General features: G+C 66.0%; 58 protein-coding genes and 1 tRNA gene (2 of these 59 only partly in view). 33 read left to right on the forward strand and 26 right to left on the reverse strand.

Going from position 1 to position 56461, the window contains the following annotated elements; translation table 11 throughout:
* The 3 genes from NU1_RS05140 to NU1_RS05150 all read left to right on the forward strand — a co-directional run.
* Positions 1-562, forward strand: partial view of a sensor histidine kinase gene (locus NU1_RS05140; RefSeq protein ID WP_067517908.1) — the 3' portion only. 638 nt of this gene lie to the left of the window's left edge; only the last 562 of its 1200 coding nucleotides appear in the window; the start codon falls outside the window, past its left edge; it ends in the stop codon at positions 560-562.
* A gap of 645 nt (positions 563-1207) precedes the next feature.
* Positions 1208-1840 (forward strand): DUF1579 family protein, encoded by a 633-nt coding sequence (locus tag NU1_RS05145; RefSeq protein WP_169815000.1) that lies wholly within the window; start codon positions 1208-1210, stop codon positions 1838-1840.
* Between the two features lie 29 nt (positions 1841-1869).
* Positions 1870-2187, forward strand: coding sequence for an alpha/beta hydrolase (locus NU1_RS05150; protein WP_067517911.1), 318 nt, complete (start codon positions 1870-1872; stop codon positions 2185-2187).
* Positions 2188-2198: 11 nt separating this feature from the next.
* Here NU1_RS05150 and NU1_RS05155 read toward each other — a convergent pair whose 3' ends face one another.
* Positions 2199-2879 carry an SRPBCC family protein gene (locus NU1_RS05155; protein ID WP_084521022.1) on the reverse strand — a complete coding sequence of 227 codons (681 nt, stop codon included), beginning with the start codon at positions 2877-2879 and terminating at the stop codon, positions 2199-2201.
* A gap of 160 nt (positions 2880-3039) precedes the next feature.
* On the opposite strand from NU1_RS05155, the gene NU1_RS05160 reads away from it, so the two are divergent.
* From NU1_RS05160 to NU1_RS05170, 3 genes are all read left to right on the forward strand, one after another.
* The gene (locus NU1_RS05160; protein ID WP_084520994.1) at positions 3040-3684 is read left to right on the forward strand and encodes a TetR/AcrR family transcriptional regulator; all 645 of its coding nucleotides are present in this window, start codon (positions 3040-3042) and stop codon (positions 3682-3684) included.
* A 343-nt stretch (positions 3685-4027) separates the two neighbouring features.
* Positions 4028-4095: transfer RNA gene (locus NU1_RS05165), tRNA-OTHER, on the forward strand.
* 370 nt (positions 4096-4465) lie between these two features.
* Positions 4466-6094: a TROVE domain-containing protein gene (locus NU1_RS05170; protein WP_067517917.1), complete on the forward strand. Its 1629-nt coding sequence runs from the start codon at positions 4466-4468 to the stop codon at positions 6092-6094.
* A 110-nt stretch (positions 6095-6204) separates the two neighbouring features.
* Here the strand turns inward: NU1_RS05170 and NU1_RS05175 are convergent, their stop codons facing one another.
* Positions 6205-6504, reverse strand: a complete 300-nt coding sequence (locus NU1_RS05175; RefSeq protein WP_067517918.1) for a hypothetical protein — start codon at positions 6502-6504, stop codon at positions 6205-6207.
* Entirely contained in the window at positions 6501-7385 is an 885-nt protein-coding gene (mca, locus tag NU1_RS05180; RefSeq protein WP_067517920.1) for a mycothiol conjugate amidase Mca, read from the reverse strand. Before mca ends, NU1_RS05175 begins: the two co-directional genes overlap by 4 nt.
* A 158-nt stretch (positions 7386-7543) precedes the next feature.
* On the opposite strand from mca, the gene NU1_RS05185 reads away from it, so the two are divergent.
* Together NU1_RS05185 and greA are read left to right on the forward strand one after the other, a co-directional pair.
* Entirely contained in the window at positions 7544-7960 is a 417-nt protein-coding gene (locus tag NU1_RS05185) for a DUF4307 domain-containing protein (protein ID WP_067518355.1), read from the forward strand.
* Positions 7961-8207: 247 nt separating this feature from the next.
* Positions 8208-8702, forward strand: a complete 495-nt coding sequence (gene greA / locus NU1_RS05190) for a transcription elongation factor GreA (protein WP_067517922.1) — start codon at positions 8208-8210, stop codon at positions 8700-8702.
* Between the two features lie 451 nt (positions 8703-9153).
* Here the strand turns inward: greA and NU1_RS05195 are convergent, their stop codons facing one another.
* Positions 9154-10299, reverse strand: a complete 1146-nt coding sequence (locus NU1_RS05195) for a cystathionine gamma-synthase (RefSeq protein WP_067517924.1) — start codon at positions 10297-10299, stop codon at positions 9154-9156.
* Positions 10300-10513: 214 nt separating this feature from the next.
* Here NU1_RS05195 and NU1_RS05205 point away from each other — a divergent pair, with 214 nt between their 5' ends.
* From NU1_RS05205 to NU1_RS05215, 3 genes are all read left to right on the forward strand, one after another.
* On the forward strand, positions 10514-10927 hold the full coding sequence (locus NU1_RS05205; RefSeq protein WP_067517928.1) for an ankyrin repeat domain-containing protein: 414 nt from the start codon (positions 10514-10516) through the stop codon (positions 10925-10927).
* A gap of 445 nt (positions 10928-11372) precedes the next feature.
* The gene (locus tag NU1_RS05210) at positions 11373-12548 is read left to right on the forward strand and encodes an acyl-CoA dehydrogenase family protein (RefSeq protein ID WP_067517930.1); all 1176 of its coding nucleotides are present in this window, start codon (positions 11373-11375) and stop codon (positions 12546-12548) included.
* 68 nt (positions 12549-12616) lie between these two features.
* Complete coding sequence (locus NU1_RS05215; protein WP_067517932.1) at positions 12617-12961, forward strand: DUF6401 family natural product biosynthesis protein; 345 nt, start codon at positions 12617-12619, stop codon at positions 12959-12961.
* A 271-nt stretch (positions 12962-13232) separates the two neighbouring features.
* Here NU1_RS05215 and NU1_RS05225 read toward each other — a convergent pair whose 3' ends face one another.
* The 4 genes from NU1_RS05225 to NU1_RS05240 all read right to left on the reverse strand — a co-directional run bounded on the left by NU1_RS05225 (position 13233) and on the right by NU1_RS05240 (position 18601).
* Positions 13233-14303: a mechanosensitive ion channel family protein gene (locus tag NU1_RS05225; RefSeq protein WP_084520996.1), complete on the reverse strand. Its 1071-nt coding sequence runs from the start codon at positions 14301-14303 to the stop codon at positions 13233-13235.
* Positions 14304-14446: 143 nt separating this feature from the next.
* The gene (locus NU1_RS05230; RefSeq protein WP_067517935.1) at positions 14447-15076 is read right to left on the reverse strand and encodes a transglycosylase SLT domain-containing protein; all 630 of its coding nucleotides are present in this window, start codon (positions 15074-15076) and stop codon (positions 14447-14449) included.
* Between the two features lie 594 nt (positions 15077-15670).
* Positions 15671-16816, reverse strand: coding sequence for an AbrB family transcriptional regulator (locus NU1_RS05235; protein ID WP_084520997.1), 1146 nt, complete (start codon positions 16814-16816; stop codon positions 15671-15673).
* 393 nt (positions 16817-17209) lie between these two features.
* Positions 17210-18601 (reverse strand): cystathionine beta-synthase, encoded by a 1392-nt coding sequence (locus tag NU1_RS05240; RefSeq protein WP_067517937.1) that lies wholly within the window; start codon positions 18599-18601, stop codon positions 17210-17212.
* An 81-nt stretch (positions 18602-18682) separates the two neighbouring features.
* On the opposite strand from NU1_RS05240, the gene NU1_RS05245 reads away from it, so the two are divergent.
* The 3 genes from NU1_RS05245 to NU1_RS05255 all read left to right on the forward strand — a co-directional run bounded on the left by NU1_RS05245 (position 18683) and on the right by NU1_RS05255 (position 21059).
* Positions 18683-19177, forward strand: a complete 495-nt coding sequence (locus tag NU1_RS05245) for a hypothetical protein (RefSeq protein WP_067517938.1) — start codon at positions 18683-18685, stop codon at positions 19175-19177.
* 133 nt (positions 19178-19310) lie between these two features.
* On the forward strand, positions 19311-20528 hold the full coding sequence (locus tag NU1_RS05250; protein WP_067517940.1) for an acetyl-CoA C-acetyltransferase: 1218 nt from the start codon (positions 19311-19313) through the stop codon (positions 20526-20528).
* Positions 20529-20720: 192 nt separating this feature from the next.
* Positions 20721-21059, forward strand: coding sequence for a DUF1330 domain-containing protein (locus NU1_RS05255; protein WP_067518358.1), 339 nt, complete (start codon positions 20721-20723; stop codon positions 21057-21059).
* Positions 21060-21504: 445 nt separating this feature from the next.
* Here the strand turns inward: NU1_RS05255 and NU1_RS05260 are convergent, their stop codons facing one another.
* From NU1_RS05260 to NU1_RS05285, 6 genes are all read right to left on the reverse strand, one after another.
* Entirely contained in the window at positions 21505-22383 is an 879-nt protein-coding gene (locus NU1_RS05260) for a Bax inhibitor-1/YccA family protein (protein WP_067517942.1), read from the reverse strand.
* Between the two features lie 125 nt (positions 22384-22508).
* Positions 22509-23432, reverse strand: a complete 924-nt coding sequence (locus NU1_RS05265; protein ID WP_067518360.1) for an LLM class F420-dependent oxidoreductase — start codon at positions 23430-23432, stop codon at positions 22509-22511.
* A gap of 43 nt (positions 23433-23475) precedes the next feature.
* Positions 23476-24651 (reverse strand): class I SAM-dependent methyltransferase, encoded by a 1176-nt coding sequence (locus tag NU1_RS05270; RefSeq protein ID WP_067517943.1) that lies wholly within the window; start codon positions 24649-24651, stop codon positions 23476-23478.
* Between the two features lie 131 nt (positions 24652-24782).
* A complete protein-coding gene (locus tag NU1_RS05275; RefSeq protein WP_067518362.1) occupies positions 24783-26207 on the reverse strand; it encodes an MDR family MFS transporter in 1425 nt (474 codons plus the stop codon).
* Between the two features lie 112 nt (positions 26208-26319).
* Positions 26320-27978, reverse strand: coding sequence for a DUF885 domain-containing protein (locus NU1_RS05280; protein ID WP_371859771.1), 1659 nt, complete (start codon positions 27976-27978; stop codon positions 26320-26322).
* Between the two features lie 287 nt (positions 27979-28265).
* Positions 28266-29183 carry a ribonuclease Z gene (locus NU1_RS05285; protein WP_067518364.1) on the reverse strand — a complete coding sequence of 306 codons (918 nt, stop codon included), beginning with the start codon at positions 29181-29183 and terminating at the stop codon, positions 28266-28268.
* A gap of 266 nt (positions 29184-29449) precedes the next feature.
* On the opposite strand from NU1_RS05285, the gene NU1_RS05290 reads away from it, so the two are divergent.
* Positions 29450-30028, forward strand: coding sequence for a hypothetical protein (locus NU1_RS05290; RefSeq protein ID WP_157551997.1), 579 nt, complete (start codon positions 29450-29452; stop codon positions 30026-30028).
* An 88-nt stretch (positions 30029-30116) separates the two neighbouring features.
* Positions 30117-30752 carry a DUF305 domain-containing protein gene (locus tag NU1_RS05295; protein WP_067517947.1) on the forward strand — a complete coding sequence of 212 codons (636 nt, stop codon included), beginning with the start codon at positions 30117-30119 and terminating at the stop codon, positions 30750-30752.
* Between the two features lie 76 nt (positions 30753-30828).
* On the opposite strand, the gene NU1_RS05300 is transcribed toward NU1_RS05295, so the two are convergent.
* The 3 genes from NU1_RS05300 to NU1_RS05310 form a co-directional block, all read right to left on the reverse strand.
* Positions 30829-31116: a hypothetical protein gene (locus NU1_RS05300; RefSeq protein ID WP_170264210.1), complete on the reverse strand. Its 288-nt coding sequence runs from the start codon at positions 31114-31116 to the stop codon at positions 30829-30831.
* Positions 31117-31266: 150 nt separating this feature from the next.
* A complete protein-coding gene (locus tag NU1_RS05305; protein ID WP_067517950.1) occupies positions 31267-32787 on the reverse strand; it encodes an APC family permease in 1521 nt (506 codons plus the stop codon).
* 355 nt (positions 32788-33142) lie between these two features.
* A complete protein-coding gene (locus NU1_RS05310) occupies positions 33143-34183 on the reverse strand; it encodes an NAD(P)-dependent alcohol dehydrogenase (protein ID WP_067518366.1) in 1041 nt (346 codons plus the stop codon).
* A gap of 167 nt (positions 34184-34350) precedes the next feature.
* Between NU1_RS05310 and NU1_RS05315 the strand changes: the two genes are divergently transcribed.
* Both NU1_RS05315 and NU1_RS05320 read left to right on the forward strand, forming a co-directional pair.
* Entirely contained in the window at positions 34351-35850 is a 1500-nt protein-coding gene (locus NU1_RS05315; RefSeq protein ID WP_067517952.1) for a flavin-containing monooxygenase, read from the forward strand.
* 7 nt (positions 35851-35857) lie between these two features.
* Complete coding sequence (locus NU1_RS05320) at positions 35858-36775, forward strand: alpha/beta hydrolase (RefSeq protein WP_067517954.1); 918 nt, start codon at positions 35858-35860, stop codon at positions 36773-36775.
* Here the strand turns inward: NU1_RS05320 and NU1_RS05325 are convergent.
* Positions 36764-37372, reverse strand: a complete 609-nt coding sequence (locus NU1_RS05325) for a TetR/AcrR family transcriptional regulator (RefSeq protein WP_067517956.1) — start codon at positions 37370-37372, stop codon at positions 36764-36766. The two genes, NU1_RS05320 and NU1_RS05325, sit on opposite strands and share 12 nt — an antisense overlap.
* A gap of 50 nt (positions 37373-37422) precedes the next feature.
* On the opposite strand from NU1_RS05325, the gene NU1_RS05330 reads away from it, so the two are divergent.
* Complete coding sequence (locus tag NU1_RS05330) at positions 37423-38193, forward strand: SDR family NAD(P)-dependent oxidoreductase (RefSeq protein ID WP_067517958.1); 771 nt, start codon at positions 37423-37425, stop codon at positions 38191-38193.
* A gap of 4 nt (positions 38194-38197) precedes the next feature.
* On the opposite strand, the gene NU1_RS05335 is transcribed toward NU1_RS05330, so the two are convergent.
* The 4 genes from NU1_RS05335 to NU1_RS05350 form a co-directional block, all read right to left on the reverse strand.
* Complete coding sequence (locus NU1_RS05335; RefSeq protein WP_067517960.1) at positions 38198-38491, reverse strand: chorismate mutase; 294 nt, start codon at positions 38489-38491, stop codon at positions 38198-38200.
* Between the two features lie 24 nt (positions 38492-38515).
* Positions 38516-39103 (reverse strand): TetR/AcrR family transcriptional regulator, encoded by a 588-nt coding sequence (locus tag NU1_RS05340; RefSeq protein WP_067518368.1) that lies wholly within the window; start codon positions 39101-39103, stop codon positions 38516-38518.
* Positions 39104-39113: 10 nt separating this feature from the next.
* Positions 39114-40340: a cytochrome P450 gene (locus NU1_RS05345; protein ID WP_067517962.1), complete on the reverse strand. Its 1227-nt coding sequence runs from the start codon at positions 40338-40340 to the stop codon at positions 39114-39116.
* 63 nt (positions 40341-40403) lie between these two features.
* Entirely contained in the window at positions 40404-41408 is a 1005-nt protein-coding gene (locus NU1_RS05350; protein ID WP_067517964.1) for a BTAD domain-containing putative transcriptional regulator, read from the reverse strand.
* Positions 41409-41585: 177 nt separating this feature from the next.
* Here NU1_RS05350 and NU1_RS05355 point away from each other — a divergent pair, with 177 nt between their 5' ends.
* The 3 genes from NU1_RS05355 to NU1_RS43010 are packed head-to-tail and all read left to right on the forward strand — an operon-like array spanning position 41586 to position 44260.
* The gene (locus NU1_RS05355) at positions 41586-42635 is read left to right on the forward strand and encodes a multicopper oxidase domain-containing protein (RefSeq protein ID WP_067517966.1); all 1050 of its coding nucleotides are present in this window, start codon (positions 41586-41588) and stop codon (positions 42633-42635) included.
* Positions 42632-43846: a ZIP family metal transporter gene (locus NU1_RS05360; RefSeq protein ID WP_067517968.1), complete on the forward strand. Its 1215-nt coding sequence runs from the start codon at positions 42632-42634 to the stop codon at positions 43844-43846. Before NU1_RS05355 ends, NU1_RS05360 begins: the two co-directional genes overlap by 4 nt.
* 9 nt (positions 43847-43855) lie before the next feature.
* Positions 43856-44260 (forward strand): Rieske (2Fe-2S) protein, encoded by a 405-nt coding sequence (locus NU1_RS43010; RefSeq protein ID WP_067517970.1) that lies wholly within the window; start codon positions 43856-43858, stop codon positions 44258-44260.
* 17 nt (positions 44261-44277) lie between these two features.
* Here NU1_RS43010 and NU1_RS05370 read toward each other — a convergent pair whose 3' ends face one another.
* Positions 44278-44931 (reverse strand): TetR/AcrR family transcriptional regulator, encoded by a 654-nt coding sequence (locus NU1_RS05370; protein WP_067517972.1) that lies wholly within the window; start codon positions 44929-44931, stop codon positions 44278-44280.
* Positions 44932-45037: 106 nt separating this feature from the next.
* Between NU1_RS05370 and NU1_RS05375 the strand changes: the two genes are divergently transcribed.
* The 4 genes from NU1_RS05375 (at position 45038) to NU1_RS05390 (ending at position 49655) form a co-directional block, all read left to right on the forward strand.
* Positions 45038-45388, forward strand: a complete 351-nt coding sequence (locus NU1_RS05375; RefSeq protein WP_067517974.1) for a DoxX family protein — start codon at positions 45038-45040, stop codon at positions 45386-45388.
* 33 nt (positions 45389-45421) lie between these two features.
* Positions 45422-46603 (forward strand): erythromycin esterase family protein, encoded by a 1182-nt coding sequence (locus NU1_RS05380; protein ID WP_067517976.1) that lies wholly within the window; start codon positions 45422-45424, stop codon positions 46601-46603.
* 111 nt (positions 46604-46714) lie between these two features.
* Positions 46715-49330: a winged helix-turn-helix domain-containing protein gene (locus NU1_RS05385; RefSeq protein WP_067517977.1), complete on the forward strand. Its 2616-nt coding sequence runs from the start codon at positions 46715-46717 to the stop codon at positions 49328-49330.
* Between the two features lie 109 nt (positions 49331-49439).
* Positions 49440-49655, forward strand: a complete 216-nt coding sequence (locus NU1_RS05390) for a DUF8691 family protein (protein WP_067518369.1) — start codon at positions 49440-49442, stop codon at positions 49653-49655.
* A gap of 39 nt (positions 49656-49694) precedes the next feature.
* Here the strand turns inward: NU1_RS05390 and NU1_RS05395 are convergent, their stop codons facing one another.
* Entirely contained in the window at positions 49695-50063 is a 369-nt protein-coding gene (locus NU1_RS05395; RefSeq protein WP_067517979.1) for a VOC family protein, read from the reverse strand.
* 63 nt (positions 50064-50126) lie between these two features.
* On the opposite strand from NU1_RS05395, the gene NU1_RS05400 reads away from it, so the two are divergent.
* Positions 50127-50585, forward strand: a complete 459-nt coding sequence (locus NU1_RS05400; RefSeq protein WP_067517981.1) for a MarR family winged helix-turn-helix transcriptional regulator — start codon at positions 50127-50129, stop codon at positions 50583-50585.
* A 29-nt stretch (positions 50586-50614) separates the two neighbouring features.
* Positions 50615-51064, forward strand: a complete 450-nt coding sequence (locus tag NU1_RS05405) for a hypothetical protein (RefSeq protein WP_067517983.1) — start codon at positions 50615-50617, stop codon at positions 51062-51064.
* 146 nt (positions 51065-51210) lie between these two features.
* Here the strand turns inward: NU1_RS05405 and NU1_RS41130 are convergent, their stop codons facing one another.
* Positions 51211-51387, reverse strand: coding sequence for a hypothetical protein (locus NU1_RS41130; RefSeq protein ID WP_157551998.1), 177 nt, complete (start codon positions 51385-51387; stop codon positions 51211-51213).
* Between the two features lie 323 nt (positions 51388-51710).
* Between NU1_RS41130 and NU1_RS05410 the strand changes: the two genes are divergently transcribed.
* The 4 genes from NU1_RS05410 to NU1_RS05425 all read left to right on the forward strand — a co-directional run bounded on the left by NU1_RS05410 (position 51711) and on the right by NU1_RS05425 (position 54066).
* Positions 51711-52076 (forward strand): hypothetical protein, encoded by a 366-nt coding sequence (locus tag NU1_RS05410; RefSeq protein ID WP_084520998.1) that lies wholly within the window; start codon positions 51711-51713, stop codon positions 52074-52076.
* Positions 52073-52507: a hypothetical protein gene (locus NU1_RS05415; RefSeq protein ID WP_067517987.1), complete on the forward strand. Its 435-nt coding sequence runs from the start codon at positions 52073-52075 to the stop codon at positions 52505-52507. Before NU1_RS05410 ends, NU1_RS05415 begins: the two co-directional genes overlap by 4 nt.
* Positions 52508-52618: 111 nt before the next feature.
* Positions 52619-53542, forward strand: coding sequence for an NAD-dependent epimerase/dehydratase family protein (locus tag NU1_RS05420; protein WP_067517989.1), 924 nt, complete (start codon positions 52619-52621; stop codon positions 53540-53542).
* 116 nt (positions 53543-53658) lie between these two features.
* The gene (locus tag NU1_RS05425) at positions 53659-54066 is read left to right on the forward strand and encodes a hypothetical protein (RefSeq protein ID WP_067517990.1); all 408 of its coding nucleotides are present in this window, start codon (positions 53659-53661) and stop codon (positions 54064-54066) included.
* 4 nt (positions 54067-54070) lie between these two features.
* Here the strand turns inward: NU1_RS05425 and NU1_RS05430 are convergent, their stop codons facing one another.
* Positions 54071-54868, reverse strand: coding sequence for a DUF1460 domain-containing protein (locus tag NU1_RS05430; protein WP_084521023.1), 798 nt, complete (start codon positions 54866-54868; stop codon positions 54071-54073).
* A gap of 280 nt (positions 54869-55148) precedes the next feature.
* Here NU1_RS05430 and NU1_RS05435 point away from each other — a divergent pair, with 280 nt between their 5' ends.
* A protein-coding gene (locus tag NU1_RS05435; protein ID WP_067517994.1) for an MDR family MFS transporter crosses the window boundary here: on the forward strand, positions 55149-56461 show its 5' portion. Its footprint extends 169 nt past the window's final position; only the first 1313 of its 1482 coding nucleotides appear in the window; its start codon is at positions 55149-55151; its stop codon lies off the right edge, out of view.

The raw sequence follows: 56461 nt of genomic DNA on the forward strand, positions 1-56461 counted from the left end.
CGTGCAGTCGAGCGTGGCGGCCGAGGCGCTGGCGGACGCGGACGCCGCTCCCCCGGTGCGGCAGGCCGATGCGGCGATCGGGACTATCCGGCAGAGCAGCCGGGAAGCGTTGCGCGAGCTGCGATCCACCCTCGGCACGCTCCGGTTGCCGGACGGGCAGCCGCGTACCCCACTGGCCGGCCTGCAGGGCCTGCGGCAACTGATCACCTCGACCGCCGAGAGCGGCTTGACCGTCGATCTCGACGTGGTGGGCGAGGCGCGGCCGGTCCCGGTGATCGTCGAGTCGGCGGTGCACCGGATCGTGCAGGAGGCCCTGACCAATGTGCTGCGCCACGCGCACGCGGATACCGCGACCGTCCGCATTCGCTACACCCCCGAAACGCTCGAGATCCTGGTCACCGATAACGGCCGGTCGACATCACCTGCGCAGGTAGGAGCCGGATTCGGCATCCGGGGCATGCGCGAGCGGGTGGCACTGCTCGGTGGCACCTTCTCCGCGGGCCCGACCCCCATCTCCGGCTTCGCGGTCTCCGCCGCCCTCCCCGCGGCGGCCTCCGCGTGATCGGCGAAATGACCGCGCTCGTGGCCCGCGATCGCACCCGCCCGGTCGCGTCTCGCTGCGGCTCGGCCGGATAACCGATGGCCGCCACGGTGCTGTACGGGCGGCTGCGAGAAGAACAGCGCGACACGCTGATGTCGGTATTCGGTTTGGCCGCAGACGGATTCATCGATCGCAAGCTGGTCGGCCTGGCTACGCTATCGCTGCTCGCGGACCTGTCGACGGCCGCGCCGGTACTGTGTCTGATCGACGATTGCCACTGCGGACGAGGCCGCCGCCGCCCGCAAGGGCGAAGCCAGCGACCCCAAGGCTCTGGCGGCACTAGCCCTCACGACCTGCCTGGTACGCGACCGCGGCGACGTCACCGACGCCGAACTGGCCGCCGCCCGCACCGGCGGCCTCTCCGACGGCGATATCGCCGAGGTAGTGGCCAATGTGGCCCTCAATGTCTTCACCAACTACCTCAACAAGACCGGACGGGTCGAGATCGACTGGCCGGTCGTGCGCCACACCGACTGAGGGCGTGCGCGCGCTGCCGAGGCGTACGCGCCGGGCAGCGCGCGATCGTCGTGCGGCTACGACGGATCTGCGTCCAGCCCCGGCCGGAATGACCGCATGCAACAAACCTATTCTGCTACAAGGACTTTCATGAATCGACAGCTCTCGAGAATGACCGTCGCGGCCGCTTTCACCGCCTTGACGGCATGGTCCGCGGGATGCGCCGAGGACGCAGCGCCGGACACCGCCGTACCGTCCACCGCAGCCGCCACCACGCAGCAGAGTCCCGGCCATCAGCGGCTCGATCAACTCGTGGGTGACTGGACCGGCCAGAAATTCACCTACGTCGCCGGTGGCACCCCCGACAATCCCACTACCGGCGAAATAACCTCCCGCTGGCAGTGGATCGCCGAGACCGGCAACAACTTTCTCCGCGAAGAAGCCGGAGGCACCCTCGGCGGCAACCCGTACTACCGACTCGGGCTGTTCGGCTACGCACCCACCGACGACCGCTACGAGTGGACCACCGTCGACAACATCACCCCGATGACCATGCACTACCAGGGCGCCAGAGGCAGCGGCACCGCGGACGGCGACATCAGCATGTCCGGGGAGTTCACCGACCCCGGCGCGCTCGGCCCGCAGTTCGTCGGCAGCACAATCGCCATGCGCACCGTCATCACCCTCGAATCCGCCGATCGCGCCACCATGGAGGTCCACTTCGCTCCGCCGGGCCAACCCGAGATCCTCGCCGACCGCGTAATCCTCACCCGCCGGAAGTAGCGCGCACCCTGCGAGCATCGACTGCGTTCATGGACCCCGGCCGAGGCCCGGACGGTGCCCGCGACGGCTGTGAGTTCTGGCCCGTCGAACCGAATCTCGGCTACCCGTATGCCGACGGCATCGAAGGTCTGCCCGACACATTGACGATCTCGATCACCGGCGACCCGGCCACCCCGTATCAGGGCGGACTCAGCCTGGCCGAAACCCTCGGCGGCACCGTACTTTCCGTCGACGGAGAGCAGCACACCATCGCCCTGTCCGGCACCAGCGACTGTGTCAACGGCATTGTCGCCGACTACTTGATCGAGCTGAGAACCCCACCGGCCGACGCCCGCTGCACCCTTTGACAGCCAGGTCACTACGAGTGCGCCTCGGCGGCGGCCCGGAGGTCCCGCAGCCAGGCTTCGAGACCCGCACCGAGGAATGCGGTGGAGGTGGGTACATCGGCTTCGACCTGCGCGCCGGTCCAGTTCTCCTCGGTGCGCACCAGCACACCACCCTCCACCTCGGTGAAGGTCCAGACATGGACGCCGTTGTCGATGCGCAGGCCGTCGCCGATTCCGGGACCGCTCCAGCGAATGCACTGCTCGGGCCGCACCTGGTGGACGGAAGAAGTAATGACCAGGGTGGTGGCGGGGGTCGTGGCGGTGGCGGGCGCGGGAGTTGTCCACTGGAACTGCGAGCCATCGCGCAGTGGCCCCTCATCCATGCGCTGCATGCTGGTGACGGGCTGCTGCCAGGCGGGCCAGCGTTCCACATCGGTCTGCAGGTCCCAGATGGTGCTCAGCGGCGCATTGATCAAAGCCTCTGTCCGGTAACGAATTTGGGCATTGTCATCGATCCCGGCCCCGCCGCAGGTCAGCGCGGCCGATTGCGCGGAGTCGATGGTCGTGGTGCCCGGACCGCTCCCGCGACCGGCATCGTCGCTCTCGCTGCCGCACGCGGCCACAGTGGTCAGCGCGACCGTGGCGGCCAGTGGGATCAGGAACCGGGCGGAGCGGGTACCGGGGCTGCGGCGGCTTCGGCGGGTGCTGGACATGATCATTCTCCTCGTCAGAGCTGGTTTCGGTCACCATCGAGTTAGAAGCACTCGATTTAGTTAGAGGTTATAACTCAGATCTGTGAGTGTCAATAAGAAAAGTGATAACCTCTAACGCGACGGTGCTGGTGTCGCGGAACCCGAGAGGAGGCGGTTGACGATGGAAGCCGGTGGGACAGGTTCGAGGGAGCGCTACCGGACCCAGGTGCGCGAGGAGATCAAGCAGCACGCCTGGGACCAAATCGCCACGGCGGGGGTATCCGCACTGTCGCTCAACGCGATCGCCAAGCAGGTGGGCATGAGCGGCCCCGCCCTCTACCGGTATTTCGCGAGCCGCGACGAGCTGATCACCGAACTCATTCGCGACGGTTACCGGAGCCTGGCCGACGCCGTCCGGACCGCGTTCGACTCCGGCGCGGACGTGGCCGAACTGGCCCGCACCGTGCGGGAGTGGGCCAAGCACGACCCGCAGCGGTACTTCCTCATCTACGGCACGCCGGTCCCCGGCTACGAAGCGCCCGACGACACCACCGCGATCTCATCGGAGATCATGACGGTGCTGATCGAGGCCTGCTCGGCGCTGCCGTCGAACCAGCCGGAAACACCATTCGACGCGCACCTCGAGGACCATCGCCAATGGGCCGAGGGCCACTCGGTACCGGCCACCACGCTGCACCGGGCCCTGTCCTTCTGGACCCGACTCCACGGCGTCCTATCCCTCGAACTCGCGGGCCATTTCACCGGAATGGGTTTCGACCCCGCCCTGCTGATCGCCGACGAACTGGATTCCCTTGTGGCGAAATGACTCCATCTATCCGCTAAATCCATTGCAGCGGAGTATCTCTCCGAAGTATTCTGTGGCCTGCGCCCGGTGCGCAGGCTACAGGTACTTCTGGTTCGATCCCTGTTCACTGCCCCGATCTATCGCGGTGAAGCTCAATTGGAGAGCAACCCTGTGACCGACTCGATCTCGGGCGCTCCACGAAAATGGAATGCGGAGTATCGGTCGGACCGATACAGTCTCTCCTCGCGCCCGGTGCACATCGGTACCAGGTACTTCGGGCGTCCAAACTTCCGGCCATCCGCGATTGTCGCGAAAAATAAGATGCGCCAACCTAATTCGCGGGGATACAGTGTTCACTGCGTCCGGTGCGCAGACAGCGGTTACTTCGACTCCTAATCGGCAGGTCGCGGGTTCGAATCCCGCCCGGGTCCATTCATGGGCCCGGTAGCTCAGTTGGCAGAGCGGCTTGTACCGTCGTCGACTTCGATCTCGGACGCCACAAACTTCCGCACCCTCGGGTGCGGAACACACAGCACCTCCCGGTGCGTAGCCCACGGTTACATCATGGATTCCCAATGTGAAATGAAAGTCCGTGGGCGAGAAGAAGAACTCGGGGGGCACGGTGCACCGGCCCGGTGCGCAGACAACGGTTACTTCACACCTGGGATAGATCCGGGGAGCGCCGGTTCGATTCCGGCACGCCTTGATACGGCGTTGGTGCAGTGGCAGAAACAGTACTGTCGTCGCTTCGTCCTCGGGCCACCCGCATTTTGCCTCCCCTGTGCAAATTGGGGGAATTCCTATGGCCAAGTTCAACATCGCCCGTCTGCGCGGAAAGGTAGCGTCCGCTACCGCCGCCGCGACCTCGCCTATCCGCTCCGAGCAGGTGCCTTCCGGCCGCACCCACGAGGGTGCGCCAGGCTACCAGCGCACGGTGCGGGGTGAGCTGTTCCTGTTGGCGGTGTCGAATATGGTCGGGGAGAACACCTTCTACGAATCCGGCGATGCTCGTGACAACCGTTACGCGGCGCTGGTCCGCGAGGCCACCGCTGCCGATCCGGAGTGGACCGCGCGTTTCCTGCGCTGGCTGCGGTCCGAGGCGAATATGCGTTCGGCCGCCCTCGTCGGCGCCGCGGAGTTCACCAAGGCCCGCCTGGATGCCGCGCAGCCCGGAATGTCGCGTCAGGTAGTCGATTCCGTACTTCAGCGCGCCGATGAGCCCGGTGAACTCATCGGCTACTGGCACGCCAATTACGGTCGCGCCCTGCCGAAGCCGCTGAAGCGGGGTCTTGCCGACGCGGTGCGCCGCCTCTACGACGAGCGCTCGCTCGCCAAGTGGGACAGCTCCGCCCGAGCCTTCCGCTTCGGTGACGTGATCGAAATCGCGCACCCCGCTCCGCTGGCCGAGAAGCCATGGCAGGGAGCGCTTTTCGCGCACGCCATCGACCGCCGCCATAATCGGGAGAACGCCATCCCGGACGAACTGCTCACGCTGCGAGCCCGGGCGGAGTTGCTCGCCCTCCCGGTCGAGCAGCGCCGCGCGCTCTTCCAGGACGCCGATCGGGCGCGAGACACATTGCGTGCGGCCGGAATGACCTGGGAATCCGTGGCGGGTTGGCTACAGGGTCCGATGGACGCTGCCGTCTGGGAGGCGCTCATCCCATCCATGGGTTACATGGCCCAACTCCGCAACCTGCGGAACTGGGATGAGGCCGGAGTCTCCGACGAGGTAGCCGCGAAGGTCGCTGCGCGCCTGGCAGATCCGGAGCAGGTCGCCCGTTCCCGGCAGCTGCCCATGCGGTTCCTGTCGGCGTATCGTGCGGCACCGTCGCTGCGTTGGGGTCACGCTCTGGAGAAGGCGCTCGAGGGATCGCTGGCGAACGTCCCGGTACTCCCGGGTCGCACGCTGGTGTTGGTCGACACCTCCGGTTCCATGGATTCGGGTTTCTCCTCCGACGGCACGTTGCTCCGCTGGGACGCCGCCGCTCTCTTCGGCATCGCCTTGGCGGGTCGTTGCGAGCGGGCCGATATCGTCTCGTTCTCGCAGGCCACGCATTGGCAGGGCCGGGACTACCCGGATTCGCTGGTCTTCCCGATGCGCGACCACGAGCCGGTGCTGCGCGCGGTGGAGCGGTGGAAGTCCGACGGCTACTTCATCGGTGCGGGCACCGACACCGCGGGCGCGGTCGAGCGGCACTTCGCCGCCCACGACCGCGTGGTCATCCTCACCGATGAGCAGGGCACCGGCGGTGATGTCGGTACGGCACTGCCCGCGTCGACGCCGCTGTACACGTGGAACCTGGCGGGCTACCGCTACGGCCACGCACCCAGCGGCTCGAACAACCGACACGCCTTCGGCGGACTCAGCGATTCTGCCTTCACGATGATTCCGCTCATCGAGGCCGGTGCGCGCGCCGAGTGGCCGTTCTGACAACGGGATTCACGAGTCGAGCCCGTTCCGGAGTTCCGGAACGGGCTCGATGGTGGCAATGCCACCCCGTCATTCCGGCGTGCTTTTGGCCGGAATCCACCACTATCAGCTCAGGACGCGCCCGAAGACTCATTCTTCTTCAACGACCGCTCGGACGGCTCGGCCGCCGCATCCTCGGCCTCCGGCTGCACCACGCCCGGATCGGTGCCCTCGTCCGCCGCCTGATCCGGCTCCGGATGTTCCGGCGAGAACGTCGCGGGGAGCTTCTTGATGTGCTTGTTCATATTCCAGACGAGCAACACGGTGCCCACCAGGAGCAACAGCACGATAACCAGGCCCAGCGGGGACGCCTTGCCGAACTCCGGACCGGTCGGGGCCGGGTTGGTCTGGGCGAGCAGGGTGATGATCATCGGTTGGTGTCCTCGTCGGCTTCCTGATCGTCGATGCCCGCGAACAGGTCGATCTCCGGTATAGCGGTGCTCACCCTAGTCTGCGCCAACTCGAATTCCTCGGTCGGCCACAACCGCTGCTGCAGTTCGGTGGGGATGGCGAAGAACGCGCCATTGGGGTCGATCTGGGTGGCGTGGGCGCGCAGGGCCTCATCGCGCTGCGGAAAGTACTTGGCGCATTCCACCTGGGTGGTGACCCGGGACATGATGTCGCCGCGTTCGGCCGCGTACTTGCGCATGCGGTCCATCCAGTCCTGCATGGGGAACGGCTCGCCGATGCGCTCGTACTCATCGGAGAAGATCTCGAGCCGGGCCAGGCTGAAACCGTGGTTGTAGTACAGCTTCAACGGCGTCCACGGCTCACCCGCGTCCGGGAAGCGCTCCGGATCACCGGCGGCTTCGTAGGCCTCCACCGACACCTTGTGGCACATGATGTGATCGGGGTGCGGGTAGCCACCCATCTCGTCATAGGTGGTGATGACGTGCGGCTTGAATTCGCGTACGACACGCACCAGCGCCTCGGTGGCCTCGTCCAGGGGCATCAACGCGAAACAGCCCTCGGGCAGCGGCGGCATCGGATCGCCCTCCGGCAGACCGGAATCGACGAACCCGAGCCAGGTCTGCTGGACGCCCAGCGCCTTGGCGGCCTCGGCCATCTCCTCGCGACGCACCTCGGAGATGCGGTCGAGGATGCCGGGAATGTTCATGGCGGGATTGAGAATGTCGCCGCGCTCACCGCCGGTCAGCGTGACGACGAGGACCTCGTGGCCCTCGGCGGCATAGCGCGCGGTGGTCGCCGCACCCTTGCTGGATTCGTCGTCGGGATGGGCGTGCACCGCCATGAGGCGAAGTCCACTCACTTCTCGTTCACCTCACCGATCACAGTCTTCACCTCAATGCTCTCCGCCAAGTCGTCCAGGCAGGGGGTGTCCGATCTCCATTCCCTATAGTTCCATCCGATTGTTATTTGTTCCGACCTACCCCCCGGGAGCGCGCAGTGGTGACCGAAAGACCGGCCGACCGGTACGGAACTGCCCCGCGCAAGACCAGCCGTCTCCTGCTCATTATCGTGGGCGCGATCGTGGCGGTTATCGGCCTCGGTGTCGCCTACCTGGGCTATCAGCAATACGGACCGCAGGAGATCGAGCCGGCGCGGATCGGCTACAACGTGGTCGACGATTCCACGGTGACCCTCGACTTCAAGCTCACTCGCCAGGATCCGAACCAACCGGTCGTCTGTTATGTCCGTGCGCTGGACCCCGACAATATCGAAGTGGGCCGCCGCGAGGTTTTGATTTCCGGCTCCGACAATGAGACCGTTCGGATCGAGACGATCATCCGCACCTCCGCTCGCGCGGGCGCGGCCAATATCTACGGATGTAGCGAGAACGTTCCCGGCTACCTCCGAGCTGGCTGAAAAGTCCGATACGCGACCCGCTTTGGTGCTTCTACCTGCGTATTTCCGAATCGTGCTAAAATGATTCGACACACGGTTCCGGACCTCGGAGCCGTGTTTGCTGCATTGGCGGCCAGCGGTACCGGGAACCTCCCCCAGGATCGCATCAGCCGCTCGACTGTCGCTGTGCCCGCTTCGTGGCGGTTTGCCGCGACGGGTATCAGGGAATCCCGGCTGCGCCGGGAACAACTACTAGGGAGTGATCGAGATGACTGAGACGAACGTGACCTGGCTGACCCCGGAGTCGCACGAGAGGCTCACGAGCGAACTCGGCGCGCTCATTGCCAACCGTCCGGTCATCGCGGCCGAAATCAATGAGCGCCGCGAGGAGGGTGACCTCAAGGAGAACGGTGGCTACCACGCGGCCCGCGAGGAGCAGGGCCAGCAGGAGGCGCGCATTCGCCAGCTGCAGGAGCTCCTGAACAACGCCAAGGTGGGCGTCGCGCCGACCAAGTCCGGCGTCGCGCTGCCGGGTTCCGTTGTCAAGGTCTACTACGACGGCGACGAGGACGACACCGAAACCTTCCTGATCGCCACCCGCGAAGAGGGTCTGAACGGGGGCGATCTGGAGACCTACTCCCCCGCGTCCCCCCTCGGCGGCGCGCTGATCGACGCGAAGGTCGGCGACACCCGCGAGTACACGCTGCCGAACGGGAAGACCATGAAGGTCACCCTCGTCAGCGCCGAGCCCTACCACAGCTGACCGGAGCACTTCGGGCTTCGCGGCCCCCGGTCCTACCGGACCGGGGGCCGCAGTGCTGATCGGGCAGGAATGCCACACCCGGCCGCTCCGCGCGAACCGGTCCGATACCGGACCGGGGATCGCGGTGAAAGGCCGCAATACCCCCTCGGATTCGTCCAGCGACACAGCGGATATCGCGTCGCGACCGTGGGAGCCAACCGTGCCGTAGGAGGTGCGGACCGGTTCGCCACCACGGCCACGAGCGGTATCTCGCCGGGAAGAGCGTCCTGCCGAGGCTGAAACACGAACGGCCGCTCCGGATCTCATCCGGAGCGGCCGTTTGCTGTCATAGGCTGACACTGCGACGACATTCTCGTCATTCCGGCGCGCTTTTGGCCGGAATCCACCGCGATCAGGGTGTGGATGCCTGCCGGGATGACGAGGACGAGTCGAGCGGCGATGCGGTACTACCTCAAGCGAGCGCCTGCTCGATATCAGTGAGGAGGTCGCTGACGTCCTCGATGCCGACCGACAGGCGGACCAGGTCGGCGGGGACCTCGAGGGCGGAGCCCGCGGTGGAGGCGTGGGTCATCGCGCCCGGGTGCTCGATCAGCGATTCCACACCGCCGAGGGATTCGGCGAGGGTGAAGAGTTTGGTGCGGGCGCAGAAGTCTAGTGCCGCCTCCTTGCCGCCGTGAACGCGGACCGAGATCATGCCGCCGAAGCGGTGCATCTGCTTCTGGGCGATGGTGTGGCCCGGGTGCTCGGGGAGGCCGGGGTAGATGACCTGGGCGATCTTCGGGTGGTTGGCGAGGAACTCGGCCAGGGTCTCGGCATTGTCGCAATGGCGATCCATGCGCAGGGCCAGGGTCTTGATGCCGCGCAGGGTGAGGAAGGCGTCGGTGGGGCCGGGGACCGCGCCCGCACCGTTCTGCAGGAAGGCGAACTTGGCGTCCAGCTCCTGGTCATTGGTTATGAGCGCGCCGCCGACCACATCGGAGTGACCGCCGATGTACTTGGTGGTCGAATGGATGACGATATCCGCGCCGAGCAGCAGCGGCTGCTGCAGGTACGGGGAGGCGAAGGTGTTGTCCACCACCAGTTTCGCGCCACCGGCATGCGCGACCTCCGCGATGGCGGCGATGTCACCGATATTGAGCAGCGGGTTGGTGGGGGTCTCGATCCACACCAGTTTGGTATTCGGGCGCATGGCCGCGGCCACCTGCTCCGGATCGGTCACCGCGGCCACCGAATACTCGATACCCCACTCGGTGAAGACCTTGTCGATCAGCCGGAAGGTGCCGCCGTACGCGTCGTTCGGGATCACCAGATGATCGCCGGGGCGCAGATTGGCGCGCAGCGCGCAGTCGGTGGCCGCCATACCCGAGGCGAACGCGCGACCGTAACTGCCCGATTCCAGCGCGGCCAGATTGGCCTCGAGCACCGTCCGGGTGGGATTACCGGTGCGGGCGTACTCGTAGCCGCCGCGCATACCGCCCACGCCGTCCTGGGCGAAGGTCGAACTCGCGTAGATGGGCACGTTCACCGCACCGGTCTGCGGGTCGGGGTCGAACCCGGCGTGTACGGCCCGTGTGGAGAAACCCAGCTGATCGCTCATGCCCGAGCCTCGCTGACGCTCGCTCCGGCATGCGCGAAGCGCGCTGTGTCGACGATTCGTTCGCTGCGCTCACTCATGCGGCCGAGTCTATTGGGCGGGCCGATCGCCACGAATTCGCGGTGGGCAACCTCACCGATGGGCAAAATCGCGGCGCTGGCGGGAATAGCACCGGCATCGATCACCGGGTCCGGAACAACGTGGTAGTACTGAGAAAATGAGCGCTGAGAACGCCGACAACTCCAAGCCGGACGACGACGTCATCGAGCTGGCCACCAAGATCTTCGACCTGGCGCGCCGAGGCGATGCCGAGACACTGGCCGCCTACCTGGACGCGGGCGTCCCCCTCGAACTCACCAATGCCCGCGGCGACGGGCTTCTCATGCTGGCCGCCTACCACGGCCACCGCGACGCCACCAAGATCCTCCTCGACCGCGGCGCGGATCCGAACCGGGCCAATGACGACGGCCAAACCCCACTCGCGGGCGCGGTCTTCAAGGCCGAACCCGATATCGTCCGCGACCTGCTGGCCGCCGGTGCGGACCCGGACGGCGGCAGCCCGTCGGCCCGCGACGCCGCCGAAATGTTCGGGCAGACCACGCTGCTGAAGCTCTTCGACGCACGCCCCTGAAGCTGTCCCGCCTCCACTCCCCCGCCTCCCCGAATCTTCAGCGCCCGGCCGAGAGCCGTTGACACTCGTGCACGCGTGCCGGCGGTGGGGAGCCGAGCCGATTTCGGGCGTACCCGACGAGTTACCCCGACCGTTGCGAGATCAGTCGTTGCGTTTCGTATCGAGAGCAGGACAACTGTTTGATTGACGGCGTGATGTTGGAACCTGCCCGGTCATCCCGGCGCGCCTGTGGCCGGGATCAACATTTGCCGTATCGCAACAGATCTCATGCGTGGTTTCGCGGCTGTCTGGATGGATTCGGCCACATGGGTGGCGGAATGATGTTTGGACACAGGCGGGCGCGAGCGCGCCGGATGCTGGTCGATCGGGGTTGACGAACCTATGACAGGTGGGTATCGCGGCGCGGCGTTGTGGGTTGACTACGCCCGGTTCTAGGGTGAAGCGCATGGTCACCGTAGATGAGCTGTTCGCTTTCGAATCCCTGCTCTCCGACGAGGAGCGGGAGATTCGGAATACCGTGCGTGCCTTCGCGGCGGAACGGCTGCGGCCGCATGTGGCGGATTGGTTCGAGGAGGGGACGTTCCCGGCTCGGGAGATCGCGCCGGAGCTGGGGAAGCTCGGGCTGCTCGGGATGCATCTCGAGGGATACGGGTGCGCGGGGACCTCCGGGACCGCCTACGGGCTCGCCTGTATGGAGCTGGAGGCGGTGGATTCCGGTGTGCGGAGCATGGTTTCGGTGCAGGGGTCACTCGCCATGACCGCCATTCACAAGTACGGGTCCGAGGAGCAGAAGCAACGGTGGCTGCCGGGGATGGCCGCGGGGCAGATCATCGGATGCTTCGGGCTGACCGAGCCCGACTTCGGATCGAATCCGGGCGGAATGCGCACGCGGGCGCGTCGCGATGGTGACGACTGGGTGCTCGACGGGTCGAAGATGTGGATCACCAACGGGTCGGTGGCCGATGTCGCGATCGTGTGGGCGCAGACCGTCGAGGGTGAGCGCCAAGTTATTCGCGGATTCGTAGTGCCCACGGACGCACCGGGTTTCAGCGCCAATGAAATGCATCGCAAGCTGTCGCTGCGCGCGTCCATTACCGCGGAACTGTCATTGGACGGTGTGCGGCTGCCCGCCGATGCCGTGCTGCCGGAGGCACGTGGCCTGGCCGGACCGCTGGGCTGCCTGAGCGAAGCCCGCTTCGGCATTATCTTCGGCGCGCTCGGTGCGGCACGCGACTGCCTCAGCGCCGCAATCGATTACGCGCGCACCCGTGAGGTATTCGATAAACCCCTGGCGGGCTACCAGCTCACCCAGGCCAAGCTCGCGGATATGGCCGTCGCACTCGGCACCGGACAGCTCCTCGCCGTGCACCTGGGTCGGCTCAAGGACCGCCATGAGATTCGTCCGGAGCAGATCAGCGCGGGCAAGCTCAACAGCACTCGCGTGGCCATCTCCATCGCGCGCGAATGTCGCACGATTCTCGGCGCGAACGGCATCACCCTCGAGTACCCGGTACTGCGGCACGCCAACAATCTGGAATCCGTACTCACCTACGAGGGCACCGCGGAAGTTCATCAGCTGGTACTCGGCGAGGCGCTCACCGGATCCAAAGCATTTCGCTGATTTACCCATTTGCGACAATGCGCGAAAACTCACAGTTGCGAATGCCCGACGATTGCTAGCATGAGCGGGTGTTTTTGCTCGGCTCCGCGTTGCTCGAAGTGTCGGCACGCAAGACTTTGAAACGCCTGCACCGCACACACGGAGTTCCGGCCCGCGTCGCCGCTACGGAATTTCCGGCGGTATCGGCACTGGTGGATCAGCATGCCGCCGCGGTTCGCGACATTCTCGAAATGGGAGTGGAGAATTCGCGCAGCGTGCCGGCGAGCGTGCTGCTGGCCGGATATGCGCGCGGGCTACTCGGGAACGACCTGGACGTGCCCGATGCCGCCCCCGCGGACCCACACGACTGGGTGGGGGCCGACTGGTTACACCTGCGACTGGCTGGCGTGTGTGAACTCGCCAGGGTCGCCTGAGGCGCTCGCCCGCGGGAGGGTGGATTCCGGCCACAAGCACACCGGAATGACGGGTCGCACGGCCCCGATCGGAATGACGGGGTGGCACGGACCGATCGAAACGACCTACCGAACCCGCGATGGCTCACGCTGCGACGGGTTGCGGTTGACCGCGCGACAGTTCGGAGCCGCGACGGGTCACCTCACCACCATGGAGGTCGCGGCGCCGCATGGAGACGTGGCAGCGGCCGCGTACCTCCTGGGTACGCGGCCGCTGTCGTAGTCGGATCGGTCAGTAATTGTCCGGGGGCAGATCCCAACCCGGCGTCATTCCGCCGGGGCCGGAGGATCCACCGCGTTCCGTCGGTCCACCGGGGCCGGATTGCCCCATCGACCCGCCGGAACCCGACTGCCCGCCACCGCGGCCGGGCTGTTCGGATCGCTGGGTGTATCCCGGCGCAGAACCGGAACCCGGTTGTACCCCACCGTATCCCGGTTGCGCCCCACCGTATCCCGGCTGTGCGCCACCGTATTGCCCGCCGTGCCCCGGGCCGGCCGCCACCGGCTGATCGGCCCACTTTCCGGGCGGTTGCTGCTGACCGCGCATAGCCTGCTGCTGTGCGGACTCACGCTGACGAGCGGCGTCCTCACGACCCCGCTGATATGCCTGCGCATGCCCCTTGATCTCGGGCATCTCACCCTCGAGGGCATTGAGCCAGCGGTCCCAGCGAGCCTGCATGGGCCGCACCAGACCACCGCCGAAGCCGATGACCAGCACGCCGCCGATGGTGGCGAGCACGGTAATGAGGATCGGCATGGTGACCGAGGTAGCGACGCCGATCTGATTGAGCGCCGCGATAATGCCTATGCCCCAAACGAATACGGAGGCGAACCGGCCGAGCATCCGGCCGTATTCGAGACCGCTGAGCATATTCGAGACCAGATCCATCACCGCGTGGGCGATCGCGCCCGCGATACACACGATGACAATCGCGACCGCCGCGCGCGGCAGCCAGGCCACGATCCCGTTGAGCATGGTGCTCACCGGATTCGGTCCGAAGACGCCGAAGCCCAGTTGCAGGGTGATCAGCAAGATCGCGTAGTAGGCCAGCTTCCCGAGAATCCCGGTGGCGTCGTAGTCGCTATTGGCGAGCATGGCCTTGATGCCACCGCGCTCCACCATGCGGTCGAAGCCGATGCGGTGCAGTATTCGCACCACCAGGCTCGCGACCACCTTCGCCACTATCCAACCGACGATGAGGATGACCAGGAAGCCGAGCAGTTTGGGCACGAACGTGGCAATAGAACTCCAGGCGTCCGAAAGCCCTGTCTGGATATCGATAGCCAAACTGGAGGTGTTCATGAACCCCGTCCCTTCGCTATCCGTTCCAGCCGGGTTGCCAGAACTAGCTCCACAGGCGGTTATACCCCCTAGAAGAACACCCCAATTGGCAGTTTGCGAAAAAGTTGCCAATTAGGGTGTCCGGGCGCCTGTGGGACGCGAGATCAGTACGCGCCGAAGACGTTGTCCATCGAGCCGTAGCGGTGCGCCGCGTAGTTGCAGGCCGCCACGATATTGGCGACCGGATCCCACACATCGAACGGCGTGCCCTCCACGTGGTAGGCAGCGAAGGTCGGGTCGATCACCTGGAGCAGGCCCTTGGACGGAATGCCCATGGCCGCATTGGAGTCGTACAGGTTGATGGCCGCCGGGTTGCCGCTCGACTCGCGGATGATGTTGCGGAAGATGCCGTCGTAGCTGCCGGGGATGCCCTTGGCATGCATGATGTCCAGCGCCTGGCGGATCCAACCGTCGAGGTTGTTCTCATACGCCGGGGCGGGAGCCGGCGCGGGCGCGGGGGCCGGGGCCGGAAGTTCGGGGGCGGGCATTGCCGCGGGAGCCGTATCGGGCAGCGCCTCGGCGGCCGGAGCAGCGGCCGCGGCAGGGGCGGCGGCGGCGAGGGTCTCGGCCAGGGCGACCTTCTGGACCTCACCGGGGGTGGCGTTACCGCCAGCGGTAGCGATGGCGCCGAAAACGCCGACCGCGAGCACAGCGGCGCTGGCGGTACGGGCGGCGGCAACCACCTTGCTACGTTTATGGGGACAGTTCAGTGCGTTCAGGGTTCTTGTGGGCATGGCGAAGTAGGATTCCTTGTCGGTCTCGGCCGTCGCTTGGCCTGGAGGACAGCGCTGAAGTACGCGAGCGCCGGGAGGCGCCCGCTGTGCGCTATCGGTTTGTGGATGCGGGGCTGCATTCAAACCCGTTACGGGCGAAGAGGATTCAATCCCTAGCAGCGCGCGAGGTGCACTTGCCTACGCGACGTGAACGGCCAATGTGGCCGCGATGCCTCCCGGCACCGGCGTCGTCATCGTTTTCCGCATCAGCGTTCAAACTCCTCGCGCCAATCAGACTTGCGGTCTGTTTCTTGCAAGGTCACAGCTTGATTGCGTTACATGAACGCCGCCTGAACTACAGTTGAACCACAGGTGAACCTCACCAATGTAAGTTTCGCTCACCTGGTCGAATTCCAGCCCTGACCTGGCCATTCTGTTCCAAACTGAAAGTGATGCAGCTCACTCAAAAAGTTACCGTATCTTGCTCGACAAGGTCGAATTTGACCATTTATCGGCGTGTCGCAATCGATTGGCTAACGGTTTGGGGCGTCCCACGCCCCCCGTCGTGACCACATTACCGGCGGTCAGCGGCATGGATTCGGACCGCCGCGGCGCTCAAGGGGTAACCGGCACCAGCTCGGCATCGACTCGCGGAACCGCGCGTGCGCGGCCGAATTGTCGGCGCAGAGCGCGCATGATCAGAGGAAGCAGCAGCACCATCAGCAGTAGGCGGATGCTCTGCACGCTCGTAATGAGGGGCATATTGGCATCCATACCCTCGGCGGTGGCCAGAACGGCATTGATTCCACCGGGGGTGGTGGCCAGATACAGGTCGGACAGTTCCAGGTCCACCAGCAGGGTCAACCCCAGGGCCAGTGCCGCGACCAGGCTGGAGAGCGCCACGATAGCGGCGGTCATGCCCGGGATCATGCGAGCCATCTCCACCACCACGCTGCGGGTGAACCGGGTACCGACCTCGAAACCGATGAGCACGAACAGCAATTCCTTCAACAGGTTGGTCGGCGCGTAGCCGTGGCTGACACCGAACGCCGTGAGCAGCGCGGTGAGCACCATCGGGCCGATGAGTGCGGGACTCGGCAGGCGCAGCCGTCGACCGACGCGAATACCGATGAGGCACAGCACAATCGCGATCGACAGCCCGGCAACCTGATCGCCGCGACCGACGAGCATCCAGTGCGGCAGATCGGGATTGGTGACCGAACCGCCCAATGTGGCTGCGCCGTAGTCTTTCCGGTCACCGTCATCGAGTATCGCCGCCAGGGCGGGCGCACTCAATGCCACCATGGCCACCCGCAGATACTGCATGAACGCCACCCGCCGCGGGTCGGCCTCGAGCTCATCGGCCACCGCCACCACCGCCGCCGATCCACCCGCCAACAGTCCGAGCGTGGCAGTCGGCAACTCCACCTTGGCAATTCGCGCGAATACCACCGCGATTCCGATACTCACCAGCACCGTCGCGGCGGTCACCACCAAAACCGGCAGCAGCTCCCACCCGATCGTGGACAGTAGCGACACCTCGAGATAGCTACCCATGAGCACACCGAGCATGGCCTGCACCCCGAGCGACACCTCACGCGGCAGCGGCGCGGGTAGCCACCTCATCATCGCCAACCCCGCCCCGGCCACGATCGCCACCACCATCTGCGGTGCGGGAAATCGGGTGCGCTCCAGCAGTTCCGCGATACCGAGCACCACGACGAGGAGCGCCGCCCACGAGACCACCTGCCACCGGTTCATGCCAGTTGATCGTTCTCGCCGAGTATGAACGGGCAGTTAAAAGCCAGTTATCGTGGCGGACACGCCGTAGTGATTCCCACCGCACTGTGGGTACGGCTGTCTGGCGGGTCATCGCGGCACGACTGCCGTCATAACCGCGGCCGGATCACCGTCGTCATTGCGTGCCGGGCGGCCGCTCAGCGGGCGACCGGATGAACCGCAAGTTTCGTGAAGAACCACCCGTCATCCCGGCGCGCTTGTTGGCCGGGATCCAGACTGCGCGGCACCCATTCGAGTGTGGATTCCGGCCAAAAGCACGCCGGAATGACGGGGAGACAATGCGGGCTAGCAACACAGTGCCGCGCCTGAAAGTAGGCGCGGCACTGACGTTTTCAGCTCACTTCGGATTCAGCCTCAGTGGCCGAGGGCTCCCGTGCTCAGGAAGCCCAGCAGGTCGTGGCGGGTGATGACGCCGACCGGCTTGCCGTCCTCGACGACCATGAGGGCGTCGGTGCTCTCCAGGGCCTTGGTGGCCGAGGAGACCGGTTCGCCGGAGCCGATAAGAGGGAAGGCGGGGCTCATATGCTGTTTCACCGAATCGGTGAGGTGGGCGCGGCCCTCGAAGACCGCGGAGAGCAGGTCGCGCTCGGTGACGCTGCCCGCGACCTCGCCCGCCATGACGGGGGGTTCCGCGCCGACGACCGGCATCTGGGAGACGCCGTACTCCCGCAGGATCTCGATGGCGTCGCGCAGGGTTTCCTGCGGATGGGTGTGCACCAGGTCCGGGAGTGCGCCGGACTTGCCGCGCAGCACATCGCCGACGAGGGGCTCTTCGGTGGAGCCGTCGAGGCGGCTCCGCAGGAAGCCGTAGGACTGCATCCACTGATCGTTGAAGATCTTGGACAGGTAGCCGCGGCCACCGTCGGGCAGCAGCACCACGACCACGGCGTCGGGATCGCGCTCGGCGACCTTCAGGGCCGCGACCGCGGCCATACCGCAGGAACCGCCGACGAGCAGGCCCTCTTCCCGGGCGAGGCGACGGGTCATCTCGAAGGAATCGGCATCGGAGACGGCGATGATCTCATCGGGGATGGCCGCGTCGTAGGCGCTGGGCCAGAAATCCTCGCCGACGCCCTCGACCAGGTACGGCCGTCCGGTGCCGCCGGAGTAGACCGAGCCCTCGGGATCCGCGCCGATGATCTTCACCTTGCCGCCGGAGACCTCCTTGAGGTACTTGCCGGTGCCGGAAATGGTGCCGCCGGTGCCGACGCCCGCCACGAAGTGGGTGACCTTGCCGTCGGTATCGGCCCAGATTTCCGGACCGGTGGTCTCATAGTGCGACTCGGGGCCGCCGGGGTTGGAGTACTGGTCCGGCTTCCACGCGCCCGGGATTTCCCGCACCAGGCGGTCGGAGACGTTGTAGTAGCTGGTCGGATCCTCCGGCGCGACGGCGGTCGGGCAGACCACGACCTCGGCGCCGTAGGCGCGCAAAACGTTGCGCTTGTCCTCGCTGACCTTGTCGGGGCAGACGAAGACGCATTTGTAACCGCGCTGCTGCGCGACCAGCGCCAGACCCACACCGGTATTACCGGAGGTCGGCTCGACAATGGTGCCGCCCGGCTTCAGCAATCCGGCTTCCTCGGCGGCGTCGATCATCTTGACGGCGATACGGTCCTTGGAACTTCCGCCGGGATTGAGGTATTCGACCTTCGCCGCCACCAGTCCCGAGTTCGGACCCACCACGGAGTTCAGCCGGACCAGTGGGGTGTTGCCGATCAGATCGACGACATGGTTAGCGATGCGCATACCCCCCATCGTTGCAGAAAGGAGATCCGGGCCTTCGCGCACGTCGGGCCCGCGGCGATTGCGGGCCACTACCCTCGAGGCATGAGGTCGCCGTCGAGCGTTCGCATCCCCGCCTTGCTCGTAAGTCTCGCCGCCGCCGCGGTGGTCGTCGCGGCCGCACCCGCCTCCGCGCAGACCGTTGAATTCCCGCAGGTACCAAGCCTTATGCGCAACGGTTACTGCGGGGGCAGCATTCGCACCTGGGCCGAGACCGGTAAGGAATTCCCGGGGCGGGCCATCTTCAATGTGCAAGCGCTGCCCATCGCCGGAGTGGGTCCGGGCCCCTATTCGTTCGCGCCGCTGTGCGAGACGGTCACCACGGTCGCCTGGCGAAATATGGATACCGGTGCGGTCGGCGAATATCGAGTGACCGTGGTGGCGGGTATCTACGGCAGCATCCAGTACGCGTTGTTCCAGGACACCGGGCCGGGCCGCATCGACGTCACGGTCTACACGGATATGCCGAATGTGCCGCAACGCGGGAGCTTCACGGTGGCCGATGCACCGGAACCGGCGCCCGCCGAAGCAGTCGACTGAACCGCCGAAACAGCTGCCCAGTGAGAAATCCCACCGTCACTGCCTGGGATACCGGCATACCGGATGTTTCCCCGCTCACACGGCCGTCGTAGATTCGAAGTGGTTCTTCACCCCCTGCAAATAAGGAGTCCTCATGGCAGAGGCCGTCATCGTTTCGTATGCCCGTTCGCCGATCGGCCGCGCCGGCAAGGGTTCGTTGGTGAGCATGCGACCCGACGACCTCGCGGCTCAGATGGTGCGTGCGGCGCTGGACAAGGTGCCTTCGCTCGCCCCGTCCGATATCGACGACCTGATGCTGGGCAATGGTCAGCCCGCCGGCGAGGCCGGCTTCAATATGGCTCGCGCGGTGGCCGTGCAGCTGGGCTACGACTTCATGCCCGGTGTCACCCTCAACCGCTACTGCTCCTCCTCGCTGCAGACCACCCGGATGGCCTTCCACGCCATCAAGGCGGGCGAGGGTGACGCGTTCATCTCCGCCGGTGTGGAGACGGTTTCGCGCTTCCCGAAGGGCACCGCCGACGGCTGGCCCGACACCCACAACCCGATGTTCGCCGAGGCCGAGGCCCGTACCGCGGCCACCGCGCAGTCGAACGCCACCTGGACCGACCCGCGCGAGAACGACATCCTGCCGGACGTCTACATCGCCATGGGCCAGACCGCGGAGAATGTCGCCACCTTCACCGGTATCTCCCGCGAGGACCAGGACCACTGGGCCGTGCGTTCGCAGAACCGGGCCGAAGAGGCCATCGAGTCGGGCTTCTTCGAGCGGGAGATCACCCCCGTCACGCTGCCCGACGGCACCGTTGTCAGCACCGACGACGGCCCGCGCGCCGGCACCACCTACGAGAAGATCTCGCAGCTGAAGCCGGTCTTCCGTCCCGACGGCACCATTACCGCCGGTAACGCCTGTCCGCTCAATGACGGCGCGGCCGCACTGGTCATCATGAGCGACACCAAGGCCAAGGCGCTGGGCCTGACCCCCCTTGCCCGCATTGTGTCCACCGGTGTCTCCGGCCTGTCCCCCGAGGTCATGGGCCTCGGCCCGATCGAGGCGGTTCGCAAGGCCCTCGGCAATGCGAGTATGGCCATCGGCGACCTCGACCTCTACGAGATCAATGAGGCCTTCGCGGTGCAGGTGCTCGGCTCGGCCCGCGAGCTGAAGATGGACGAGGACAAGCTGAACGTGTCCGGCGGCGCGATCGCGCTGGGCCACCCGTTCGGTATGACCGGTGCCCGCATCACCGCGACGCTGATCAACAACCTGCAGACCCAGGACAAGCAGTTCGGTCTGGAGACCATGTGTGTCGGTGGCGGCCAGGGCATGGCGATGGTCATCGAGCGCCTCAGCTGAGTCGCGGCATTTCCGCAGCCCGGCTGGGAAGCTGATTGGGCCGCCCGACCTTACGGTCGGGCGGCCCAAGTCGTTCGGCGGAAGAGCGGGGGCGTTGCCCCACACCCGCTATTACCTGCTGAGTAATCGACTTCGAACGCGGGAATGGGAAGCATCAAGAGCAGCAGAGCAATTCCCACCGAGGAGTCACAGATGCCCACCTACGCGGTCGCCTACATGTACGACGTCGACTTCAATGCCGAGCTCATCGAATACATCGAAAAGATCGACGAGACGCTCACGCCCTACGGCGGGAAGTTCCTCGCCCACGGTGGACGGCAGAAGGCTGCGGAAGGCCCCGCCAATGCCGCCGTCGTAATCCTGGAATTCCCCGAATACCAAACGGCCATGGACTGGTACCGCTCCCCCGCATACCAGGAGATCCTGCCGCTCCGAGTCGAGAACACCACCAGCGTCGCAATCCTCGCCGAGGGCTGCGGAGACGACCACAAGTCAGTCGACCTATTGACGCAGTTCGGGATTCAGCGCTGATTCCCGCTCCGCGGAGCGGACAGCGGACGGACACGACAGCGGACGGGCACCGAACCCGGTGCCCGCCCGCTCATTTCGTCCCGAGGGCGGTAGCCCTGATTTCCCCGACTCACCCCAGGGCTCCCAGCGAGTCCCACGTCCTACTGAGCTGGACGATATCGCCAGCCGACCCTGGCATCCCCGCGTGCTTTTGGCCGGAATCCACTACTCGTCGAAGGTGGATTCCGGCCAAAAGCACGCCGGAATGACGAGGGGACGCGACATTACACGTTCAAGCTCCGTAAGACGCTAGGTCGAGGCTCCCGCCCCGACACGAGAACCAGCGCGAGTGCCGCACCGGCGAGAACGGCTCGGGGAGCCCGCCTCGTGTGAGGCGGACTCCCCGAGAGTCGTTTCGCTTATCGGGGTTCGGGGGCGAAGCCCCTGAGAGTCCCGAGAGTTGGCCCTAGTCGTTGTTGAAGTACGACAGCAGTCGCAGGATCTCGATGTACAGCCACACCAGGGTGACCGTCAGACCCAGTGCCACGCCCCAGGCCGCCTTCGCGGGGGCATTGGCGCGGATCAGCTGATCGGCGGCGTCGAAGTCCAGCAGGAAGCTGAACGCCGCGATGGCGATGACCACGAGGCTGAAAATGATGGCGATGGGGCCGCCGTCGCGCAGACCGAAACCGCCCGGGGTGAAGAACGCGGCGACCATATTGCCGAGTGCCAGGACCAGGACGCCGATCATGGCGCCGACGATCATGCGGGTGAACCGCGGGGTGACGCGAATGGCGCCGGTCTTGTAGACGACCAGCATGCCGAAGAACACACCGAAGGTGCCGAGCACCGCCTGCGCGATCATGCCCGCGCCGCCGACACCGCCGAATTCGACGCCGGTGAACATGTACGACAGCGCGCCCAGGAACAGGCCCTCGAACCCCGCGTAGCTCAGCACGATGGCCGGGTTGTCCTGCTTACGACCGAAGGCCGCCACCAGCACGAGCACGAAGCCGACGATTCCGCCGACCAGGACGAGCGGCAGGGCCAGATTGTGGTTGGCGGAGGTAAGGCCGTAGGACAGAATCGCGCCGAGGGTGACCACACCGAGCGTGATGCCGGTCTTGGTGACCACATCGTCGATGGTCATGGGCCGCGTGGTGGGCACCGGCATCTGCTGGTTTCCATACGGCGGGTAACCCGCCGGCGGCTGCTGGCCATAGCCGTAAGGCTGCTGCGTGAATTGTCCGGCTCCAGCGGTCGCCGACCCGAAGCCGGCGTAGCCACCGCCCTGCGGCTGCTGCTTCGACAGGTTCTTGAAGACCGGGTTGCTTGTGGTGCGCAAGGCGCGTCCCTTTCTGGAGTCGTGGCGCACGGAGTTCGTGGCCTCGTTCTTAAAGTCTCCAACGTGTCACGGCGGGCAGCGGTTCCCGACACCCACCGTGCATCGGACAAAACGGACTTTACCGTTCAGAGTTGACTCATGACCTTATCGGCAATGAACTCCAGGTGGTCGAGGTCACTCAGATCCAGCATCTGCAGGTAGATCCGGCTGGTCCCGGCGGTCTCGGCATAGCGGCCGATCTTATCGACCACCTCCGCCGGACTACCGGCCAGACCATTGGCCTTCAGCTCGTCGACTTCGCGGCCGATCACGGCGGCGCGACGGGCGACCTCGGCATCGTCGGAACCCACGCAGGCGATCAAAGCGTTGGAGTAGACCAGTTCCTCCGGATCGCGTCCAGCCTCCTTGACAGCACCGCGCACCCGTGCGAACTGCGCGGCACTGTCCTCGATGGAGGCGAACGGAATATTGAACTCGTCCGCGTACCGCGCGGTCAGGCGCGGTGTCCGCTTGGCGCCGAGCCCGCCGATAATCACCGGGATCTTCGCCTGCGCGGGCTTGGGCAGCGCGGGCGAATCGGTGAGGCTGTAGTGCTTGCCGACGTAGTTGAAGGTCTCCCCCGCCGGGGTGCCCCACAGGCCGGTGAGTACGGCGAGCTGTTCCTCGAAGCGCGCGAACTTCTCGTCCGGGAACGGGATGCCGTACGCGGCGTGCTCGGCTTCGAACCAGCCCGCACCGAAACCGAATTCGACGCGACCGCCGGACATGGCGTCCACCTGGGCGACCTGGATGGCGAGGACGCCCGGGTAGCGGAAGGTGGCCGAGGTCATGAGCGTGCCGAGCCGAATGCGCCGGGTCTCCCGCGCGAGTCCGGCGAGGGTGGTCCAGGCGTCGGTGGGGCCAGGCAGCCCGTCGCCGTCACCCATCTTCAAGTAGTGGTCGGAGCGGAAGAAGGCGTCGTATCCCAAATCCTCGGTGGCCTTGGCCACGGCGAGGAGGGTGTCATAGGACGCGCCCTGCTGCGGTTCGGTGAAGATTCGAAGATCGATTCGGGGCATGCGTCCATTCTGCTCGCCGGACCGTGTGGTCGGCTTACCGGCCGTCGTCGAACCCACTGTCGAAGGTGCTGCTGTCGTGCAGGCCGCGTACCGACCGCGTCACGGTGAACTTGCGATTGCGGCCGATCACCTCGGTCCTCCCGACCATGCGCTCCATGACACCGCGGTAGTTGAGATGGGTGTTGTAGACGGTCCACAGTTCACCGCCCGGTCGCAGCACCCGGCCGGTCTGCTGGAACATCTTGATGGCCGAACCCGTGTGCACGGCCGCCCCGACATGGAACGGCGGATTGCACAGCACCAGATCGGCACTGTGGTCGGGCACAGTGGACATGGCGTCATCGCGCACCACCGTCACCCGCCCCGCGACCGCATTGGCCTCGGCGGTGGCCCGAGTGGAGGCCACCGCGGCCGCCGACTGGTCGGTCGCGGTGACCCGCAGGCCCGGACGGGCTTTGGCGAGCGCGACCGCGAGAATGCCGGTACCGCAACCGAGATCGATGGCCTCGCGGGCATCGGGCTTCATCCGCTGTAGATAGTCGAGCAGAAAGCGGGTGCCGATATCCAGGCGCGAGCCGGAGAAGGCCGCACCGTGTGCCACCACATCGAGCTCGCGGTCCTCGAGTCGATTGCGCACCGGGAAGGGCGGTGCCGCCGGGGTTTTGGGATCGGTGGCGAGTAGTACGCGCGACTTCTGCCGTCCACGACTGGCGCGCACCGAGTCGAAGGATTCAGCCAGTACCTCGTTCATGGCGGGGGTCAGGTACTTATCGCGACCGCCCGCGAAAACCTCGACCTGTGGATCGGCGTAGCGGGCAATGGCGTCGGCGATCTCCGCCAGCCCGGACAGGGCACGCGGCAGTCGCAACAGCACCACGCGCACATTCTCGAGCAGACCGCGGCCGAGTTCATGCGCGACGTAACGGTCGCTGAGTCCGACCAGGCGGGCATTATTGGCCAGCGCCTGCTCGCCGGTGAGCAGGTCCTGATGCACCCGCACCTCGCGCAGATCGTGGGCGGCGATCGCGCCGAGCGTGAGCGCGCCGTACCCGTCGTCGATCACCGCGACCCGTCCGCTGCCCGCTGCGGCAAGGGAATCGGCGGCAACATCGAGCAGCAACCGATCCGCGGCGTCGACCGCGTAGAGGTTCACCGCCTCCACATCGGGATACCGCCGCAACCGGCTCAATACGTCCTCGACCTCAACCACACCTACAGTGTGCTAGATCATTGCCGCGCCGTCCCATTCGGCCGGTTCATTGTGCTGAGCAACGGCGTCGTAGCCGCGCGTCCATTCAGCGACACGGAAAACCCCGCGCGATTCCCACGCGGATTTTGCGGCTAATCGGGTTGCTGATCTTTCGCCTGTCGAGGGCGCGGCATCATGGTCGAGGCCGCCACCATCACGGCCGCCATGACCGCGACGCCGATGAACACCATGTGGATGGCGGGGGCGAGGATCTCCGGGGCCGGGTGATCGGTGGCGCCGACCCGGGAGTTCACCAGCGCGCCGAAAACGGCCACGCCGAGGGCACTGCCGAGGGATCGGCAGAACATATTCGTCGCGGTGACCACCCCGCGTTCGGACCAGTCGGCGGTGGTCTGGGCGGCAATGAGGGTCGGCGTGGCGACCAGGCCCATACCGGCCCCGACAATGAAGCAGCCGACCGCGATCTGCAACAGGCCGGACTCGGCGGTGACCAGCAGCAGGGTGAGCGCACCCGCCGTGCCGAGCGAACTGCCGATGACGGCGGTACGACGGAAACCGATGCGCAGGTACACCTTTCCCGCCTGCGAGGCGGCCAGCGGCCAACCCATGGTGAGCGCGCCCACGGTGAGGCCCGCCATGAGCGCGCCGGTGCCGAGGACACCCTGGGCGAAAGTCGGCACGTACGAGGTCAATCCGAGAATGACCGCGCCGATGAGCAGGGAAATCGAACTGCTGACCACCACGACGCGGCGGGTGAACACCCACATCGGCAGAATGGGATTGGCGGCGCGGCGCTCGACGAATCCGAAACCGATCAGCACCAGGGTGCCGCCGATGAACAGGGCCAGACTCTGTGCCGAGTTCCACGCCCAGGCCTGGCCGCCCTCCAGCAGCGCGAGCATGAGCCCGCCCGCGCCCACGGTGAGTAGCCCGGCCCCCAGGTAGTCGATGCGATGCGATCGCCGGGGTGCGCTCTCGGTGAATTTGCGCATCAGCATCCACGCGGCCAGGGCCGCGAGCGGCAGATTGATCAGGAAGATCCAACGCCAGCTGACGTACTCGGCGAAAACACCGCCCAGCAGCGGCCCGAGAACCGAGGAGGCGGCCCATACGCTCGCCAGGTAGCCCTGCACCTTGGCGCGTTCGGCGACCGAGTAGACATCCCCGGCGATCGTCATGGACATGGGCGCGACCGCGCCCGCACCGATACCCTGTACCGCCCGGAAGATAATGAGCGCGATCATGCTGGTGGCCAGGCCGCACAGTAGCGATCCGAGCGCGAAGACCGCGATACCGAAGAGCATGATCGGTTTGCGCCCGACCATATCGGCGAGCTTCCCGTAGATCGGGACCGTCACCGCCTGTGCCAATAGGTAGATCGAGAACAGCCACGGGAATTGGGAGAACCCGCCGAGCTGGTCGGTGATGGTGAGGACCGCGGTGGCGATAATCGTGGAATCCAACGCCACCAGCGATGTCGCCATCATGAGCGAGATGAGCAGCGGTCCGCGTTCGGATCGGAAGCCGACACCGGCGCGGACGTCGGTGGCCGTCATCAGCACCCCTCTTTCGTTAGCCCGACTCATTAGCTGAGTCGAAGACTTTCATGGGCCGCTATCGGTGACCGCGCCACCCCCTAGACGGATTCCCCAGGGGCCGCCACCTACCTCACAGGGCGGCGACGAGCTCGCGCAGCACCGGCAGACTCACCGATCTGGAGCCGAGCACCACATCATGAAATGCCTTGATATCGAAGGCCGATCCGGGCCGTTCCCGCGCCTGCTGGCGCTGCCGCTGGATTTCCAGCTGGCCCACCTTGTAGGCGACGGCCTGACCCGGCATGGCGATATAGCGGTCCACCTCGATGCGGATTTCCTCGATACCGACCGGCGCATTGGCGACCATGAAGTCGATGGCCTGCTGGCGGGTCCAGCCCTTGGCGTGCAGGCCGGTGTCCACCACCAGGCGGCAGGAGCGCCAAGAGTCACCGGCGAGCATGCCGATCCGGCCGAGATCATCGGCGTACAAGCCCATTTCGTCGGCGAGGCGTTCGGTGTAGAGCGCCCATCCCTCCACGAAGGCGGTATTCGAGAAGGACTGCCGTTGGAAGCGCGGCAGATGGTCGAGTTCATTGGCGATGGTCAGCTGGAGATGGTGGCCGGGAATGGCCTCGTGGTAGGCCACCGACGCCGTCTCGTAGCGGTTGCGACCCTTGGCGTCGTACTGATTGACGAAGTAGGCGCCATTGCGGGAACTGTCGGCGGCGGGCGGAAAGTAATACGCGGCAGGCGAATCCGCGGCCAGGAAATCCGGGACGGGCACGATATCGCAGGACTGCCGGGGCAGCCTCCCGAACCAGTCGCCCATGACCGCGGTGGCACCGGCCAGGCAGCGGCGGGCATCGGCCATGATCTCCTCGCCGTTGTCGTAGCGCAGGCCGGGGTCGCGGCGCAGCCGGGTGAAGATATCGCCGAGATCGGTGGTGTCGAACAGGCGCGCGCCGACATCCCCGTATTCCTTTCGCAACCTGTCCAATTCGGTGCGGCCGAGGTCGTGGATCTCGTCCGCGCCGAGGTCGGGCAGGGTGGTGTGATGACGCAGCAGGCGACGGTAGATATCGGCACCGTCATCGCCGAGCCAGCACAGACCGGGCTGATCGTCGGAGCGGGCGGCGGGCAGGAGTTCGGTGGCCAGGGCGTCGCGGTAGGCGGCGAAGGCCGGGCGGATGATATCGCGTGCCACCTCGGCAAGCTCTGCGCGCCAAGCCGATTCGCCGGACCAGCCGTCCGGGCCGGGGAAGGTGACGAAGGGGTCGGCGGCGATATCGGAACCGAGGTAGCTGTCGAGCTGGTTGAGCGACCGTGTGATGGCGATGCGGGCGGGGGTGCGCCCAGCGGCCAGACCGTCGCGGAAGCGTTGCACCGCCTGGGACATGAGTTCGCCGAACTGCCGGTAGCGCCGGACCAACAGCTCGGCATTCTCAGGCTGGGGCGCGTTGATCTGCGGCGCCATGGTGAGCATATTGGCGTGGATGCCGGTCATCTGATCGGATGCCATTTCGGCGGGCCGCCACCGCGAATGTTCCACCGCCGAGGCCAATTCGGCACGCAGCAGACTCCGGGTGATCCGATCGGAATCACTGAGCCGCCCAGCATCGAGAGCGTCGACTTCACCCAGCAGACCCTGCCAGGCCGCCAGCAGCCGCTCATCGGCCGCCACCGACAGATCCTCGATACGGTCATCGAATCGCCTGTCCCCCAACAGGGTCGCATCACTGGGTGCCGACTCCAGCAGGGTGTCCCAGTATCGGTCCGCCAGTTCGATCAACTCGTCGTGTGCGTCCATGCACTTCATCATGCCGCAGTCGCTCCGACAATCCCCGCGAGTTTCACCCGCTCGGTCACCGCAGTTGGACACTGCAGTCGGCGACCTGCCCGGTCACCACCCGTCATCCCCGGCATGGTTTGGCCGGATCCATATCTCTCCACACGGGCGTGGATTCCGGCCAAACGCACGCCGGAATGACGAGGGAGCTCACGCACGCCCGGGTGACGAGGGGCCGAGCACGTCGAATGACGGCGGCTCGCACCTGCCGGAACTACGAGGGTTCGCCGCTACCGCCTGGGCGGCACGGGGATTCGCGCCAGATCCTCGGCGACGACGATTTCCCCGTCGAACTGGGCTCGCGCCTGTTCGAGGTGTTCTTCGAGGGTGCGATAGCGCTGGGAGAAATGGGTGAGGACCAGGGTGCGGACTCCGGCGGAGGCGGCGACCTTTCCGGCCTGACCGGCGGTGAGGTGGCCGTATTCCTCGGCCAGCAGCGAATCCGCGTCGGTAAAGGTGGCCTCGATGACCAGCATGTCGACGCCCTCGGCCAACTCGTAGACACCGTCGCAGAGGCGAGTATCCATGACGAAGGCGAAACTCTGGCCGAAGCGGGGTTCACTCACCTCGTCGAGGTCGACGGTGCGCCCGTCGAATTCGATGCGGCCGGTGCGTTGCAACTCGCCTACGACGGGGCCGGACAGTCCGAGTGCGCGCAGCCGTTCCGGGACGATGCGACGACCGTCCGGTTCGTCGAGCCGGTAGCCGAAGGCCTCCACCGGATGTGACAGGCGGGCCGCGCGGAGCGTGAAAGCCGCATCGGGGGCAGGCATTTCACCGCCCGCGTCAATGGGGCGCGGGCGCAGGTCAGCGGCATGGCGGTAGGCGGTGGAATTACACAGGCGCTGGTAGTACTGCTCACCGGAAGCCGGGTAGTACACATCGACCGCGTGCGGCACCCTGTCGAGACTGATCCGCTGCGCCACACCCGCTAATCCGAGGCTGTGATCGCCATGGAAGTGCGTAATGCCGATACGGGTGATATCGGTGGCCGACACCCCCGCGTAGATCATCTGCCGCTGCGTCCCCTCCCCTGGATCGAACAGCAGCCCCTCACCATCCCAACGCAGCAGATAACCATTGTGGTTGCGCTGTTTGGTCGGCACCTGACTCGCGGTTCCGAGTATGACCAGTTCGCGCTGTGACACGCGCGCCACGCTACCGCGTACCCCGGCGGATGCGCGGTCGGCGGCGCCCGCGCGTTCCGGACAGCGAGCGGCGCGACAATGCAGAAGCGGACACACCTGGGGTCTCGGCGGTTTGCGCGACAGTACCGACCAGGTGGAAGGACGGGCGGCGACACCGACGGTGTGACAATGCGGAACCGGCGGCCACCGGGGGGATGCGACGCTGTTGCGCGAATACCAGCAGGGGGTATGAGGGGCAGGCTGGACAGCGTCGCTAAACTGGCACCGTGGTCGACCGGCAGGCAGCGCGGATGACCGGGTACGCCCGGGCACTGGCCCTGTTCGCCCTGCTCGTCGGGATAGTGGTCATGCACTCCGCGGTCTTCACCGTGGGCCACGGCGGGTCGCACGGCAGTGCCGACGGGACGACGCACGCGATCGCTCCGGTAGCCCACGCGACGGCATTGGTTTCGCATGACGCGACGGCATCGGCCGCGTATGAGACGGCGGCCCCGCACGGGTCAGCGGCGATATCCCGCGAGATCGCCCATACCCCCGCGCCCGTCGACCACCACGACGTATCCACCGCTGCCGCGGCAATCGCGGGCGCAGCGCCCTCGGGCGCGGCACTGGACGCCCCGGCCTGCCCGGATGGCGATTGCGGACCGTCGCACGGCAGTCTGCACGGCTGCGTCTTCGTGCTGACCGCGATAGCGATCGCTCTCGCCCTGGCCGTGCTGCACTGGGTGAGCCCGACCCACCGCGACAACACCCCCGTGCGCTTTCAATGGCGGCGAATCCGCCGTGCACGTCCACCGCCATGGACGGTTCTCTCCTTGGCCGACTTGGCGATTCTGCGTATCTGATGGACCCGGTTTCCGCGTATTACGCACGCGGAAGCGAACTTTCGCGTGTCTCCATCACGATTCCAGCCATCCACAGAGGAGTACGACCATGTTCCCCGATATCCGCGCCACGTCCACCCGTATCAAACTCGCCGCCATCACCGGCATTTCGGCAATCGCGCTGATCGCCGCCGGTTGTAGCGGCGACGATTCCGGTTCGTCCACGCCGAGCACGAATCACGACACCACCAGCACCTCCGCGTCCGCCGCCACGCGCACCGACTTCAACAGTGCCGACGTGACCTTCCTGGAGATGATGTATCCGCATCACGCCCAGGCCGTCGAAATGGCGAAGCTGGTGCCGACCCGCAGCCAGAACCAGCAGGTGGTGGCGCTCGCACAGGCCATCGAGCAGGCACAGGCCCCGGAGATGCAGCAGATCACCACGCTGCTGGTGAGCTTCGGTGAGCCCGCGCCGTCCCAGGACGGTCACGGGGGCGGTCACGGCAGCATGCCGGGCATGATGATGCCCGAGCAGATGACGGCCCTGGAACTGGCGTCCGGCCCGGCCTTCGACAAGAAGTGGCTGGACATGATGATCGAGCACCATCAGGGCGCTGTGACCATGTCGAATACCGAACTGGCCGAGGGCGTCAACCCGGATGCCCGGACCTTGGCGCAGGCCATCGTGGCCGCGCAGCAGACCGAGATCGATCAGATGCGCACCATGCTCACGCAGCTGTAGAGCTCGGACCGACCCCGGGAAATGCGAAGTGGGTGGGTCGTATTCGACCCACCCGCCCGCAGGGGTTCAACGACAGCTAGGCGCCGATGACCGAGTTCATAATGGTGCCCGCGCTGGTGGCGGTCGCCCCGCCGATCATGGCTCCGGCCACCATCTTCGGTGAATCGAGACCGCCGCCGCTCCACTTCTCCCACGCGAATCGACCGCCGCCGTAGGTAATAGCGGTGACGCCCGACAGCAGTACGAACCAGTTGAAGTAGCGGACCAGTTTCATCAGTTTGTCGGCAACGGGCGGCGTTTCCGGCGTCGGATTGCCGATCTGTGCGACGACCGTCGTGACCGTGTCGTGCACTGCGAGGAGCATGCTCACAATCGGTTCCTCTCGAATGCTGAGGTGATGCTGGCGTGCCTGTGACGCTAATCTCGATTATCAGAGCAATTGAACATCACACACGGTGGTGGTGTCTTGACGACACACCACCACCGTGACCTCGGAGATAGAACCGAAAGTTTGCTACTCGGCCGTTTCGGCGGCTTTCCCGGCCTTGCCCAGCAATGAGTGGCGGCGGCCGTAGAGGAAGTAGATGGCGATACCGACGGCCATCCAGACCACGAATCGCAGCCAGGTCTCGACCGACAGGTTGAACATCAACCAGGCGCAGGCCAGCACCGACAGGATCGGCAGCAGCGGCACCAGCGGCACCCGGAAGCCGCGCGGCAGATCGGGGCGGGTGCGGCGCAGCACGATCACGCCCAGCGATACCAGCACGAAGGCGAACAGCGTACCGATATTGACCATTTCCTCGAGCGTGCCGAAGTCCACGAATCCGGCCAGCACGGCACAGACGACGCCGACGATGGCGGTCAGTCGCACCGGGGTGCCCTGAGCACCGGTGTGGGCGAGCTTGCGCGGCATCAGACCGTCACGGGCCATGGCGAACAGCACGCGGGTCTGCCCCAGGTACATGACCATGACGACGGTGGTGAGTCCGGCGAGCGCACCGATGGAGATGAGGTTCTTGGCCCAGTCGACGCCGTGCGCCGCGAATGCGGTGGCGAGGGTGCTGTTCCCCTGGAGTTCGGTGTAGGGCACCATGCCGGTCAGCACCAGCGATACCGCCACGTACAGCACGGTGACAATGGCCAGCGAGCCCAGGATTCCGCGCGGCACATTGCGCTGCGGGTCCTTGGTCTCCTCGGCGGCGGTGGCGACCACGTCGAAACCGATGAAGGCGAAGAACACAATGCTGGCCGCGGCGAGCAGGCCGTACCAGCCGAAGGTGCTGTGGCCCGCGCCGGTGACGAAGGAGAACAGCGACTGGTGCAGGCCCTCCCCGCCGGTTTCGCCCGGCTGCGACTCCGGGATGTAGGGGGCGAGGTTGTCCTTGTCGAAGTACATGAGGCCCACCACGATCACGAGCGCGATGATCGCGAGCTTGATGGCGACTGCCACCGCGGATACCCGCGAGGACAGCTTGGTGCCACGCGCCAGCAGCAGCCCGAGGACGGTGATGAGCAGGACCGCGCCCCAGTCGAAGGAGATCGAGCCGAAGTGCATGATCGGCTCACGCCCACCCATGACCACGCCCAGGTACTGCGACCAGCCCTTGGCAACCACGGCGGCGGCGAGCGCGAATTCGAGAATGAGGTCCCAGCCGATAATCCAGGCGGCGAGTTCACCGAAGGTGGCGTAGGAGAAGGTGTACGCGCTGCCCGCGACCGGGAGCGTCGAGGCGAATTCCGCGTAGCAGAGCGCGGCCAGACCGCAGGCGATGGCGGCGAGGACGAAGGCCAGCGAGACCGAGGGTCCGGCGAGATTGCCCGCGGTGCGCGCGGTGAGTGTGAAGATACCGGCGCCGACGACGACCGCGACACCGAAGATGGTGAGATCCGCGGCGGTCAGTTCTTTGCGGAGTTTGGCATCGGGTTCATCGGTGTCGCGAATGGATTGCTCGACCGTTTTGGTGCGGAACAGGCCGCTTCTGCGACCCGACTCCGGACCGGTCGCATGCCGGTCGGGGCCCGATATCGCCATGTTGTCTCCTATGTCTGGCTTCTCGGCAACAATGCAGTTCGGCGCCGGACGGGTGACCGCCCAGCGCCATAGTTGTTCGCCTACATTGCGACCAGCGGGCACAACCGCCGGTCATGCCCCGATGGCCAGATCCGGTCTCAGCGTGAGACAAGAGTTGTCGGCGTCACAGGAAACCGTATCACTGGTACGTACCAGCTGGTCCAGCAACCGCCGAGTCAACTCGCTCTCGTCATTCCGGCACGCGCTTGGCCGGAATCCACACCTGTCGTGGGTGGTGGATCCCGGCCAAAAGCACGCCGGGATGACGGACTCGGAGCACGCCGGGGTGACGAGTTCGGGAAATGACGAGGTTCGGTCAGGGCACCAACACCGCGCGGCCGCGGATCTGGCCCTTGTCCAACCGTTGAAGTGCTTCCGGTCCATCGCCGAGGTCGAAGCGCTCGACCTCCATATGCAGCTTGCCCGCCTGCGCCAGGGCGACGCAGTCGAAGAGGTCGCGACGGGTGCCGCCCAGGGACTTTCGCACCGAGGCACCCCATGGCCAACCCGGTCCACCGGCCGGTCCGGCGGTGATTTCCGGTGCGCCGCCGCCGATTCCGACCATTCGATACGCACCATTGGGAGCGACGGACTCGACAGCGAGCTTGGCGGTGGCGTCCAGGCCGACGAAATCGAAGACCGCGTCCGCGCCGCGACCGCCGGTCATATCCAGAATCTGTTGGGCGGCAGTGTTATCGGAGAGAATGCCGACATCCGCGCCGCAGTCGGCGGCTAGGTCCAGTTTCTCCTGGGCCACATCCACGGCTATTACCCGGACGCCGCTGATGGCATGCAGTATCTGCAACGCCACATGGCCGAGACCGCCGATACCTATGGCCACGGCAGTCCCGCCGGGACGCAATTGCTCCTTCGCGCCTCGAATGGCGTGGTAGGCGGTGAGAGCGGCATCGGCGACGGGTGCGGCCTGCAGGAAGTCCAGATCGCCGATCGGCACGAACGAAGTCGCCGGAATACGAACGTATTCCGCCATTCCACCCTCGATGGTCAAGCCCGGAGTGGTCGGCATCGCGGTGCGCCCGGCGGCGATGCACACATTCTCATTGCCGCTCACGCACTCTCGGCAGACACCGCAGGTCCAGAACAGGTACACCACACCCCGTTCCCCGATTTCGCGACCGGTGACATCCGCGCCGACGGCCTCGATGGTGCCCGCGACTTCATGGCCGAGGGTGAGCGGATCCTCGCGCAGCCGGACCGGGAAGTTCACCAGGGTCAGGTCGGAATGGCAGACGCCCGCCGCGCCGACGCGGATCAGTAGATCGCCGCGACCGATATCGGGAACGGGGATATCGCGGACCTCCACGGTTTCGGGGCCGGTCCACTGGAGTGCTCGCATGAGAAATTCCTTCGGGGTTCGCAGCGTGATCTGGCGCACACCGTAACACTCGCTATACACTGCGTCTAGCGAATGACTCAATGTCCAGCGAAGGATGTTTCCGTGCCGAAATCCAATGCCACACCGGCCATTGCTCAAAATGAGACTCGAGTCTAGGCTGCCGTCCCATGACTGTTGCGGGTGCGTGTCGCCGCCAACCGAGAATCGCCATCGTGGGTGCCGGGATATCCGGAATCGCCGCGGCCGTCGCGCTGCGGCGGGCCGGATTCGGCGACTTCACCATCTTCGAGAAGGGGCCCGACTTCGGCGGCACCTGGCGCGACAACACCTATCCCGGCCTGGTGTGCGATGTGCCGTCGCGCTACTACCAATTCACCTTCGCCATGAATCCCGAATGGTCGCAGCTATATTCGACCGGTTCGGAGATCAAGGAGTACCTCTGCCGGACGGCACGCACACATGGGCTCGATCGCCGCACCGAATTCCGGACCGAGGTGGTCGGCGCGGAATTCTCCGGTGCCGACTGGCGGGTCACCACCGCACGCGGGGAGGTCGAGCGCTTCGACTTCGTGCTCTGCGCAACGGGATTCCTGCACCATCCGAAGAAGCCGGATATCCCCGGACTCGAGGAGTTCGCGGGGCCGGTCATCCATTCGGCGCGCTGGGACCCCGCCATTGATCTGACCGACATGCGGGTCGGGGTCATCGGCACCGGGTCCACGGGGACGCAACTGGTGGGCGCACTGGCCGGGCAGGTGCCGAAGGTGAGCATGTTCCAGCGGACGCCACAGTGGATTCTGCCGACCATCAATCGCGCCTACTCACCGCTGGCCAAGGCGCTGTACCGGCGGCTACCGGTGCTGGGCAAGGTGGCATACGGCTGCAATCGGGCTACCTTCGCGGCCTTTTCGCAGGGCCTCGTCCATCCGGGGTTGATACGCAGGGTTATTCAGTGGGTGGTGGAGCGGAATCTGCGGTCGGTGCGCGATCCGGAATTGCGACGCAAGCTGACTCCCGACTATCAGGCCATGTGCAAACGCCTGGTGGTATCCGACCGCTTCTACCAGGTGGTGCAGCGGCCGGACGTGGAGTTGGTGACCAGTGGCATCGAGCAGGTCCAGCCGCGCGGTGTGATCACCGCCGACGGTCGCCGCCACGATCTCGATATTCTGGTGCTGGCAACGGGATTCGACTCCCATGCCTATATGCGTCCCATGGCGATTACCGGTACCGATGGCCGCACCCTCGATCAGGCCTGGGCGGAGGGCCCGCGCGCCTTCGAGGGCGTAATGATGCCGGACTTCCCGAATCTGTTCATGCTCGTCGGCCCGCACAGTCCCTTCGCCAACCATCCGCTCACGGCGGTCGCCGAGGCGCAGTCCCATCGCATCGTGCGCTGGTTGAAGCGCTGGCAGGCCGGTGAATTCGACTCCGTCGCACCGACCCGGGCGGCCACCGACCGCTACAACGCGCGCCTGCGGGCCGCCGCCCCGGGCACCATTTGGACCACCGGCTGCCAGAGCTGGTATCTGGGCAAGGACGGACTACCCGAATTGTGGCCGTGGAACCCGGGCGCGTACGAGAAACTCATACGGCGCGCACCGGATCCCGCCGACTACACCGTGTCCCCCGCACAATCGGCCTTCCGGGCCGCGAGCGGGAAGTGAGTTCGCCGTGCTGATTTCATTGATGCGCCTGGGATCTCGACTGGTGGGAGCGTGGTGGTTCGGCCCCGCCCCGGATTGGCCGCGAGTCCGGGCGCGGGTGGTGGCGGGCACCCGGTCCGCGCGTGCGCCACACGGGGTTTCGGCCACCACCGGTGAATTGGGCGGGGTGCCAACCGAAGTCCTCACCGCGGCCGACGCCCCGGCAGATACGGCGGTCCTGTATCTGCACGGCAGCGGTTTCGTCATCGGCGCACCGCGCATGGTGCGGCCACTCACCGGCGCTCTGGCCGCGGCCATGAATACCACCGTGTACGCACTCGACTACCGGCTCGCTCCGGAGCACCCGCATCCTGCCGCCATCGACGACACCCTGGCCGCCTACCTGGCGCTATTGGAGCGCGGCATCCGTCCCGATCACATTGCGGTGGTGGGCGATTCGGCCGGTGGCACGCTATCGCTGGATCTGGCCCTGCGGCTACGCGACGAACAGCTACCCCTGCCGGCGGTGCTGGGACTGATCTGCCCGGTGCTCGACCTGTCGACAGATTCGCTGGCCTTCACCTGCGACGGCCGTCGCGAACCCCTGCTCACCGCCGCCCGCATGCACCAGTTCTTCGACGCCTACCTCCCCGATGTCCCGCAATCGCGCCGTCGCGAACTGTCCCCGCTCCATCGCGATATCACCGGGCTGCCGCCGATCGTGCTGCATTCGGGTGCCGACGACATTCTGGCCGGAGACGCTCGCCGGTTCGCCGATCATGCGGCCGGACTCGGTGCGCCCCTGCGGCATCGGGAGTATCGCGGCCTGTGGCACGTCTTCCATGCCATGCCCATGAAACCGGCTCGCGCGGCCGTCGACGATCTGGCCGCCGCACTCGGATCAGCCCTGCGCGGCCCCCGCACCGATTACCGATCAGGGCAGTAGTCGATGTGCGGCACCGGTCAGCATATCCCGCACCTGTTCGAGGGACTGGTGCAGCAGACACTGGCCGGTCACCGCCCCGAGCACCAATTGCCCCAGCAGAGCGACGATTTCGGCGCGGTCCTCGGCGGTGACGGCCGTGCCGATGGTCTCTTCGAGCCGCCCCAGCACGAGCTCGTAGAGCACCCGGCGCTCCCGATCGGCGGTCGGGTCACCGGAGATGACGGCCGATACCACCGCCGAGGCGAGCGGCATCTCGTGGGCGGTGCGTTCGACGATTTCGGCCAGGAAGGCGGCCACCCGCTCGGCAGCACCGGCCGCGGATTCCGCCGCGACCGCCTCGGGTCGCCACACCGCGGCATTCGCCTGCCGCGTCCACTCCGCCCCGACCGCGGTGAGCAACTGATCCTTACTACCGAAGTACCGGTACAGGGTGGCCCGCGCCACCTGCGAGCGATCGGCGACCGCGTGCATGGTCACCGCCGCATACCCACCCTCGGCCGCGAGTTCCCACGCCGCCACCAACAGCCGTTCGCGCCGTTGCCGCTGACTGTTCTTCAGCGTGTGCACGGTGGTGAAGGTGGCGGGTAACGAGGACATGGGCACATTCTGTCGCACCCGCTCGATCCCATTGCTATCCAGGAGGACCCATGCCCGAACTCGAACCCGCCCCCGCGACCGGTGTCATCGTCACCGGCGCCGCCTCCGGTATCGGCCTGGCCGTCGCGCACGCCCTGGCCGAGGTGGGGCGGCCGGTGGCGCTCTGGGATCTGGCGGGTGCGTCCGCCCGTGCTGCCGCCGCCGCGATCACCGACAACTACGGTGTCGCCGCGATGGGACTCGGTCTGGATGTCACCGATACCGCTGCCGTCGAAGCCGCTGTCGACCCGACACGCTCGGCACTGGGGAGTATCGGCGGGCTGGTGCATGCCGCCGGAATCGTGCGCGCCGAACCGGTCGGCTATCTCGATGCCGAGAAATGGGATGCGGTACTCGATGTGAATCTCCGCGCGCACGCCCTGATCACGCAGGCCGTACTCACTGATCTACAGACCAATCCGGGGTCCGCGATCGTGGGCATCTCATCCATCGAGGCATTCATCGGGCAGGCGTTCATACCGGCCTACTGCTCCTCGAAGGCCGGGCTGCTCGGCCTGACCCGCGCCCTGGCCCACCAGCTGGGCGGCAGCGGCGTGCGGGTGAATGCCATCTGCCCCGGCTTCATCGACACCCCGATGATGCGTGGCAATGTGCCGGAGGAGGTGATCGCGCAGCAGGCCGCGCGTTCGGTCTTCGCGCGCCTCGGCGCGGCCGAAGAGGTGGCCCGCGCGGTGCGTTTCCTCATGAGCGATGAGGCGTCGTTCATTACCGGCACGCACCTGACCGTGGATGGCGGTGTCACCGCCACCGGTGGTCAGTAACCGGTCAGCCCTGGGCGAGTTCGGCGTGCTCATCGAGTTCGAGGTCGATGAACGCGCCGATCATGGCCCGCCACACGGCTTCCGCGACGTCGGGCGCGAGCCCGGCGACCGTCGCGCGTTCGCGCGCCAGCGTCACCACCTGCGCCACGCGGTCGGGAGCACGCACCGCCCGCTCGTCCTTCTTGAAGGTGGCCGCCGTATTGACGAGACCCTGGCGTTGCGCCAGCAGCCGAATCAATTCCCCGTCGAGAGCGTCGATACGGGCACGGACCTGGTCGAGCGATTGTGGAGCAGACACAACCGCCGACCCTAACCCACCGAATCAGGCGAAGGCGCGGGTGATGACCGGTGCCACGAAATCCTCCAGCATGGCGCGTTCGTCGGCCTCGTCACGTCCGGGCGCGGCCAGGAACGACACGATTATGCGAGTCAGCCAGCGCGCCAGGCGGCTGCGCTCCTCGAGATCGGGCACGGCCGGGGCGAAGAGATCGCCGGCGATCGCCTCGATGACATCGGAATCCTGGCTGATCCGGCCGGCCGGACCGGATTCACCCGGACCGAACCAGGCGATCAGGATCGGGTCGGAACGGACCTCCCGAATCGCGGTCAGCATGGCCGTGACAATGAGTTCGGCCGGCTCGGAGATCCCGCTGACCCGCTCGTGCACCCGGGCGGCGATGCGGCGGGTTTCGCGGTGTACGAAGGCGATGTGCACCGCCTGCCGATTATCGAAGTACCGGTAGAGGGTGGCGCGGGAACAGCCCGCCGCCTTGGCGATATCGCCCATACCCACTCCGGCCGGGCCGCGCTCGGCGAACAGTTGCGCGGCCGCGTCCAGAATGCGTTCGGCGGCCAGGTCGGCGCGCTGGTCGGACAACCAGTCGCGGCTCGTACCTTCTCCCTTTGCCATGAACCGCAGATTACGCAGCGGCCCGGAACGGGACACTTACCGGCCACCGCACGTAGTTTCCGGCGGACCATTCGACGCCATCGAGGTCGACGGTGAAGTCCGGATAGCGCGACAGCAGTTCCTCGAGCGCGACCCGGGCCTGCATCCGGGCCGCCGCCGCACCGAGGCAGTGGTGGTGACCGTGGCTGAAGGTCATGATGCGTTTGGGGTTGCGGCGGATATCGAGTTCACCTGCGGTGGGGCCGAATTCGCGCTCGTCGCGATTGGCGGAGCCGTAGAGGAGCAGCACCTTGCGTCCGGCGGGGATGGTGGTGTCGTGCAGTTCCACATCGCGAGTGGTGGTGCGCGCCAACCCCTGTACCGGCGAGGTCACCCGGAGGAATTCCTCCACCGCCTCGGGGATGAGTTCCGGCTGCTCCGCCAGCTGCCGGCGCTGGTCGGGGTACTGGTGCAGTAGCTGTACCGCGCCACCGAGATTGCCTGTGGTGGTGTCGTTTCCACCGGTGATCATGGTGAAGGCGAAGCCCAGGATGGCCAGCACACCCTCATTGTCGCCGTCCTCCCCCAGCCCCGAGGACAGCAGGTGCGAGATGGTGTCGTCGCCGGGTTCGGTGCGACGACGCGCGATGAGTTCGGCGAAGTAGCCGACCATTTCGCCTACCGCCGAGGGCAGTTCGCCACCGGCGGCAATCGTGGCCCCGTCCACCGCACCGCCCACGATGGCATGGGTCCACTCGTCGAATTTGCCCCGATCCGCTTCGGGCACACCGAGATAGTGCGCCACGACCATGGTCGGCAATGGCTTGAACAGCTCGGCGACAATATCCCCGCCCCCGGCCGCCCGCAGTTGTTCCAGGCGTTGCACCACGAAGGCCCGTACCGCCGGTTCCACCGCGTTGACTTGGCGCGGCGTGAATCCGCCTGCCACCCGGCGCCGGAAGTCGGTGTGTTCGGGCGGATCCATGAAGACGAACGGCCGGATCGGAATGGCCGTCCCGATATCCAGATAGTCCACGGTCAGGCCGGAGGCCGAGGAGTACGTCTCCGGATCCCGCGCAGCCGCATAGACATCCGCGTGCCGCGACAGCACGTAGAAGTCATCCGACTCCCGATCCACCGGGATGACCCGGTGCACCGGATCGTGGTCGCGCAGCGCCGCGTACAGCGGCCACGGGTTACGCCACATCTCCCCCGACATCAGCTCGAATCGAACTTCCTGAGACGCCTTTGAACTCATGAATCGACGGTAAGACAAATAATGCGATATGTCTAGAACGCGTTTCAGATCAGGTCGAGTGTTTCAGGCCCCGGTGCCGGATTCCGATCGAATCAGCACGAATGACAGCTCCACATCCCCGATCCGAATGAGCGCCCCGCCCGCCAACACGACACTGTCCACGACCCGCACGCCGTCCACGTACACCCCGTTGGACGACATCAGATCCTTCAGCACCCAGGCCAACCCGTTGTCCACGATCAGTGCGTGATGGCGACTCACCCGCCCGTCCGGCAGCGTGATGTCGTTATCCGACAGTCGCCCGATCCGGGTGACCGGTCCGGAGATCGGGTACACATTTCCGGCCCGATCCCGCAGTACCGCATTGGGTTCGTGCCAGCTGCGATCGATAATCGTGCTGGCGCGGGTGGACGACGCCTCCGCCGCAGCGCGTACCGACAGCGGCTCCTGCCGCAGAATCCGCGCCTCCAGATCGCGAATCCGCGGGCCGGGATCGATACCGAGTTCCGCGGCAAGGGTATTGCGCAGGCGCCGAGCGGCTTCCAGCGCATCCGACTGCCGCCCGGCGATATACAGCGCGGTGATCAGGTGCTCCCACAGCGATTCCCGCAGCGGATGTTCGGGGACCAGCAATGCCAGTTCGGCCACCACGCTGTCGGCGCGCCCCTGGGCGATATCGGCTTCGGAGCGGGCCTCGATGACGCCGATGCGCTCGTCGTCGAGTGCGGTCGCATAGGCGTCGGCGAATCCGAGCCCGTGCAGATCGGCCAAGGCTCGACCGCGCCACTGAGCCAGCGCGTCGGAGAGCACCTCACTGGCGGTCGCGAAGCGCCCGGCGGCCAGCGCGCGCAATCCCGATTCCCGGCGGGCGCGGAAACGCTGCACATCGCTGCCGCCGTCGGCAATGACGAGGCGGTAGCCGGTGCCCATGTGCGAGAGGATGTCGCGGGCGTCGATACCGGCGTCCCGGAAGGGTTTTCGCAGATTCGAGACAATGGCGTGCAGGCTCACCCGCACGTCGGGCGGGGGTAGGTCCTCCCAGACCGCCTGCGCCCGCACCTCGGCCATCGCTGAGCTCCTCGTGACCGGCCAGTGTGATTCTCGCTCGTCACTGTACGTCCCCGGCGGCTGCTGTTCGCGACGATTTCACTGCATATAGGTTTCCCTAGTTAATTAGTTAGGGCAATTGAATCCCCAGTTGAGGTCTGCCAAACTTTGTTCTTCAGCTGTTTACGGAGTTGCGAGATGAAGCAGTCGTCACGGCGGGGTTTCCTGGTCGGCGGTGCGGTGGCGGGGGCGGCCGGACTGGCACTGGGGAGTACAAGACTGTTCGACACGCAAGCTGCCGCTCAGCAGAGCGGGGATCCACCACACCGCGGCACCCATACCGGTCACGGGGGTGGGGTGGAGGGGCCGACCTTCCGGGTCGGCGAGATGGTCGACCACGAGGCCAATGGTTTCGATCCCACCGAGATCCTGCGCGACTTCGACTACGGCAAGGTGTCTCGGCTGCCCGGCGGGCGCACGCTGCGGGAGTGGGAGATCTATGCCAGTGACGAGGATGTGGAAGTCGCTCCGGGCGTGACCTTTCCGGCGTGGACATTCAACTCCCGCATACCGGGGCCGACGTTGCGTTGCGCCGAGGGCGATCGCTTGCGGGTGACGTTCGTCAATGGGTCCGACCACCCGCACACCATGCACTTCCACGGGATTCACCCGGCCGATATGGACGGGGTACCCGGAATCGGCAGGGGGGTCATCGATCCCGGGGACTCGTTCACCTATGAATTCGATGCCACGCCTTTCGGATTGCACCTCTACCACTGCCATGTGGGTCCACTGGCCGAGCACATCGCGCGCGGCATGTACGGCACCTTCATCGTGGATCCGCCGCAGCCGCGCCCGGCCGCCGACGAGATGGTGATGGTGATGCACGGGTTCAACACCACCTTCGACGGCGAGGGCAATCAGCTGTACGCGGTCAATGGGATTCCGTTCCACTACATGCATGAGCCGGTCGAGGTGAAACGCAATGCGCTGGTGCGGATCTATCTGGTGAATGTGCTCGAGTACGACCCGATCAACAGCTTCCACCTGCACGGCAACTTCTTCGAGTACTACCCGACCGGGACTCGGCTCACACCAACAGAATTCACCGACACCGTGGTGCAGGCACAGGGCCAGCGCGGGATCTGCGAGGTGCGGTTCCCGCATCCGGGCAAGTTCATGTTCCACGCCCACAAGACCGAGTTCGCGGACCTGGGCTGGATGGGATTCTTCGAGGTGACCGAATGAGCACCGAATCATCGCCTGTCGAATCCAACACTCCCGCAGCGGAATCCCGGGTTCCCGCCTGGTTCGGATGGGCCGGGCTCTTCCTACTGATCGGTGCGGTCCTGGCCGGGCTGGGTTTGGTGGGCGCCCGGGCACTGCCCGATCGGCTCGGGCCGCCGGTGGAGGAGGTGACCGTAGAACGCACGGTATTCACGCCGAACACCATCACTGTCACAGTGCGCAATACCGGGCCGGACCCGGTGACCATCGCCCAGGTCTTCGTCAATGACTCCTACGTCGATATCACCGGTGGCGAGGACGCGATCGGCCGAATGAATTCGGCCACCCTGGAATTGAACTATCCGTGGCAGGAGGGCCAGCCGTATCTGGTATCCATGCTCACCTCCACCGGATTGGTGATCGAGCACGAGATCCCGGCCGCGGTCCAGACCCCGAAACCCGACGGGGCCTTCTTCGGTTTGATGGCGCTACTGGGCGTGTATGTCGGCGTGATTCCCGTGCTGCTGGGAATGCTGGTGCTGCCCTTGGCCCGCCGTGCTGGCGGTGGCGTACTGCGGCTACTGCTGGCGGTGACCGTGGGCCTGCTGGTGTTCCTCGTAGTCGACGGCACCACCGAGGGCCTCGAGCTGGGCCGCGAGGGCGGTGGTGCGTTCGGCGGGGCCGAACTGGTGGTGCTGGGCGCACTGCTCGCCTTCCTGACCTTGACGGCCGTGGACCGCTGGCTGCGTGCCCGCCGCGCCCGGGCCGAGGATGCCGGTGCCTCCGGACTACGGCTGGCGACCATGATCGCCGGCGGTATCGGCCTGCACAATCTCGGCGAGGGCCTGGCCATCGGCTCCGCCTATGCCATCGGCGAATTGGCGCTCGGAGCCTTCCTCATTCTCGGCTTCGCCATCCACAACACCACCGAGGGCGTGGCCATTGTCGCGCCGCTGGTGCGCGAACGCGTCCGCCTGCTCACCCTGCTCGGCCTCGGCATGCTCGCCGGAACCCCCGCCATACTGGGTGCGGTCGTCGGCGCATCGGTCAACAATGCCGAACTCGCCGCCATGCTACTCGGCGTGGGCGTGGGTGCGATCGCCCAGGTCATCCTGCAAATCCTCCCCGCACTCCGGGCCGATGGTCACGACCGGGCCGATGCCACCGCCATACTGGGCATCATCGCCGGAATTGTCGTCATGTACCTGACCGGGCTACTGGTCACCGCCTGAGGAGTTTTCGTGTCCGACCTACCCGCCCCCACCCGGCGCACGGTCCTCGCGGGCGGCTGCGCACTCACCCTCGCCGGAGTCGCCCTCGGATCCACCGCCTGCACCAGTAGCAGCGCCGCGGGCCACACCTCCTTCACCGTCCCCACCACCGATATCCCAGTCGGCGGCGGCACCGTCTTCCGCGACCACACCACCGTCATCACCCAACCCACCCCCGGTGAATACCACGCGTTCTCGGCGGTCTGCCCGCATCAACGGTGCACCGTCAACGCCGTCCGCGACGACCTGATCCACTGCCCCTGCCACGGCAGCCGCTTCCGGATAGCGGATGGTTCCGTTCAGGAGGGCCCCGCCCGAACAGGTCTGACCACCCGCACCGTGACGGTCACCGGCGACACCCTCCGCATCGACTGACCCGGCTCCACACCGGGTCAGCCACGCGGCAGATGGCCGTAAAGGAAAGTGCGAACACCGGTTTCGGCATTGTCATCAGTCTGGGCATCCGACTGTTCGCCGGTGGAATCCGCGCTCAAGTCATTGGTAATGAGCGCGATGTAGTGCTGTGCGGCGATGACGGGGTTCTCGAGGCGTAGCAGGCCGCGTTCACCGAGCCGAGCCATGTGACCGACCAGTGCGCGTTGGACCCGCCGGGGACCGGATTCCCGCCAGGAGTCCACGAGTTCGGGTGGGAAGTCCTCCCCCTCGGCGTGAATCCGGCGCACGATCGCGAAGTGTTCGGCGAACCGCGCATCCGGCCGCCGCCACTCCCTGGCCAGCTCCACCAGCGCTGTTTCGAGGGTCGCGGCGGTCACGCCGTCATGGAGATAGCGCTCGATGAGCGCCTCGTGCGCGGCGGCGACCTGCCCGGAGCTCTCGGTCAGCGCCAGGGCGAAGAGCTGTTCCTTATTGGTGAAGTGGTTGTAGATCGTGCGAGTCGATACTTGGGCTTCGGCGGCGATCATGTCGATACTCGCGCCCAGGTATCCCACCCTGCCGAAGACCTTGCGGGCGGCGACCAGGGTGGCCTCCCGCTTATCGACCGAACCCCTGCGCGGCCGCCCGGTTCGCTGATCAGCGCTGTTCATCAGTACCTTCCTCGAAAATTACAACGACCACTTTACATGATGCTATGCACGTTGTACTTTACTTCTACGCAAGCGTTCCACAGCGCGTATTTCCTGAAGGAGACCCATGTTCATCGCGTACATCGTTCTGGCGATCCTGCTCTCGGTCATCCTGGTGATCTCCGGCCGCGCCAAACTCATCAAGGACGAGGAGATCACCTCGACCATGGTGCGGCTGGGAGTGCCGCTGAACTGGTTCCCGATCCTCGCGGGGCTGGAGTTCGCCGGTGCCGTGGGCCTGCTGGCCGGGATTGCCTATCGGCCGCTCGGTATCGCGGCCGGAATCGGCGTGGTGCTGTATTTCCTCGGCGCGGTGATCTCGCATCTGCGTGCCGCTGACATCCAGGGAAGTCCCGTCCCGACGGTGTTGGCCCTGGCCTCGGCGGCCCCGGTAGCCCTGGGCGCCATTACTTTGTGAGACTGCGGAATCAAAGTTCGAAGGAGTAGAGCAATGACGACCGAAACCGATATTCCGCAGTGGATCCGAGACCACGCCCGGCCGGTGGCGGAGGGCGCGGCGATTGCCGACGCGGTCGGCGGCGCGGTCGTGGTCGGGCTCGGCGAATCGACACGGTTCTCCCGGGAGACATTCCGGATTCGGCGGCAAGTATTCCAGGAGCTGGTGCTCCGCCATGGATTCCGCGTACTGGCCGTGCAGGACACCGCCACGGCGGGAGAGCGTCTCGATAATTACGTCCGCACCGGCGCGGGTGATGCGCGCGGTGCGCTGTCCGAGGCCTGGCGGCCGTGGCGAACCGAGGAGATGGCCGAAACCCTCGACTGGATCGCCGAATTCAACCGCGCCCATCCCGACGAGCCGGTGCGGGTGATCGGCGTCGAGCCCACACTGGCCGAGCCGTCGGACTACGAGGTGGTACTCGCGCACCTGCGCCGGACGTCGCCCGCTGCGGTGGCGGAGCTGAATTCGCATTACGCGCCGATACGCACGGCACACACCATCGACGAGCACGTGCAACGCGCGCAGGGGACCCATCCGGGCCGCCCCTTCGCCGACCACGCTCGGGATGGACTCGCCCTGGTGACAACCCTGCGAGCGCCCGAGGAGGTACTCGCGCACGCCCGGCGGATCGTCGACTTCCACGAGAACAGCGTGGCGGGCCGCAGCGGTTTCGGCTTCGACGAAGGACCCTCCGCTCAACGGATTCTCGACTGGCATCACCACACTCGCGCAAAGATCGCCTACTGGGATGGGATCGCGCATGTCTCGGCACTCTCGCCGCGGGTGGGCCGCTCCGCCGACAGCGACTTCATCAGTGCGGGAGGCTATCTCGCGGCGGCGCTGGGTGCGGGATACGTATCGGTGGCGATCGGCTTCCATCACGGCGACCTGGGCATTGCCGTGGTACCGGAACCAGCGGACGGATGGCTCGACGCGATGCTCGGCGCGGCCGACCTGACGAACCACTGGCTCGACCTGCGCGACGAGGCCCCGGAGGCGGTGGACCGGTGGCGGCGCGCTCCGGCGACAGCTCGAACGATCAGTGGCATCTACTCCCCCGATCACGACGCGGACGAGCACATCGCCGTCGAGTCGCTGTCGGAGGCGTTCCACGTCCTCGTTCATATTCGCGAGGTCTCACCGCTGCACTGGCTGCGGTTCGAGGCGCCCTGACCGGCCTGACCGGAGTTCGCACCACGACCAGCGAAATCGGGGCGAAGATCGCGGATAAATTACGCCGTGGCGTCCGAACCACTCGGTATAGATAGCTAGTAAGTTGCTAGCATGACCACCCTTCCGGGGCCAGACTTCCAGCCGGTTCCGAATCGTCATATCTCGATGCGGCTCGGCCTGCCCGAGCTGGCCTTCCCGACGGTGGTCCGACCGGAGCTGCGCTACCGCTTCGATACCGCCGCGGTGTCATTGGACGGGCGGGTGCTGCTGGTCTGCGCGCCGGCGGGTAGCGGGAAGACCGTCGCCCTCTCCGACTGGGCCGAGTACCTGCTGGATACCCGGCCGGGCATGCAGGTGGCGTGGCTCGCCATGACCGAGCCGACCGCGCGGGCCGAGGAATTGCGGATCGCACTGCGCACCAGTCTCGAGCTCTCCCCCGGCACCGATCACATTCCCACCGGTCTGCTCGACCCGGCGGAGCTGCCGGTCGCACCCACGGTATTGATCATCGACGATGCCCATTTGATTACCGATCCGCTGGCCCTCGCCGGTCTCGAACAGCTGCTGCACGATCTGCCCGCCTCCATGACGGTGGTTTTTTCGGGCCGTTTCGAACCGCCGCTGCGCTGGCACGGGCTGGATCTACTGGGACGGCTGATCCGGGTCGGCACCCATGAGCTGGCACTGAGCGGGGAACAGATTCGCGCGCTGTGTGCCCAGCACGACTGCGCACTCGACGACAGCGAGCTCGATACCGTTATGGGGCTCACCCGCGGCTGGGCGGCGCTGGTCCGAATCGCCGCGATATACCTTGCGGCGCAACCGGATCGCGCCACGGGGCTGGCGGTGCTGGCGCGGCCCGCGCACGCGGTCTCCGACTTCCTGGTCGGCGAGCTCATGACCGTGCTGGACCCCGGAATTCGCGAATTCCTCTGCCGCACCAGCATTCCCGACTCGTTCACCGAGGAACTCGCCGAGCAACTGACGGCACGGGAGTTGCCGGACCGGGGTAGCGCTCGCGATGCGCTCGGCGAGTTGGAGCGGATGAACTTCCCCGTCGCCTACGAATCCGAGGGCGACGAGCTGTGGTTCCGCTACCACCCGATGCTGCGGGCCTATCTGCGTGCGGAGGCGCGCGGACTGGGTCCGGAGACCATGGCGGACCTGCATGCGCGGACCGCCCACTGGTACATCTGCCACGGCAGACCCGGGGCGGCGCTGCCGCATCTGCTGGAACAGTCCGATCACCTGCAGCTGAGCGCGTTTCTCCGCGATCAGGCGCTCGGACTCATTCTCGACGGCGGGGGAAGTCACCTCTTCGGCGCGCTGGAACGGGTGGAGCCGGCGCTGGCCGCCGACGCCTACGTTCGCCTGCTGCGGATTGTGGACGCACTGGTGCACGACGATATCGCCGCCGCCACCACCTATTTGGAACTCATGCCGAATGATGTCGCCGAGGCGGATTCGTTCGTACCCAGAACGTGGCTGCGGGTGCTGTCGGCGGCGGTCGCGGTCGACGCGGCCATGGCCGGGGGCGACTCGCTCGGCGCTATTACCGCACCGCACAGTTTGAACTCGACCGGAAACTCCGATATCGACTGCTACGCGGCGGTGCAGTTGGCGCTGCTCATGGTGGTTCGTGGCGATGTGGCCGGGGGTGAGCGGCACCTGCGGCGGGGACTGGCGCTGGCCGCGCACACGCGGCATTCCCGGCTGGCGGTGCGCTCCATGATCCGTCTCGCCGCGGCTGCGGGTGTGGCGGGCGGTATCGCATCCATGCGCGAAAGAGCTTCGCGCGCATTGGATATCGCGAATGATTATGAGCTACAGGAATCACCTGATCTCGCGCAGATCATCTCCATGACCGGCCTGGCGGCCTATTTGCAGGGTGACGAGCCCGCCCGCCGACATTTCGCCGGTGATCTCACCGCGCGCGTGCGGTCGGGCGAGCTCGCACCGGGCGGGCACGCCCATGTGGTGGCGCTGCTGATCAGCTTCGATGACGCCGATAACCGGCATGTGGCCGCACAGGCACTGCGACACAGCATGGCTCTGCACCTGGAGCGCTCCGAGCCCCTACTGACCCGGGGCCTGCTGTCGCCGGTGGTGTGGGCGCTGCTGCGCGTACCGGATCCGCGTCCCACCGAACAGCTGGTCGAGTACGCGCAGCGGGTGCTGGGTGATGACCCTTCGGTGGTGGTGTGCCAGGCGGCGCTGGCGGCGGTGGCCCATAAACCGCGATCGGTGCGCGCACTACTGGAACCGCTGCTCGAAATCGACACCTATCCGGTGGCCGTCACCACCATCTGGCTGCTGTACGCCGAAGCCCAAGCGGCCCTATGCAATTCACTGAAGGCCTACGAATCCTTGGAGAACGCGCTGCACGTCGCGACTCCCGATCATCTGGTCCGTCCATTCCTCGACGTCCCCGCCGCCCTGGATCTACTGGATACCTACGCGGGCCGGTTCGCACACCGCAATGGTTTCGCCGACCGGGTCCGGCATCACCCGGTGGCGCACCGCGGTATCGCTCCCCCCGCACTCACCGAGACCGAACTGACGGTGCTCAAACAATTGCCCTCCGGCCGCACCGCCCAGCAGATCGCCGACGACCTGGGCGTCTCCATCAATACCGTCAAAACCCATCTGCGCGGCATCTACACCAAACTCGATACCAATTCCCGCATGGCGGCACTGGAACAGGCCCGCCGTCACGGTCTTCTCTGACCGTGGATTCACCCGCCACGTGTGAGGCGCGGCGCGATACTCGCGGCGCATGCTGAATACCGACAGCCCACCCGGTCTGCCGACCAGCCCCCCGGAAGGGATCCGGCCGATGATCGTATCCAGTCCGAGCCGCTACGAGTTCATCCTCGACGGTGAACTGTCCGAACGCGCCCTGGCCGCCTTCCCGGAATTGTCCGGTCGCCACCGCGCCCTGACCACGAGCCTGTTCGGCCCGGTACCGGACGGCACCATCATGCGCGGAATCCTCGCCCGCATAGACGATCTCGGGTTGACGCTCTTGGAGATGCGCAGGTTGCCCGACTAGCTCCGGTGCGGGACCGCGGCATCCGGTGGCGTCGGCCTATCAGGCGCGGTCGTGGAGAGTGATCCGATAGCCGTCGGGGTCGGCGAAGGTGAATGTCCGACCGAAGGGGCCGTCGATCGGCGCGGAGACAATGGTGTGACCGTCGGCGACGAGAGCATCGTGAATGGCCTGGACGTCGGTGGCGTGCAGCCAGATCGCGGCACCGATGCCGGGCTGAGCAACGGATGCGAAATCGGTGCCGGGAACGACGTCGCGGAGTGCGAACGCGATCGGCTTCGTCTCGAAGACGACGGCGTGCGGGGGCCCGGCCTGCGAGCGGACGAGGCCGAGGTACCGCTCATAAAACGCCTGCGAAGCGTCGAGGTCGCGCGCTTGGAGCGAGATGAAATCGGGGCCGGTAACGGGCATGACGATACTCCTTCTCTACGTGTCAGTCTCCTGACACAGGTCAGTGTATGTCAGAATACTGACATGAGTCGAGACGGTGTCGGCGTCGACCTGGAGACGTCCCTGGGCTACCTGCTGAAAGAGGCGTCGAGCGCGCTCCGCGTGGCCATGGAGGAGGTGCTGCGCCCGCTCGGAATGAGCGTGACGCACTACTCCTGCCTCGAACTGCTGACGCAACGGCCGGGCCTGTCGAACTCCGAACTCGCACGGGGCGCGTTCGTGACCCGACAGACGATGAACGTGCTACTCCAGGCCCTGGAACGCGACGGCTACGTGATCAGGCCCGCGGAGGCACCCGTCGGGAAGGTTCTTCCCACGCGGCTCACACCTCGCGGGCGACGGAGCCTCGACAAGGCAAGCGCAGCGGTACGGTCCGTCGAGGTCAGAATGCTGTCCGGCCTGACCGAGGCCGAACAGTCGGCCGCGCTTGGAATCCTGCGGACCATGATCGGTTCGCTGCGCGATGGCAACGACGGCGCATAGCTCGTTCCCCGATGTGTGAGGCTCGGCGTATGGATAGAGCCAAGCGGTGCACACTGTGGGTGGCGGCGGCGCCGATCGCGTTCGCCATCGGCCTCGTACTGTTCGCCTTCTTCGAATCCGTCGCGCTCAACTGGATGCCGTCCTTCGCGGCGTACTGGCTGTTCCAAGTGGTGTTCCTCGGCGTCCTCTTCGTCCCGGGAATCGCGCTGTTGACAATCGGCGCGTACCTGTTCGAGTCACGTCCGCGCGCGGGCCGCGTGATCGCCGCACTCGGTCTGATCTGGACGTCCATGCTGGCCGCACTGAACGTGTACTTCACCTTCGAGCAGACCTTCACCGACCCGAATCCCCATGAGCCCTCATTCCTCCCACGGCTCTCGATCCTCGAGGCGACCATTACCAGCGCACCATTCGTCCTGCTGATCCTGGGAACCATCCACGCCGCCCGCGTCATCCGGTCGGCGCCATCGGCTAGCTGACACTTCACCATCCCACGTGAGATTGGACGACGGTACCGGCTATGGCCATACGTCGACTCCTGGACGGGACGCATGTCGTGACGGCGCTCCGCCCGCTCCACCTCGCGAGCGGTACACGAATCCGGACTCGACTCGATTGACGACCGCTACTGACCAACCGCCATGTACAACGGTGGCCGAAAGTTGTTCGGGCGGTGGCGAGTAAGTAATTCGCGCAGCGCCTCCGTAGTGGATGGGTTGATAGCGGAGACGATTTCGGCGACCCTGCGCACGGTGAGCGCATTGACACCGCCACCAGCGGCAATCGCTATCGCACTCGGCATGTCAGCACCGACTTTCGTTTTGTTCGCGCACCGACGGATGCAGGAGTCTGTTGCGGTGCCGCCGCCGCTCGAGTCTTGTTCAGCGCTGCGAGGGCTGGATCTGGCTTCTCCCTCATCCAATGGTGACCGCAACCATGCGGCCACCGAGGATCATGCCGTGTGGCGCGTCGCAACTAGCGTGGCGACAGCAATATGTACATGATGTACATCATGTACATGGGCCTGCGACAGAGGGGACCGAAGAACCGATGACGACCGTAGAGCGAATCACGTCTGTCGAGCGATACAACTCCATGAACAGCGCTAGAGAACACTTCGCCCAGATGCTGACCACCGCCGAACAAGGCAACGTGGCCGTTGTGTCCCGAAAGGGGAAGGATTCCGCGCTGGTGGAGGTTGGGCGACTCCGGTGGCTGCTATCCCACATCATCAGCGCCCATGAACCGCAGATAGTGCGGGAAAACAATAACTGGGTGGCATATCTGCCGGGTCTTCCACTGGCGGTGGAGGAGCCCGATTTCGACACGGCAGTCAATGCTTTGATCGAAGCGATGCGCGAGTACGCCGCCGACTGGCAGGACCACCTCCATGCGGCGCTCAACCACCGAAAGAACGTCGACTTCGTACAGTTCGTGGAGCTATCCACCGACGACCAACTGAGAGAGTGGTTGACGGCGGCCGAACAGTGACCCAATTTCCCCCAGGCAACAAGAAGGCCCACGAAACGTTCTGCCACAACGACGAATGGATACGGGTCCGCAACGCTACGGGCGGTATGGTCAGGCACCACAGCACCTGGGAACTGCCGCTTCCGGACGGCCGCGTCCTGCGCACCCGCATCTCACGGCCCGTGGACAACACCGACTACGGACCCAAGATGTGGTGCCAGATCCTGAAGGACCAACTCGAGGTCAGCGAGGCTCAATTCTGGAGATGCGTCAATGATCGCGTTCGTCCGGCACGCACGCCAGGAACAGTCACGATCCCCGACAAAGAGCCCATACCGCTCGGCGTCGTCGAGAAACTGATCCGGCTGGTGCACCTGACACCGGAGGAGATCGAGACAATGACCAAGGATCAGGCTGCAGCCCGTCTCAACCAATTCAGGGCCGAACAGTAACTGCCTGATACCGAGATCCCGAACCGATAGCGGGCACCAGGTCCTTCCTGCATGAAATACGCAGTGGGAGTTAGGGTCTTGTCGGGGGCACGAACTGGATGAGGGTGAATCATGGGAAGACACGTCATCGCCGGTGCCGGGCAGGTCGGCGCACATCTCGCGCGGCATCTGCTCGCGCAGGGACACGAGGTGGTGGTTGTTACGCGGTCGGGGTCCGGTCCTGCCGAGGCTGAGCGCGTCACGGCCGATGTCACTGATAGTGAGCGGCTCACGCAGATCACCAAAGGTGCTGATGCCCTGCACAATTGCGCAGGTCCGGCCTATACGCGCTGGGCGCGGGATTGGCCTCCGCTGGCGGCCTCGCTGCTGACCGCGGCCGAGGCAACGGATGCGGTACTCGTCACCGCGGGCAACCTTTACGGGTACGGCCCCGTGAACGGGCCTATGACGGAAGACCTTCCACTCACCGCACCGGGCACCAAGGGGCAGGTCCGGGCTCGCATGTGGACCGATGCGCTCGCCGCGCACGAGGCGGGCCGCGCCCGGATCACCGAGGTCCGCGGCTCGGACTACTTCGGTCCGGGGGCGAGCGATCAGACCCCGGTCGGCACCCGATTCGTACCGTCCCTGCTGGCCGGAAAGCGGACCGTCTACCTCGGCGACCCGGACCAGCCGCATTCGTGGACGTATCTGCCCGATGTCGCCACGGCGATGGCGACGGTGGCGACCGATGAGCGAGCCTGGGGTAAGCCGTGGCATGTCCCCAATAACCCGCCGCTGTCCGCCCGCGCCCTGGCCGAGCGACTGTGCGCCCACGCCGAGGCTCCCGCCCCGCGCGTAACCCCGATACCGGGACCGATCCGCTTCGCGCTCGAACTGGCGTCTCCCCTGGTACGCGAGCTGAAGGAGACCCGCTACCAATTCGACCGCCCCTTCATCGTCGATTCCTCCGCCTTCGAGACCACCTTCGGCGTCACCGCCACCCCGCTCGACGAGGCGGTTGCCGCCACGGTCGCGGCGGCCCGCAACGATTGAGCGAAGGTCTGTCGTGGCGGGCGAACACCGCCGGTGACCTGCGATAAGGTCAGGTCCGCGTGCTGTTTTGATCGTGCTCAGTGATCGGCTCCCCAACGTAGGAGGATCGACGATCCATGGTCACCTTTCGGAATTGTCAACGCTCCGCCCGCCGCTCGACCGTTTTCGCGGCGATGGGAGCGGCCGTGGTGTTCGCCGCCGCTCCCTCCGTCGCCGCCAGCATTATCGACGTCACCACCGCCACCCCGAGCAGCGTCGAGGTCGAGTACACCTGCGCTCCCAGCGCCGGAGTGAAATGGCTTATGGTCAAGGTCGGTGCACCCCATGCGACACAGCCCGCCGCATCGGGCGAACACGACGACCCCACCTGCGACGGCACCCCGCACAGCGACACCGTCTCGCTGACGGGAGCGGCGGGCCAAGAGCCGTTGCATTCGGGTGCGGTCGTTCAGGTCCAGGTCGCAATGGTCGACGGGCGCAACGACCTCGTCTACACGAACGTGAAGCTGCTCAATCTGGAATGACGCCCTACTGCGCGCGCAGCACGAGAATGCCCGGAACCGAGCTCACGTAATCGGCGAAGGGCGAGTCGACCACCTTGTTGTGGGCCGCGAGCGAAGAGGCGTTGCGAAAGACCGGACCCTCGGGCGTCGCGACGAAGATGCCGACATGGGTGACATCCAGACCCGCCTGGTCGCTATACGCACCGATGTAATCACCGGTGCGGAGCTGCCCGATCACATTCGCGTCGACGGCGGCGCCGGGGATGTAGGTGATGTCGCGATCGACCACCGGGATGCCGGGAAGGTATTGCCCGCCATCGGCTTTCGCATTGAGGCGCTTGGGAACGGTGACCGCCGAGGGACTCACCGCTGCCGTGATGTCGGTGGCGGCGGTCCGCGCGGTGTGCGACCAGTCGGTAAAGAAATGCTTGCGGTTCGCGAAATCGACTCGGCCCCCGGCGTAGCGGGTCTCGATCAGATTCGCTACGAACTGATCCCGATCGCTGGACCTGCTGAGCGCTTCGACGTAATCCAGATACGTGAAGCAGTCGACCCGCCGGAAGTCGATTACCAGCTCTTCGGGCTGGGTCGCCGAGCCGATGAGCATATTCGCGCCATACGGCGTTCCGAGGAACCGGCTCGACAGCAGTTCGATCAGCTCGCCCTTGGACTTGCCGGAGCCGCGCAGGGCCAGCAGCTCGTCGAGCTTTGCCGAGGTAGCGTCATCGATAGTGGTGCCGGTGGGGGCAGCGGACGTCGCGGGCGCGACGAGTGCGGTGCCACCGACGAAAGCCAATGCGACGAGCAGTAGTCGAAGGAACACCTCGCCCACCCTAGTCGGCCCGCGTGACCATCCTCACCCTCACGCCCGGCCGCATCCGCAGAAGTACTGGTGAGCGAGCTACGTCACCGAACCACCGGGCCGGTGCGCGCCGAAAATCGAGTGAAGTTTGTCGTACCCCACAGGAATACTCACCGTCGACCGATGAGTTGAGTGAGCTATTCCCGTCTGTTCTCGTGTAGCGCCGAGACAGCGCCCAGTGACTCGACCTCGGCCCACGCACACGTCGCCCCGCTCTCACGAACGCCCCGGAGGTACCCGAATGCCCGCCGCTTTATCCGCCAGTAGAACCGGTGGGCGGACACCGACCGTGATTCGGCTGCTGGTGCTCGCGACGTTCGTGGTGATTCTGAACGAAACCATCATGATCAACGCGATTCCGCGCCTGATGGCCGACCTCGAGGTCACCGAACGGTCGGCCCAGTGGGTGTCCACCGCGTTCATGCTCACCATGGCGGCCGTCATTCCGGCCACCGGCTGGTTCCTGCAGCGGGTCACGACCCGCAGGGCCTACGCCATTGCCATGGGCGTCTTCCTGTTCGGCACCGCGCTGTCGGCGGTCGCCCCGACCTTCGTGGTGCTGCTGCTCGGCCGGATCATCCAGGCCGGTGGCACCGCGGTCATGATGCCGCTGCTGATGACCACCCTGATGACGGTCGTTCCCGAAGAGGACCGCGGCCGCGTCATGGGCAATGTCACCCTGGCCATTTCGGTGGCTCCGGCCATGGGCCCGGTCATCTCGGGCCTGGTGCTCCAGGTCGGTTCGTGGCGTTGGCTTTTCGTGCTGGTTCTCCCGATCGCCGGTGCGGTCACCTGGTTCGGTCTGCGGCATCTGGAGAATATCGGCGAACCGCAGGCCGGTGCGATCGATGTATCCAGCGTGGCGCTCGCGGCGCTCGGCTTCGGCAGCCTGGTGTACGGGCTCAGCAAGTTCGAGCCCAGCAATGTCGTCAGCCCGGCGCTGATCTTCACCGTCGGCGTGCTCCTCATCGGGGTGTTCGTCGCCCGTCAGCTGCGCCTGCAGCGCACCAGCACCCCGCTGTTGGACCTGCGCGTGCTGTTGTCCGGCACCTACTCCAAGGCGCTCGTCCTGCTGTCGATCGCGTTCCTGGCAATGCTCGGCTCGATGATCCTGCTGCCGCTCTACCTGCAGAACCTGCGCGGCCTGAGCGCCCTGCAGACCGGTCTGCTCGTCATGCCCGGCGGTTTGGCCATGGGCCTGCTCGGCCCGACAATCGGCCGCCTGTTCGACCGCTTCGGTGGTCGGCTGCTGGTGGTCCCCGGTTCGATCGGCATTACCGTCGCCCTGGCCGGTTTCACCCAGATCTCGATGAGCATGCCGTACTGGCAACTGCTGGCCCTGCACATCCTGCTGATGATCTCCCTGGCAGCGGCCTTCACGCCGGTCTTCACCCTGGGTCTGGGCGCGCTGCCGCCGCACCTGTACTCGCACGGCAGCTCCATGCTGGGTACGTTGCAGCAGGTCGCCGCGGCCTTCGGCACCGCCCTGGTGGTGACCGTAATGTCCGCCCGCAGTACGGCTCTGATCGATAGCGGCACCGAGCCGGTCACGGC

Source organism: Nocardia uniformis NBRC 13702 (assembly GCF_001613345.1).
GTDB lineage: Bacteria > Actinomycetota > Actinomycetes > Mycobacteriales > Mycobacteriaceae > Nocardia > Nocardia uniformis.

Coding starts and splice junctions, on each gene's coding strand:
- NU1_RS05145 (WP_169815000.1), top strand. CDS start 1,208: ATGAATCGACAGCTCTCGAGAATGACCGTCGCGGCCGCTTTCACCGCC.
- NU1_RS05150 (WP_067517911.1), top strand. CDS start 1,870: ATGGACCCCGGCCGAGGCCCGGACGGTGCCCGCGACGGCTGTGAGTTC.
- NU1_RS05155 (WP_084521022.1), bottom strand. CDS start 2,879: ATGTCCAGCACCCGCCGAAGCCGCCGCAGCCCCGGTACCCGCTCCGCC.
- NU1_RS05160 (WP_084520994.1), top strand. CDS start 3,040: ATGGAAGCCGGTGGGACAGGTTCGAGGGAGCGCTACCGGACCCAGGTG.
- NU1_RS05170 (WP_067517917.1), top strand. CDS start 4,466: ATGGCCAAGTTCAACATCGCCCGTCTGCGCGGAAAGGTAGCGTCCGCT.
- NU1_RS05175 (WP_067517918.1), bottom strand. CDS start 6,504: ATGATCATCACCCTGCTCGCCCAGACCAACCCGGCCCCGACCGGTCCG.
- mca (WP_067517920.1), bottom strand. CDS start 7,385: ATGGCGGTGCACGCCCATCCCGACGACGAATCCAGCAAGGGTGCGGCG.
- greA (WP_067517922.1), top strand. CDS start 8,208: ATGACTGAGACGAACGTGACCTGGCTGACCCCGGAGTCGCACGAGAGG.
- NU1_RS05195 (WP_067517924.1), bottom strand. CDS start 10,299: ATGAGCGATCAGCTGGGTTTCTCCACACGGGCCGTACACGCCGGGTTC.
- NU1_RS05205 (WP_067517928.1), top strand. CDS start 10,514: ATGAGCGCTGAGAACGCCGACAACTCCAAGCCGGACGACGACGTCATC.
- NU1_RS05210 (WP_067517930.1), top strand. CDS start 11,373: ATGGTCACCGTAGATGAGCTGTTCGCTTTCGAATCCCTGCTCTCCGAC.
- NU1_RS05225 (WP_084520996.1), bottom strand. CDS start 14,303: ATGAACACCTCCAGTTTGGCTATCGATATCCAGACAGGGCTTTCGGAC.
- NU1_RS05230 (WP_067517935.1), bottom strand. CDS start 15,076: ATGCCCACAAGAACCCTGAACGCACTGAACTGTCCCCATAAACGTAGC.
- NU1_RS05235 (WP_084520997.1), bottom strand. CDS start 16,816: ATGAACCGGTGGCAGGTGGTCTCGTGGGCGGCGCTCCTCGTCGTGGTG.
- NU1_RS05240 (WP_067517937.1), bottom strand. CDS start 18,601: ATGCGCATCGCTAACCATGTCGTCGATCTGATCGGCAACACCCCACTG.
- NU1_RS05245 (WP_067517938.1), top strand. CDS start 18,683: ATGAGGTCGCCGTCGAGCGTTCGCATCCCCGCCTTGCTCGTAAGTCTC.
- NU1_RS05250 (WP_067517940.1), top strand. CDS start 19,311: ATGGCAGAGGCCGTCATCGTTTCGTATGCCCGTTCGCCGATCGGCCGC.
- NU1_RS05255 (WP_067518358.1), top strand. CDS start 20,721: ATGCCCACCTACGCGGTCGCCTACATGTACGACGTCGACTTCAATGCC.
- NU1_RS05275 (WP_067518362.1), bottom strand. CDS start 26,207: ATGACGGCCACCGACGTCCGCGCCGGTGTCGGCTTCCGATCCGAACGC.
- NU1_RS05295 (WP_067517947.1), top strand. CDS start 30,117: ATGTTCCCCGATATCCGCGCCACGTCCACCCGTATCAAACTCGCCGCC.
- NU1_RS05300 (WP_170264210.1), bottom strand. CDS start 31,116: ATGCTCCTCGCAGTGCACGACACGGTCACGACGGTCGTCGCACAGATC.
- NU1_RS05305 (WP_067517950.1), bottom strand. CDS start 32,787: ATGGCGATATCGGGCCCCGACCGGCATGCGACCGGTCCGGAGTCGGGT.
- NU1_RS05310 (WP_067518366.1), bottom strand. CDS start 34,183: ATGCGAGCACTCCAGTGGACCGGCCCCGAAACCGTGGAGGTCCGCGAT.
- NU1_RS05315 (WP_067517952.1), top strand. CDS start 34,351: ATGACTGTTGCGGGTGCGTGTCGCCGCCAACCGAGAATCGCCATCGTG.
- NU1_RS05325 (WP_067517956.1), bottom strand. CDS start 37,372: ATGTCCTCGTTACCCGCCACCTTCACCACCGTGCACACGCTGAAGAAC.
- NU1_RS05330 (WP_067517958.1), top strand. CDS start 37,423: ATGCCCGAACTCGAACCCGCCCCCGCGACCGGTGTCATCGTCACCGGC.
- NU1_RS05340 (WP_067518368.1), bottom strand. CDS start 39,103: ATGGCAAAGGGAGAAGGTACGAGCCGCGACTGGTTGTCCGACCAGCGC.
- NU1_RS05345 (WP_067517962.1), bottom strand. CDS start 40,340: ATGAGTTCAAAGGCGTCTCAGGAAGTTCGATTCGAGCTGATGTCGGGG.
- NU1_RS05350 (WP_067517964.1), bottom strand. CDS start 41,408: ATGGCCGAGGTGCGGGCGCAGGCGGTCTGGGAGGACCTACCCCCGCCC.
- NU1_RS05355 (WP_067517966.1), top strand. CDS start 41,586: ATGAAGCAGTCGTCACGGCGGGGTTTCCTGGTCGGCGGTGCGGTGGCG.
- NU1_RS05360 (WP_067517968.1), top strand. CDS start 42,632: ATGAGCACCGAATCATCGCCTGTCGAATCCAACACTCCCGCAGCGGAA.
- NU1_RS05370 (WP_067517972.1), bottom strand. CDS start 44,931: ATGAACAGCGCTGATCAGCGAACCGGGCGGCCGCGCAGGGGTTCGGTC.
- NU1_RS05375 (WP_067517974.1), top strand. CDS start 45,038: ATGTTCATCGCGTACATCGTTCTGGCGATCCTGCTCTCGGTCATCCTG.
- NU1_RS05380 (WP_067517976.1), top strand. CDS start 45,422: ATGACGACCGAAACCGATATTCCGCAGTGGATCCGAGACCACGCCCGG.
- NU1_RS05385 (WP_067517977.1), top strand. CDS start 46,715: ATGACCACCCTTCCGGGGCCAGACTTCCAGCCGGTTCCGAATCGTCAT.
- NU1_RS05390 (WP_067518369.1), top strand. CDS start 49,440: ATGATCGTATCCAGTCCGAGCCGCTACGAGTTCATCCTCGACGGTGAA.
- NU1_RS05395 (WP_067517979.1), bottom strand. CDS start 50,063: ATGCCCGTTACCGGCCCCGATTTCATCTCGCTCCAAGCGCGCGACCTC.
- NU1_RS05400 (WP_067517981.1), top strand. CDS start 50,127: ATGAGTCGAGACGGTGTCGGCGTCGACCTGGAGACGTCCCTGGGCTAC.
- NU1_RS05405 (WP_067517983.1), top strand. CDS start 50,615: ATGGATAGAGCCAAGCGGTGCACACTGTGGGTGGCGGCGGCGCCGATC.
- NU1_RS41130 (WP_157551998.1), bottom strand. CDS start 51,387: ATGCCGAGTGCGATAGCGATTGCCGCTGGTGGCGGTGTCAATGCGCTC.
- NU1_RS05410 (WP_084520998.1), top strand. CDS start 51,711: ATGCTGACCACCGCCGAACAAGGCAACGTGGCCGTTGTGTCCCGAAAG.
- NU1_RS05420 (WP_067517989.1), top strand. CDS start 52,619: ATGGGAAGACACGTCATCGCCGGTGCCGGGCAGGTCGGCGCACATCTC.
- NU1_RS05425 (WP_067517990.1), top strand. CDS start 53,659: ATGGTCACCTTTCGGAATTGTCAACGCTCCGCCCGCCGCTCGACCGTT.